Below are 57,671 nucleotides of genomic sequence, written 5' to 3'. Positions count from 1 at the left end.
ATTCTTGGATCTACAGGCTCGGGATCGCCACCGGCCATCCCAAAGAAAACAACCTGTCCGCATTCTTTGGTGACTTCAAAACTGTCTTTTAAAGTGCTTCCAATACTATCGTAAACGACATCAACACCTTTTGGAATCGTTTTAAAAATTTCTGATTTCCAATCATTATTATATAGAAAAACATGATCAGCACCTTGTTCGATAGCCACTTTTGCCTTGTCTGCAGATGAGGTGAGGCCAATGACATTTGCGCCCAACAATTTACTGATTTGTGTCAGAAATTGTCCAACTCCGCCTGCAACAGCATGAATTAACACGGTTTCACCTTTTATGGTTTTATGACTGTCGGTTGCCAGATAATGTGCTGTTAAACCTTGTAATAAAATCGAAGCGGCCGTCTCAAAAGAAATGGCTTCGGGCAACGGCAAAACATGGTTGGTATTTACCGCAACCAATTCTGCATTGGCAAAAGGAACATCGGCGAAAGCCACACGATCTCCAATTTTATATTCGGAATGATTGTTGGTGTCAACTACAATTCCGGCACCTTCGTAACCGGCAATAAAAGGCGGATTTCCTTTCAGGTGATAATTTCCTTTTCGTCTGTAAACATCAGCAAAATTTAATCCGATGGCTTTCATCTCGACTAAAATTTCATCGTTTTTTAATTCAGGATTCGGGATTTCTATATATTCTAAAACATCAGAATCTCCGAAAGTGGAGAAGGTAAGTGCTTTCATTTGTTACATTTTTAGAAATACAAAGTACGGTAAAATTCGACATAAAAAAACCTCGTTCCAAGAGAAACAAGGCTTTGATTTTTTTGCCACAGATTAGATGATTTAAAGGATTTTTTTTAAAATTTAACCTGATATAATCTCTGAAAATCTTTTAATCTGTGGCAAAAAAAATAATTATATTTTAGGAAATTTCATTTCGTTGAAAGTGCTTTTTTGTGCAGAAAGTTTTTCGATATCCTGCCACTTTCTTGGGGATTCTGCTGATAAATTTTCGTAAGAATCTTTTGTAATGGCGATATCATCTTCGATACGAACGCCAATATTCCACCATTTTTTATCACATTTGCTGTTTGCCGGAATATAGATTCCGGGTTCAACGGTGAGCACCATATTTTCTTTTAGAATGCCGGCATAATTTCCTTTGTCATGAACATCTAAACCTAGATAATGCGAACAGCTGTGCGGATAATATATTCGGGCATCTTTAGGATCTGTAATAATTCCAAGCTTGATTAATCCTGCCGCAATTACTTCTCTTGATTTTTGATTTAAATCCTGAAATGGAGTTCCTGGTTTGGCGATTTTAAAAACTTCTTCCTGAGCTTCGTAAACCAATTGGTAAATGGCTTTTTGTTCTTCGGTGAATTTTCCGTTTGCCGGAATTGTTCTGGTGACATCGGCAGAATACCCGTGATATTCAGAACCTACATCCATCAATAATAATTGATTATCGATTTTTGTAGCGTTGTTTTCTCCGTAATGCAGGATGCATCCGTTTGCTCCGGCACCTACAATTGGCGGGTAACCTTCGCCTTCGGCACCGTAATGTCTGTGCACGTATGCGTGAATTCCGTCGGCTTCGTTTTCGCTCATATTTGGTCCAATGGCTTTCATGACTTCGTTGTGTGCGATGCAGGAAAGTTTGATCGATTTACGAAGCAAATCCATTTCTTCGGGCGTTTTTATTTCGCGAAGTGTGTTTGTAATGTTTGTAAAAAGATCTGTTGATGAGGCTTCATTTTCTTTTGAGATTCCAGCTTTGGTTTTAAAACTTTCTAACAAACCATAAAGATCAAATCCGCTTTTGTCATTGCCAATATCTGTTGGGATTTTATCATAAATGATCTTGTTGAACTTTTTTAAATCGATTGCAAAATCTTTAAAATCTTTACCGTTATAAACCGCTGTAAATCCTAGTTTAGATTTTGCGCCTTCGGTTCCAAGGCGTCTTCCGGTCCAGGTTTCTTTGCTGGCATTTCTTTCTCTCACAAAAAGAACTTCATTGTATTTTTCTGGTCCCTGAGTTTCTTTAAAAATGAATAAAACGGCATCCGGTTCTTTATATCCTGATAAATAATACAAGTCAGGATTTTGATGATAATTATAATTAATGTCTTTTGAGAAAACTCTTTCGGGATAAGAGAATATTAATGCCACAGAATTTGCAGGCATTAGATTTCTAAATGCTTCCCGACGGCCTTTATGAAATTCTTTTGAGAGATAATCTGTTGGTAAATTCTCCTGAGAGTGTATTTGAAAAAATGTTAAGAATAAGGCAAAGAAGAAAAATAATTGCTTCATTTTGTGGTTTTTAATTGGTTTTGTGGTTGCAAATTACAAAAAATATGGATTGCTAGTGTAGAAAAAAGTTTGCTACGAATTTCGCAAAAATCCACTAATTTTTTTCTTTAGAATGCTTAATTCTAATTCGTGATAATTCGTAAAATTCGTGGCAAAAAAAATAAAAAAAAACCGTTCACTTACATGAACGGCAACTATTATTAACCAATATAAAAGTCTGTTATTTCTTTTTTAATTTGTCTTTAAATACTTTTTCGAATTTTTCTATTTTCGGCTGAATTACCATTTTGCAATACGGTTGACTCTTGTTGTTTGCATAATAATTTTGGTGATAATCTTCGGCTTTATAGAAAACTTTAAAAGGTTCTACTTTTGTCACAATAGGACTGTTGTAGACTTTTGCTTTGTTTAATTCTGCAATAATGCTTTGGGCTGCTTTTTTCTGTTCTTCATTTTTATAAAAAATAACAGAACGATATTGAGTTCCAACATCTGCCCCCTGACGATTTAATGTCGTTGGATCATGAACGGTAAAGAAAACCTGAAAAATTTCATTGATATCTGTTTTAGTTTTGTCGTAGGTGATCTGAACCACTTCGGCGTGACCGGTGGTTCCCGTGCAAACTTCTTCATAAGTAGGATTTGCTACTTTTCCTCCGGAGAAACCCGAAACTACAGATTTGACTCCGTCTAAATTTTCGTAAACAGCTTCAACGCACCAATAACAACCTCCGCCAAGGGTAATAGTTTCCAGGTTTGAAGCACTTTTTGTTTTGGTATTTTGTGCAAATCCATTTAGGGATAATGCAAAAATGGCAATTAGAAATATATTTTTCATCGTTGTTTTATTTAGAATCAGGAACAAAATCAAGTGCGATCGAATTCATGCAATAGCGTTTTCCGGTTGGTTCAGGTCCGTCATCGAATAAATGACCTAAATGTCCGCCGCAACGTCCGCAAAGCGCTTCGATTCTTTCCATCCCGAGGGAATTATCATTTTTATACACTACGCTTTTTTTGTTTTCTTGTTCAAAAAAGCTTGGCCATCCGCAGCTGCTGGCAAATTTTGCTCCGGAGCGAAAAAGTAAGTTGCCGCACGAAGCGCAATAATAAGTTCCTTTTTCGTCTGTATTCCAGTATTTTCCGGTAAAAGGTCTTTCGGTATCTGCGTTGCGCATTACATCATAAACATCTTCGGGTAATACCTTTTTCCACTCAGCATCCGTGACATTAAGTTTGGTAGTATCTGTATTCGAATAATAAGGATTTCCAGGTTTAGTGATTTTGTTTTCCATGACTACTGTTTTGGTATTTTGTTTTTTTGCACTTTGTCCGCATGCCTGTAAAATAAAAAGCGGAATTAAAAAGCAAAGGCTGAAGATTTGGGTTTTTGTTTTCATTGTTTTTGAGTGCTTTAATTCTGTGATTTCAAAGATACAACTAGATTTCGCCCTGAAATCCTGTGTATTGTACAATTGAGATTTTTTTAAGTATGTTTTAACTTTTATTATGTACGTAAAACATTCAGTTTTAGTTTTTAAGGCTTATTTTTAAAGGATTTTTGCGATTGAATGATGTGTATTTTGTTGTGAATCAGTTTTTTGTAAAATGCAATGCTCGTTAAACTTTTCACAATCTCGTCTAGGATTTTCAAGCCATTTCTTTTTTCGTATTTTTGTTTGATCAATAAGCCCTATGATAGAAGAAAACGTAATATTAGTAAACCAAAACGATGAGCAAATTGGCTTAATGCCAAAATTAGAAGCACATGAAAAAGCAGTTCTGCATCGTGCTTTTTCGGTTTTTATTTTAAATGATAAAAATGAAATAATGCTGCAGCAACGTGCTCATCACAAATACCACTCGCCTTTACTCTGGACCAATACATGTTGTAGCCATCAGCGTGAGGGAGAAACGAATGTTGAAGCCGGAAGCAGAAGATTGTTTGAGGAAATGGGTTTTAAAGCCGAGTTGAAAGAACTCTTTCATTTTATTTATAAAGCTCCTTTTGATAATGGTTTAACAGAGCATGAACTCGATCATGTTATGATTGGCTATTATAACGATAATCCCGCCATCAATCCTGAAGAAGTAGAAGACTGGAAATGGATGAAGATTGAAGATGTAAAAGCGGATATACAGAAACAACCTGAGATTTATACCGTTTGGTTTAAGATAATTTTTGATGAATTTGATCATTATTTAGAAGATCACAAGCTATAACCCAGACTAACCAACCACCAAATGAGAGTAACCATATCAAGAAAAGCGCATTTTAATGCTGCACATCGATTGCACAGAAAAGATTGGACATCTGAAAAAAACAATGCTGTTTTTGGAAAATGTAATAATCCCAATTTTCATGGTCATAATTATGGTTTAACAGTAAGTGTTACAGGAAAAATTGACCCGGAAACTGGTTTTGTTTTAGATGTGAAAGTATTAGCGGATATTATACTGGAAGAGGTAGAAATTCCGTTTGATCACAAAAACCTGAATCTGGATGTTCCGGAATTTCAGGATTTGAATCCAACAGCAGAAAATATTGCGGTTGTGATATGGAATAAAATTAGAAAAAGAATTCAGCCCGATTTTGACTTAGAAATCGTTCTGAATGAAACGGATCGCAATTTTGTAACTTATAAAGGAGAATAATAAATGTCACTAAAAATAGGAGATATAGTTCCGAATTTTACTGCAAAAGATAGTCACGGAGAAGTTTTTGAAAGCCAAAGTGTTTTGGGTCGAAAGCCTCTTGTGATTTATTTTTACCCAAAAGATAATACGCCAGGATGTACTACTGAAGCTTGTAGCTTTAGAGATCAATACGAAGATTTTAAAGATCTTGGTGCTGAAGTTATTGGTATAAGCAGCGATAGTGTAAAATCACATCACAAATTTGCCAACAAACATCAGTTGCCTTTTATACTCTTATCTGATCAGGATAAAAAACTGCGACACCTTTTTGGGGTTCGCGATACTTTATTTGGTCTTTTACCGGGAAGAGTAACGTATGTTATTGATAGAAACGGTGTTGTTATTTTGATTTTTGATAGTATGAATGCCGGAAAACACATTCCGAAAGCGCTTGAAACTGTCAAAGAATTAGTATTATAGAAAAAAAGTAATATTATTAAATTAATAAAAATATTAGCCTTAAAAAAAATGAACCTAAAATCATACCCTTTACAATTTGAGCCCATTCTTAAAGATAGAATCTGGGGAGGAGAGAAGTTGAAAACAATTTTGAATAAGCCCATTACTTCTAAAATAACTGGCGAAAGTTGGGAGTTATCAACCGTAGAAGGCGATGTAAGTGTTGTTTCTAACGGAGTATTGAAGGGAAAATCATTGATGGAACTTATTGATGAAATGCCAAATGAAATTCTGGGAACAAAAGTTTACGAGCGATTTGGAAAACAATTTCCGTTACTTTTTAAATATTTAGATGCCCGCGAAGATCTTTCGATACAAGTACATCCTAATGATAAATTGGCAAAAGAGCGTCATAACTCTTTTGGTAAAACCGAAATGTGGTATGTAACACAAGCTGATGCTGATGCGAGAATCATTGTAGGTTTTAAAGAAAATTCAAACAAAGAGGAATATTTAAAACATTTAGAGGATAAAACCCTGGTTTCGATTTTAGATACTGTAAAGGCAAAAGCAGGAGATGTTTTCTTTTTAGAAACCGGAACTGTTCATGCTATTGGTGCAGGATTAGTCGTAGCCGAAATTCAGCAAACATCTGATATCACGTATCGTTTATATGATTTTGATCGAAAAGATGCTCAGGGAAATACCAGAGAACTTCATGTAGATTTGGCACTTGATGCTATCAACTATAATAAGGTAGATACGCAAAAGAAATATGAGACAAAAGCTAATGCATCAAATGTAGTGGTTGATTGTCCTTATTTTACCACCAATTTTATTCCGTTAGAAAATAAAGTTGAAGTTTCTAAATCAGGAGAAACTTTTACGGTTTATATGTGTATCGAAGGAAGTTTTGAAATTGAATTTGAAGGATTCAAACAAACCTATATAAAAGGAGATACCGTTTTGGTTCCGGCTGAGATAAATGCATTTATTTTGAACGGAAAAGCTTCTATTTTAGAAATTTACATTTCATAGCACTTAATAGAAAGATTATATGTACTTTTGCAGTCGCAAATTAAAATTAAAATAAAAATGGCAAACGTTAAAAATTTAAAGAAAGACATCAACTTCGTATTAGGAGATATTATTGAGGCAATTTACTTATTCGAAATGTCTACAACAGGAAATCCAACTCCGGAAACGAATGCTTTGATCGATCAGGCTATCGCAGCTTTTGATACTTTGATCACTAAAGTGAATGCTAAGAACGTTGAAAACAAAAAAGCGCACTTCAAACAAATCAATGTTGAATTGGAAGAAACTGCTAATCAATTGATTGCTAAAATCAACGAATTGTAAGCAAAAAAAGTATAAAAAAAGTGCAAATTTATTTTGGTAAAACGAAAAACCGCTTTATATTTGCACCCGTAATGAGTCGCCAGCGTAGCTCAGTTGGCTAGAGCAGCTGATTTGTAATCAGCAGGTCGTGGGTTCGAGTCCCTCCGCCGGCTCAACAAAACCATCACTTTTAGTGGTGGTTTTTAATTAAAATAAAAGGCGAATTATTGTGGATAATTGAAAAACCACTTGTATTTGTAAACGTAATGAGTCGCCAGCGTAGCTCAGTTGGCTAGAGCAGCTGATTTGTAATCAGCAGGTCGTGGGTTCGAGTCCCTCCGCCGGCTCAACGTAAAACCATCACTTTTAGTGATGGTTTTTTTTTGGAATTAATTGAAATTATTTTTTACCACAGAGAGCGATATGCTTTCGTGAACTTTGTGAAAATCTTTTAGGATCTCTGTGGTAAAAAAAAATCCTTGTTGTAAAAAGTTCTGGTTCTTGTCAGGAAAATTGTATTTTTGTTTCAGGCAATGTAGCCAAGCAGTTGAATCAATTATCAGTATTATATATCGCTAGTATGTTTTTTACATATTGTTGTTATTACACTTAATCATTATCTTTGAATTATGAGCACATTAGCAAGACCAAATCATATAGGGCGAAAAATTAGCCGTATTCGAGAACTTAGAGATATGAAGCAAGAAGCGTTAGCTCAGGCTTTAGGAACAAATCAACAGGCTATTTCGATTATTGAAAATAGTGAAACTATAGATGAAGAAAAATTAATTGAAGTGGCAAAAGCACTTGGTGTAACTGCGGAAGCAATTAAGAATTTTTCGGAAGAAAATATGATTAATTATTTCAACACATTTCATGATAGTGATTTCAGCAATAGTCAGGGAGCATTCAGTCAAAATCAGCACTGTTCATTCAATCCACTTGATAAAGTGGTCGAACTTTACGAACGTTTGGTTCAGGTTGAAAAAGATAAAATCGAATATTTAGAAAATATATTAAAAGGGAAATAAATCTTTTTATAAACAGTATTAATAAGGGAGAGGCCTCGCAAGAGCCTCTTTTTGCATTATAAAACGAATTGAGATTTTGAATTTTAATGTTATTATTTAATTGGGAATTTGCTTTGATGAAAAATTGTAACAATATTTTTCTTATGTTTGTTTCTTAACCAAAACATATTTAACAAATGGAAGAAAATTCAGTTTTTGAAAAATTTGAGTTACAACTCGATCAATCTGCAAAAGACTTTTTAAAAGAAACCGCAAAATGGGCTTACTTTTTATCAATAGTAGGATTTGTAGGTATTGGACTTATAATGCTAATTGCAGTTTTTGCAGGAACCTTTTTCGCGGCAATGGGATCTGTTATTCCCGGTGCTAGTGCAATGGGTGGTTCTTTTGGGGTAGTAATAGGAATAGTGTATTTTATTATTGGAGCAATTTATTTCTTCCCGGTTTATTATTTATTCAAATTTGCATCTAATGCAAAAAAAGCTTTTAGAGACAATGATACCGAAGCATTAACCAGCTCTTTTGGGTATTTGAAATCTCATTACAAATTCCTTGGTATTTTTACGCTTGCTATTTTAGTATTGTACGGATTGATATTTGTTCTTTCTATGTTCGGAGCTTTGTTAGGAAGATAAGCTGAAAATAAATTCCAATTTTTTGAAATTCCAAATTCCAATTCAATTATAAAGTTAGTTTCGTTATAGTTTGGAATTTGGAATTTAAAATTTGGAATTTGCTATAAAACAAAAAAGTCCTGAGATTTCTCAGGACTTTTTTTGTTTTTGCCAATGCTGTATTATTGTTTTTGTTGCTCTTTTTTAATGTCGGCAACATACTTAGTTAATTTTTTTCCGTAAAATGACTGTGCTACTTTAGGAGTCATCGATTTTTGAATTGTATCAAGGAATTTGACATTGATGTCATAAATCTCAGATAAAGCAATATAAGGTGCGATTTCGTGATCTTTATTGTTAAGAGCAAAGTTTGTAGCATACAAGTATTTTCTTTTAATATTAGATTCTTGTTTTACGTCTATGCTGTCTATTGCTTTTTGATCTTGTCTTTTTATAGCTTTAAATCTTGATTCAACCATAGAAAGATTTTCGTCGTTAAAACGAGAGTTTATTTTTTTGTATTCATCATATAATTCCTGGTTTTTAGATCCCGTAATTTTTGCACTAAAGATAAAGTTATCCAAATTGGTATCGATGTTGACGTTGCCGGGTTCTGCAAAGAATAAAATGTTATTGTCTAATGAATTCGTAACACCACGATCCAGATACAAGTAAAGTACCTCAGGAGATTCTAGTTTAATGTCGCTTTCAAAAGAAGAATCTCCATCTATTTTAATGCTGTCAATTGCAACAAGAGCGGTGTCAACGAATCTTTGAATGTATAAAGTTCCGTTTTTTAATCCTTTTATGTTTCCTGTAAGGTGCAAGTTGTCGGTAGATTCTTTTTTGCTACAAGATGCTAATAATGCGAGTGTAACAAAAGCAATAATTGATTTTTTCATTGGTTTTTTAGATTTTGCTGCAAAATAAAGAAAATAGTTTGAATGTAATGATGTAGTGTTTAAATTTTCCGAAAAATAAATTACAATCTATTTTCAGGGTTTTGGAAAATAAAAGCATAAAAAAAATCCTGTAAGCTGAGCCTACAGGATTTTTAAATATTTATTCGATTAAAAATATTATTTAATCATTTCGAAACTTCTTTTTACGAACGCCGTTAAAGCTTCTCCTTTTAAAAGGTTTTGCGATAATTTAGCTAAATCCAAAGCTTGTTTTACCAAGTGTTCCTGATGTGTTTTATCTTCAGTATTCAAGATGTTGGTTGCCAGATCAGAATTGGTGTTTACTACCAAATTGTACATTTCCGGCATATTTCCCATTCCAAACATTCCGCCACCACCAGACTGGCTCATTTCTTTCATTCTACGCATAAATTCAGGTTGCGTGATGATAAATGGCGCTGCCTGGCTATCCATAGCTTCTAGTTGTACACTATATGCTTTAGGGATATAAGCTTCTAATGAAGTTTTTAAAGTTTCTTTTTCTTCATCAGATAATTTAGAAATCGTGTTTTCGTCTTTTTTGATCAAATTATCAATATGATCAGAATCTACACGTACAAAAGTTACATCTTTATTGTCTCCTTCAATTTTTTGAATCAAGTGCGAGATAATAGGAGAATCTAAAAGTAATACTTCGTATCCTTTTTCTTTCGCTGTTTCAATATAAGAGTGTTGTGCTTCTTTATTTCCTGCATAAAGAACGACTAGTTTTCCGTCTTTATCTGTTTGATTTTCTTTTAATTTCTCTTTTAATTCTTCAAGAGTAAAATAAGTATCATCAACGGTCGGATATAAAACAAATGCACCTGCTTTTTCATAGAATTTATCTTCAGAAAGCATTCCGTACTCTAAAACGATTTTAATATCGTTCCATTTAGCTTCAAAATCAGCACGGTTTTCGTTGAATAAAGCTTTTAATTTATCTGCTACTTTACGAGTAATATAGTTAGAGATTTTTTTCACCGCGCCATCCGCTTGTAATCCTGAACGAGAAACGTTCAACGGGATATCCGGTGAGTCGATAACTCCTTTTAGCATTGTCAAAAATTCAGGTACAATTCCTTCTACGTTATCGGTAACGTAAACTTGGTTTTGGTACAATTGAATTTTATCTTTCTGAATTTGCATATCAGATCCTAACTTAGGGAAATACAAGATTCCTGTTAAGTTGAATGGGTAATCTACATTTAAATGAATGTGAAACAAAGGATCCTCAAATTGCATTGGATACAATTCTCTATAGAAGTTTTTATAATCTTCATCAGATAATTCAGTTGGTTGTTTGGTCCATGCCGGATTAGGGTTGTTGATGATATTGTCTACTTCAAGAGTTTCGTTTACGTAATCTTCAGGAGCATCTTCCGGTTTTGGAAGTGTTTCTGTTCTTGTTCCGAATTTAATCGGAATAGGCATAAACTTGTTGTATTTGTTTAATAATCCGCTGATTTTTGAATCTTCTAAAAATTCAAGAGAATCTTCGGCAATATGCAGGATGATTTCTGTACCACGTGAAGTTTTGTCAGCCGGCTCTAAAGTAAATTCAGGGCTTCCGTCACATGTCCAGTGTGCAGCTGGTTCATCTTTGTATGACTTAGTGATGATTTCTACTTTTTCGGCAACCATAAATGCGGAATAGAACCCAAGACCAAAATGTCCAATAATTCCGGAATCTTTAGCAGAATCTTTGTATTTGTCAAGAAATTCTTCGGCTCCTGAAAAAGCAACCTGGTTAATGTATTTCTCTACTTCATCAGCTGTCATACCCAGACCCTGGTCGATAATGTGAATTTTTTTTCCTTCTTTATCGATTTTTACTTCGATAAAAGGATTTCCGTATTCAACTTTAGCTTCACCAATACTTATTAAATGTTTTAATTTTAAAGTAGCATCGGTTCCGTTCGAAATTAACTCACGTAAAAAGATTTCGTGATCGCTATACAAGAACTTTTTGATTAAGGGAAAGATGTTTTCTACCGAAACATTAATTTTACCTGTTGTCATATTTTTTTAATTTTTTAGTTTAATGTGATGATTCTCATTTCTTCAAATAGAATACCAATTGCATTTTAAATGACAAAATGTCGTAAGTGTTAATTTTGAAAGAAAATAATTAGATTCTGGAACACAAGATATTCTTATGAATTGTATCTTTGTGGTACAATAATTGTTAAATAAGTAAGTATTAACTTAAATAAATGTACAAAATGAAGAAAATTATTTTCATTTGCATGATCGCCACGATGTTATTCGCGTGTAAATCAGCTTCGACTACAGCTTCAACTGAAGCCACTACGCTATCGACTAAACTTGATAAATCTACTCAAGTCGCTCTTAAAGGAAATTGGGTTTTAACCAATGTATCTTATCCTGGTTCTGAATATATCAAAGTAAATTCTTTTGATCTTGCAGATTCAAAGTGCTTTATTGGTAGTACATGGAGCTTTATCTCAAATAATAACAAAGGAACAATGGCATTAACTGCGCCAAGCTGTACTGGTTTTAGTTCACCAATTGTATGGAGTATTAATAATCAAGGTATGTTTGTACTTAAGATTCTTGATGCTGGAATTAAAGCAAAAAAAGTAAGAGATGGTTACTTATTAAAAGTTGGAAGTGTGACTGAAACTTCTTTTCAATTAATCGATAATATTAATGTTGGAGGACAAGTAAAAGACGTTGTTTACCAATTTCAAAGAGCTAATTAAAATTAAAAATATATAATATGAAAAAGATAACAGTTTTAGGTTTGAGTAGTTTACTTGTATTAGTAAGTTTCTTTACAAGTTGCGATTCAGTAAAAAACGCTAATAATACACAAAAAGGAGCTGGAATTGGTGTAGTTGCCGGTGGTCTTATTGGTGGTATTTTAGGAAATAATTTAGGTAAAGGTGGAAACGCTGCTCTTGGAGCTGCAATTGGAGCTGCCGTAGGTGGTGGAACCGGAGCGCTTATTGGAAACAAAATGGACAAACAAGCTCGTGAAATCGATCAGGCTTTACCAGGTGCTTCTGTAGAAAGAGTAGGTGAAGGAATCCATTTAACTTTAAATGAAAACTCTGTTCGTTTTGATACTAACAAATCAACTTTGACAGCTCAGGCTAAAGCAAATTTAGATAAATTAGTTCCTGTATTTAATGAGTACGGCGATACTGATATTCAAATTTTTGGTTATACTGATAATACAGGAAAACCAGAATATAACTTAACACTTTCAGGACAAAGAGCTGCTTCTGTGCAAGCTTACTTAGTTGCAAAAGGATTAAAAGCAAGCCGTTTCAAAACTTCAGGTTTAGGAATTGCTGACCCTATTGCAACAAATGATACTGCTGAAGGAAAAGCGCAAAACCGTCGTGTAGAATTTTCTATTACTGCAAACGACAAAATGGTAAATGATGCAAAATCTGAAGCTGGAAAATAAGTTTCAAACGCAATAAAATTTCTTAAAAGCTGTTTCATAATTGAAGCAGCTTTTTTTTGACTTTAGAAATTAAACATTGTAAATTTGTGCTTTCAAATATAACCCATGCTCGACATTCAAAATATCTCTTTTTCGTATACCGAAAACCCTGTTATAAAAAACGTTTCTTTTACTATAAATAAAGGAGAAAATATTGCTATTATTGGTGAAAGCGGCTGCGGAAAAAGTACGCTTCTTAAATTAATGTATGGTTTATATGATTTAAATGAAGGCAAGATTTTTTATAACGAAAAACCTATTTTAGGTCCTAAATACAATTTGATTCCCGGAATGCCTTATATGAAATATCTGGCTCAGGATTTTGATTTGTCTCCTTTTGAAACTGTTGCCGAAAATGTTGGTAAGTTTCTGTCGAATGGTTTTGCAAACATGAAAAAACTTCGTGTTCAGGAATTGTTGGAAATGGTAGAAATGGAACAATTTTCGAATGTAAAAGCGAAGTTCTTAAGCGGAGGACAACAACAGAGAGTGGCACTGGTAAGAGTTCTGGCCCTGGAGCCGGAAGTAATTTTACTGGACGAACCTTTTAGTCAAATAGATGCTTTTCGTAAAAATGCTTTGCGTCGAAATTTATTCAAATATTTAAAACAAAAGGGAATCACCTGTATTATTGCAACACATGATAGTACGGATGCTTTATCGTTTGCAGATGAAGCGATCGTAATGCGAAACGGAGAAGTTATCGTAAAAGATAATCCGGCCAAAATTTACGAAGATCCTGAAACTAAATATGTAGCATCGCTTTTTGGTGAAGTAAATGAAGTTCCTACTCATTTATTACTTTCCTATGAAGATCAAACGCATAAGACTTTGGTGTATCCACATCAGTTTAAAATGGTCAATGAATCCAATTTGCCGGTAAAAATTAGAAAAACTTATTTTAGAGGAAATCATTATCTTATTGAAACAGTTTATAAAAGGCAATTGATCTTTTTTGAAAGTGAAATCGATTTACCTCTTGAACAGGAAATATTTTTAGGTTTAAATTATCTTTAAATTAGGCAATTTGTCAATGAGAAAATGAGATAATCCTTTTTAAATACTATATAATAAGAAACCCGATAGTCTGAACTATCGGGTTTCTTATTTTTGGTTTTATTAAACCTAACAGGTTTTAAAAACCTGTCGGGTTTGCGTTGTAAATATTTCATCTTATCGATTAGTTTTTCAAATACTTCTCTAAAAACTGATCTTGTTCCCAAAGTAAGTGTAAGATGTTTTCTTTGGCAACATAGCTATGCGCTTCTTTAGGTAAGATAACCATTCTTGTAGTGGCTCCCAAACCTTTTAAGGCTTGATAATAGCGTTCTGTCTGCAAAGTAAAAGTTCCTGGATTATTATCCGCTTCACCGTGAACTAATAAAAGTGGTGTTTTCATTTTATCTGCATTCATAAAAGGAGACATTGCAGTGTAAACCTCAGGAGCTTCCCAGTAATTACGTTGCTCTGTTTGGAAACCAAACGGAGTTAAGGTTCTGTTGTAAGCACCGCTTCGGGCAATTCCACAAGCAAATAAGTTAGAATGTGTCAATAAATTAGCGGTCATAAAAGCTCCGTACGAATGTCCTCCAACCGCTACTTTTTTACGGTTAATATATCCTAAAGCGTCTACAGCATCAATTGCAGCAGCAGCATTATCAACCAGTTGCGAAATAAAGTTGTCGTTAGGTTCTGTAGTTCCTTCACCAATAATTGGGAAAGCGGCATCATCAAGAACAACATATCCTTTGGTTACCCAATAAACGAAAGATCCATAATAAGGAAATGTAAATTCGTTTGAGTTTTGAGTCGATTGTCCTGCACTGTTTTTGTCTTTGTATTCAGCCGGATAAGCCCAGATTAATAAAGGTAATTTCTCTTTTTTTGCTTTGTCGTAACCTGCAGGCAGATATAGAGTTCCTGAAAGTTCAACACCATCTTTACGTTTGTATTTAATTACTTCTTTACTCACGTTTTTAATACTTTCAAAAGGATTTTGGAAAGATGTAATTGGCGTCAGGCTATTTTGTTTTTTAATATTTCTGAAATAATAATTTGGATACTCACTTTTAGACTGAATCTGAACTAAAACTTTACCTGATTTAAAATCTTCAATTTCTAATAAATCTTCTTTTTTATCTTTATAAGTAGAAGTATATAGGCGTTTTGCCTGTAGTGTTTTTAAATTGAATTCATCAATAAAAGGAAATTGCCCTTCTTTTGTATATCCTTCGCCAATTCGGTATGCATTGTCTTTTTCGATCGCTAACACATATTTATTGTACTCATTCTTTTTAGTTTCAAAAACTCCCGGATCTGAGTACACGTCTTGTTGGTTTCTGTCTGTAATTACTTTTGGCTGCTGGCTTGGGTTCGACGGATTTATTAAATACGTTTTTGTATTACGCGTGTCGTACCACTCATCAGTAAGAAAAGCAATATTATCGTTACCCCAAACTATGTCGTTATAACGTTGAGGTACTTTTGCTAAAGTTGTTGCATTGTTTGCAAAAGGCGCATCCCAAAGAAAAACTTCATCTCTAAACTCAACTTTATTTGCAGGATCTCCTTCGTCCAGAGCAACTACATAAGATAATGTCGCTGGTTTGTCATTTCTCCAGGCCATTTCTCTTTTTCCTTTTCTAACAGCCATAAAACCTTTAGGGATTATTTCGTTTAAAGGAACTTCATTAACAGTTTTAATTTCTTTTCCTCTTGCATCATAAACAACTGTTTTAGATGGAAATCTATATAAAGGCACTACATATGAAAATGGTTTCTGGATTGTAGTCAGCATAATGTAATTACCATCTGGCGAAATTTTTTCTCCCGCATACATTGCTGCTTCTTTAAATAAAGTCGCAGTTCCGTTAAGGTTGACTTTGTACAATTCTGATGTGATGATGTTCTCAAAATTAATTTCGTCATTTTGGTTTTTCAACATGTCAGGGTAGGTCCTGTTTTGAGATTTTGCACCTGCCGTACTTGAAATGATTGGACCAGTTGGCAGATCTTTTTTAGAATCTAACAAAGGCTTTCTGTTTTTAGGAAGCATTTTTACCAAAATAGTTTCATTGTCTAGAAACCAGCTAAACGGATTACCAAGATTTGCATTCACAGTCGCATCAGTAAGTTTTGTCGCTTTTGCTGTTGCTACATCTATAACCCAAAGTTCTACACCTGAATTTGTAGTATGCGAAAACAAAATTTTCTTATCATTTGGCGACCATGAAATGTTGCTTATTTTAGGATTGTCAGGCAAACCTGCAACCTGTATTTCGTTCTTTCCGCTAATCTTTCTTAATTTAAGATTGATGGTATAAGTTACCGTACTCGATATATTAGTTACCGGATTAATTCTCAATCCGCCTAAACGAAGTTCTTCCTGATTTAAATCGTCTAATGTTTTGTATGTGTTTCTGTACATTAGTAACATATTCTCCTTTTTAGTATCCATAGATACTGTTGGAGCTTTTTCGTAATCGGCTAAATCTAATATCGATTTAGAAGGTTTTTGATAGGTTAGGTTTTCCTGAGCAAAGGCAAAAAAGCCAATGTTTAGAAATAAGAGGAGAGTAACCTTTAATTTCATAATTTGAATTTTAGGAGTTTAAAAAATGCTTTTCATAATGTTTGACTAAAGTACTTTAAACTTGTTACATTTTATACGTTATTTTTCATAGTTTTCAGTGTTTTGGTATGAAAGCTGTTTTTTCGTGATGTAAATAGCTTCAATGGAGCTTATAATTGAAGTATATTAAATTGTCAATTACGAAAAAAACACTAATTTGTACGCTAATGATTTAAAGTATACTTAAATTTGCAATCAAATTTTTTAATAAATAATAAAACAATATGTATCACTCAAAAATAGCGGGCTTAGGATATTATGTTCCTTCAAATGTTGTGACCAACGATGATTTGTCTAAGATTATTGATACCAATGATGAGTGGATTCAGGAGCGTACTGGAATTCAGGAACGAAGACATATTATTCGTGGAGAAGATACCACTACTACAATGGGGGTAAAAGCAGCTAAAATTGCTATAGAACGTTCTGGCGTAGCCAAAGAAGATATTGATTTTGTAGTTTTTGCTACATTAAGTCCGGATTACTATTTTCCAGGGCCTGGAGTTTTGGTACAACGCGATTTAGGATTACGTACCGTAGGAGCATTAGATGTTAGAAATCAATGTTCTGGTTTTGTGTATGCTATTTCTGTTGCAGATCAATATATTAAAACCGGAATGTATAAAAATATTTTGGTAATTGGTTCTGAGGTACATTCTACAGGATTAGATATGACAACCCGCGGACGTGGAGTTTCGGTAATTTTTGGAGATGGGGCTGGAGCAGCGGTTTTAAGCCGTGAAGAAGATTTGACAAAAGGAATTTTATCTACTCACTTGCATTCAGAAGGTCAGCATGCAGAGGAATTAGCTTTGCAGGCACCCGGAATGGGAGCGCGTTGGGTAACTGATATTTTAGCAGATAATGACCCAAATGACGAAAGTTATTATCCGTACATGAACGGACAATTTGTATTTAAAAATGCAGTAGTTCGTTTTGCAGAGGTAATCAATGAAGGTTTAGAAGCAAACGGTTTACAAGTTTCTGATATTGACATGTTGATTCCGCATCAGGCGAATTTGAGAATTTCACAATTCATTCAAAATAAATTCAAATTGACGGATGATCAGGTTCATAATAACATCCAAAAATACGGTAATACTACCGCAGCCTCAATTCCGATTGCTTTGACAGAAGCTTGGGAACAAGGAAAAATCAAATCAGGAGATACAGTTGTTTTAGCGGCTTTTGGTAGTGGTTTCACCTGGGCAAGCGCTATTATCAAATGGTAAATTAATTCATCTTGCATTATATTTTAAAACCTGCTCTTTTTTGGAGCAGGTTTTTTTTGTACACAATTGTCAGTCTGAGCGAAGTCGAAGACCCTCGTTCTAATTGGGAGCGCCCTTCGACTTCGCTCAGGGTGACACTTGATCAGCAAAGAGATTTTGATGAATGACGATTGTCAGTCTGAGCGAAGTCGAAGACCCGTTGCTATTGGGAGTACCCTTCGACTTCGCTCAGGGTGACACTTGATTAGCAAATAGATTTTGATGAATGACGATTGTCAGTCTCAGCGAAGTCGAAGACCCGTTGCTATTGGAAGTGCCCTTTGACTTCGCTCAGGGTGACACTTGATTAGCAAAGAGATTTTGATGAATGACGATTGTCAGGCTGAGCGGAGTCGAAGCCCGCTTTCCAATGAGAGGGTCCTTCTACTTTGCTCAGGGTGACATTTGAATATAAAGAATGTTTTATTTTGAAATGATTTTCTTACTTTTATATGTTTTGGAACTAAATTAGCTAAGATGAAAAGATATTATGTTTATATATTAAAATGTTCTGATAATAGTTATTACACAGGAGTTACGAATGATGTAGAGAGGAGATTAAATGAACATAACTTTGGTTTAAATAAAGAAAGTTACACTTATAATAAAAGGCCTCTTGAATTAGTTTTTTGCACTGAATTTAATGATATTAATCAAGCTATTGCATTTGAAAAGCAAGTAAAAGGATGGAGTAGAAAAAAGAAAGAGGCTATTATAAATGATAAATGGGAAGACTTAAAAAATCTTTCAGAATGTTTAAATACAACTACGCATAAACATTATAATAAAAAAGAGATTTAGTATTAAGCGAGCCTTCGACTTCGCTCAGGATGACAAATGTACTAGCCAGTTATTTTGTAATCTGTTATCAGGTTGGACTTACTAGAAGCTTACATTTCAATTGGATAACATTCAACTCGCGCAGGATCATAATTAACTAAAAAGGAAATTTTGTAAATAGTGATTGTCAGGCTGAGCGAAGTTGAAGCCTTCTTACAATTACCAAGCTTTCTCTTTTGAGTATGAAATTCTGATTTTTAATTAATATTTTTGTTAAGTCAGAAATGATAAAAAAACATCTTTTTTAATCAAAATGAAAAAAAATCAACTGGAAATAGCGTGTTTCAATTACCAATCGGCATTAATTGCAGAGGAAAGTGGTGCAGACAGAATTGAATTGTGTGAAAATATGCAACTTGGCGGAACAACGCCCAATGCTGTTTTGGCGGTAAGAGTTCGAGAAAAATTATCGATTAAAATGCATGTTATTATAAGACCTCGAGGAGGAGATTTTGTATATACTGACGAAGAATTTGTAGAAATGAAGCAGGATATAAAACACCTGAAAAAATTAGGTGTTGACGGCTTTGTTTTTGGAATTTTAAATCCTGACGGAAGCGTTGATAAAAAGCAAAATAAGGAATTAGTCAATTTGGCGAGTCCGCTTTCCTGTACTTTTCATCGTGCTTTTGATTGTGTTAATTCAATAGAACAGGCTCTCGAAGATGTTATTGATTGTGGTTTTCAAACTATCTTAACATCGGGACGTGGAAAAAATGTCGAAGAAGGAATCGATGATTTAGAAATGATTCAGAAACTTGCCCAAGACCGAATCGAGATTATGCCCGGAGGAGGTTTGCGATCTTCGAATATTAAATTGATACAGGAAAAATTAGAACCTACTTTTTTCCATTCATCAGCGATTACAGATAATTCTGAAACGGCAAATCCCGAAGAGATAAAAGAATTGCGAAATTTTTTATAAGCAATGCATAAAATAAGAAAAGCCTGAAGTTGGCAAACTCCAGGCTTTTCTTTTCTACAAGAACTATTAAAATCTACTAGTAAAAGTGGGATTAAAACATTCCGCCACCACCTTTATTAGTGTTGTCTTCTCTTTGTTTACGCTCAAGATTTTTGATTTTTGCTCCACCAAAGTTATAGGTTAATCCTAAATAAACGGTTTGGCTTTCCCATGTAAACTGTCCTGCCTGAGGATAAGGATACATTGTATCAAAAGCATATTTCATAGTATTGAATACGTCATTAAAACGTAAACTAATGTTCATCTTGCTGTCTAACAATGTATAACGCGAACCTATGTCCATTTTGTACATTTCATGGTTATTATTTTGCAGTCCATCAACAGCGCCTCTGTAAAATCCGAATAATAAAAAGCTTAAACGCTTGTTTACTTTAAAGTTTGAGTTCATACGACCGTTAAATGCTGCAACGGTAACTTTTCTTTCAATAGGGTTGCTAATTTTTGTTGCCGGATCATATAAAAACACAACTCCCTGCTGATTGATACTTGAGAAATCAATAGATGGAGAGATGTCCCACCATTTTGTAATTTTATAATTGAAAGAAACTTCGAAACCGTAAGAAGTATTATGATCATAATTGGTAAAAGTCATGATCTGTTTGTTACCACTTGGATCTGTATCGTCCGGATATAAAATTCTACTAATTTGGTCATTGATACTTCTGTAAAATACACCTGTCGTAAAACTTCCTTTTTCGAAAGTTTTAGTATAATTTACTTCTACTGAGTTTGTAAATTGAGGTCTCAATTCAGGATTTCCTAATGAAGTTACTAACGGAGTAGAAAATTCACGAATAGGTTTTGTCTGCTCTAAACTCGGGCGGTCTACACGACGGCTATAGCTAAATTGAAAAGTATTTTTCTCATTCAAATTATAAGTGAAATAAGCCGATGGATATAAAGTGATATAATCATCATCAAATTTTTCAAGACCGTGATTTAAATTAGCGGCTACTTTATAGCTTTCGAAACGAGCTCCTAACTGGTAACTGAATTTTTTAAATTTCTGTCCAAAAGTTACATAAGCGGAGTAAATATCCGTGTCGTAAGTATAATTAGAAACCGGAATTTCGGCTAATGGGTTTCCTGTAGTATAATCGTTATCCGTTTTAGTAATTCTGGCTTCGGCACCTGCTTCAAGAGTCGTTTTCTCGTTTAGCGGATTTACGTAATCAACATTCAAAGTGCTTAATTTACGGGTACCTCTGATATAGTCATCATAAATTACGCTATTTTTAGTATTGTCAATTTTTGTTGACTGAGTATCAAAAGAAGCATATTGAGTTTCTTTATTATCGCTGTAGTTTCCTTCAACATCCAAAGTATGACCTTCTTTTTTAAAGATATGTTTGTATGCTAAATTGTAAGTTCCTACCTGATCCGGACCTGTGTATTTAGATTTTTGAAAAACATTTAGTAAATCAGAATCAGTTACATTATTGTAATCAATGTTGGTATCTACAAAACCTTTTCCGTTAGATTTATTTTGATTGGTATAAAATGATAAAGTATTGTGATCATCAATTAAATAATCCATTCCAATTTTATACAAGTAAGAATCGTTGTCGTTTTTAATGTCTAAATTTTGAGTAATATCCTGATCTAATCTGTTGATATGTCCTTCATTAAAATAAGTTCCAAAATTCTGACCTACGTTACCAAAGAAATTTACTTTTCCTGTTTTATAATTCAGGTTCAAAGACTGGTTGTATTTTGCTGTTTCACCAAAAGTGATTCCGCCACTGTAACTTCCGTTAAAACCAGTGTTGGCATTTTTATGCAAAACGATATTAATAATTCCCGACATTCCTTCAGGATTGTACTTCGCACTTGGATTGGTGATTAATTCAATTTTTTTGATCGAAGTTGATGGAATTTGTTTTAATAATTGGGCAGGATCAATATTTGATGGTCTACCGTCAATTAATACACGAACATTATCGTTTCCACGAAGTGAAAGTTTTCCGTCCTGATCTACATTTACAGATGGAATATTGTTCATAATGTCAGATGCAGAAGCTCCGGCAGTTGTCAAATCCTTTCCAACAGTAATTACTTTTCTATCAATTTTTTGTTCTATTGTAGAACGATCGCTTACAATATTTACACCTTTAAGCTGAGTTGCTTCTTCCTCAAGAGCAGCATTAATTGTAGCTGATTTTTTATTGTCGCTCAAAATTACTGAACCAACGTATTTTCTAAATCCAATGTATTGAATCTCGATAGTATAACTTTTTAAAGCCAAGTTTTTAATCGAAAAGCTTCCATTATCATCTGTATTTACTCCCGTAACTACTTTTCCGTTGTCTTTGATAGAGACTGTGGCATAAGAAATAGGCGCATTATTCGATTTTTCGGTAATTTTCCCGGACACTGTTCCCGTGTTTTGGGCCTGTGTTGTTGCAATTACCCCCAGTAATGCAAACAGAAAGAATTTTAGTTTCATAATGATGTAATGATTATTTTGATTTGATTGATGATGATGATTTGTTTTTTTGTTTTTGTTTATTTTTTTTGCTTCAAATGAATTCAAAGTCCCTATTAAGACTCTTTTATCATCGATATGTTACAGAAAAAAATAAAAAATATTTTGTTTTTTTTAAGATGGCCTGTTTTTAAATAGATTAGCATTTTAATTTTTTGATAATTTTAACAATCAGAATAAAGGGCTTTTTAAGAAATTCAAATTGTTTTGTTCTATTTTATATGTTTTTCATTTTCTGTAATTGATGAATAAGCAGTATCTTTGCTCACTTTAAAAATAAGTTTACATGTCATTATCACAAATTCTTACTCCTTCTATACAAAAAGCTATACAAGCATTATTTGATGTTACTGTTGATAAAATTGAATTTCAAACTACCAGAAAAGAGTTTGAGGGCGATATTACAATGGTAATTTTTCCTTTACTAAAAGTAATCAAAAGCAATCCTGTAGAATTAGGAAATAAAATAGGGAATTATTTAGTCGAAAATCTTCCTGAAGTATCACGTTTTAACGTTGTTTCGGGCTTTTTGAATATTGTAATTGCCGATAGTTATTATTTGAATTTCTTTAATGAAATAAGAGACAACCAAAAGTTTGGATATGTAACTCCAAATCCGGAGGACAAAGCCATTATGGTCGAATATTCTTCGCCAAATACCAATAAACCTTTGCATTTAGGTCACGTTCGTAACAATTTGTTAGGATATTCTGTAGCCGAAATTATAAAAGCTTCGGGTAAAAAAGTGTACAAAACGCAAATCATCAACGATCGTGGAATTCATATCTGCAAATCGATGTTGGCCTGGCAGAAATTCGGAAATGGTGAAACTCCTGAAAGTTCAAGCTTAAAAGGGGATAAATTAGTTGGTAAATATTATGTAGAGTTTGATAAAGCTTATAAAGGCGAAATCAATCAATTAATAGAAACCGGTAAAACCGAAGACGAAGCAAAAAAACAAGCTCCAATTATTATTGAAGCTCAGGAAATGCTTAAAAAATGGGAATCTGGAGACGAAGAAGTTATTTCACTTTGGAAAATGATGAACCAATGGGTTTATGACGGTTTTGCTACAACTTACACCAATCTTGGAGTTAATTTTGATAAATATTATTATGAAAGTAATACCTATTTATTAGGAAAAGATGTTGTTCAGATAGGCCTTGATAGTGGTGTTTTCGAAAAAGATCCTGACGGTTCTGTTTGGATTGATTTGACAGATGAAGGCTTGGATCGTAAAATTGTATTGCGTTCTGACGGAACTGCTGTTTATATGACGCAGGATATTGGTACAGCAATTCAGCGTGTAAAAGATATGCCGGATGTTGGCGGAATGGTTTATACCGTTGGTAACGAACAGGATTACCACTTTAAAGTATTATTTCTTATCCTGAAAAAATTAGGTTTTGACTGGGCTTCAAGCCTGTATCACTTATCATATGGAATGGTAGATTTACCTTCCGGAAAAATGAAAAGCCGTGAAGGAACTGTGGTAGATGCAGATGATTTAATGCAGGATATGACCGATACCGCGCAACAAATTTCAGAAGACTTAGGGAAATTAGACAGTTATTCGGCTGAGGAAAAAGCGAAATTGTACAAAACAATTGGTCTTGGTGCTTTAAAATATTACATATTAAAGGTTGATCCTAAAAAACGTATTTTGTTTAATCCAGAAGAATCTGTTGATTTTGCAGGAAATACAGGACCATTTATTCAATATACATATGCCAGAATTCAATCGATAATCCGTAAAGCCGATTTTGATTTTTCTGCTGCAACAAATACCGCAGAATTACACGAAAAGGAAAAAGAATTGGTAAAACAAATCGAACTTTTCCCCGAAGTAATTCAAAATGCAGCTCAAAATCACAGTCCGGCTTTAATTGCAAATTATACTTATGATTTGGTAAAAGAGTACAATTCATTTTATCAGTCAGTTCATATCTTAGGAGAAGTAGATTTGACTAAAAAGATATTCAGAGTGCAGCTTTCGCAGAAAGTAGCCGAAGTTATAAAATCAGCGTTTACATTATTAGGAATTGAAGTTCCGGAAAGAATGTAAATTTCTTAAATACTTAAAGTTTAAAAAGCCAATAGTTGCAAAACTATTGGCTTTTATTGTTACTAATAAAACGTATTGTTCCTTTTTGAAAGATTATTCTGTAATATTTTTGCAGAAATAAAATCTTTCAAGGTTTAATAAACTTGAAAAGATAACGCTCTAAATTTTTATTGAAAGATGTTCGCATACGTGAATATCTTAAAAATATTTCCTAATATTTATTTTATCTATTTTGAATTAGTACCCTATTTAGTGAAAATAATAAAGGATCACCGTCTGAAATTGATTTTTTAGACGGTTTTTTTATGTCTCTAATTAAAGTTTTATAGATATTGATAGATCTCAAATATCGAGACCAAAATCAAAACTCTTCGTTTTTTGTAAGATTTTGATTTTTTCTAATAATTCTTACAATTTGTTGCTTTTTTCCTGTTAAGCAATGTAAAATCAATTATTTAATAGCATGTAATTTTGTTAAAAGTAGTAAATGGATTACTTTTAATTGTGTTAAAAGAATTAAAAATCTTGTTAAAGTTGTATTAATTTGATAAGTTGCGCCAAAATAATTCAAAATTTATACAATGAAACAAAAAATTAAAGGGTTGTTACTACTGATTGTTGTACTGAGTTCTCAGTTGTTTTTTGCACAAGAGCGAGTTATTTCGGGAACTGTGTCAGATGCGTCTGGACCGGTACCTGGGATAAATGTTATCGTCAAAGGAACGAAGAATGGTGTACAGACAGATTTTGATGGTAAATATTCAATCAAAGCAAAAACCGGAGATGTTCTTTTATTTTCCTATGTAGGTATGCAGGATGTAAATATTACTGTTGGCGCTTCCTCAGTAGTAAATGCAAAGATGAAGGAAGTTGGAAAAGAGTTAGATGAAGTTGTTGTTGTAGCTTTTGGTACTCAGAAGAAACAGGAGATTACTGGAGCTGTTGCAAAGGTAGATTCAAAAATGTTAGAAAACTCACAATCTTCTAATGCCGTTCAATCACTAACAGGTAAAGTTGCGGGAGTTCAAATTAGTGCAAATTCAGGTCAGCCTGGAGAAGCTCCTCAAGTAAGATTTAGAGGTATTGGCTCTATTTCATCTTCAAATGCTCCGTTGTATGTTATAGATGGCATTCCTTATAATGGAGATATAAATGCCATAGCAACCCAAGATATTGAATCAATAAGTTTTTTGAAAGACGCATCTTCTAATGCATTATATGGTAGTAGGGGAGCAAATGGAGTAATCATTGTTACCACCAAAAAAGGAAAAAAAGGACAATTAAAGATTACCTATGAAACTAAAATTGGTGTCAATTCAAGAGCAGTGCCAGAATATGATATAATTACCGACCCTGGTGATTACTATAAAGCTGTTTATAATAGAATTAAAAATGGTTTGATTTATACAGGTCAAACACCTGAAAATGCTGGAAACACTGCTGCGCAGAATTTAATTAATGGAAAAACTTATTCTTTAGGATATAACAATTATAATGTGCCTAATAATCAGGTTATAAATCCGTTAACGGGAGAAATAAATGCTGATGCTAAATTGTTATATCATGATGATTGGTCAAAAGCGTTATTTAGAGATGCTATAAGGCAAGAACATTATTTAAGTTTGTCAAGTAGTACAGACAATTTAAGTTCATATTTATCAATGGGGTATTTATCAGATGATGGTTATACAATCAATTCTAACTTTGAACGTGTAACTCTTAGAGCAAATGTAGACTACACAGTTTCGAATAAAATCAAACTTGGTGCAAATGTAAATTATGCTCATTCGAACAAAAATGCGCCTATTTCTCAAGTATCATCATCTACTTATAGTAATTTGTTTAATTGGGCCAGAAGTATAGCTCCAATTTATCCAATTTGGCAACGTGATGATAATGGTGCTATAATTACTAATGGAGACGGAAGTCGATCTTATGATTTTAATCAGTCAGGAGAACGTCAATATGGTTCAAATCTTAATCCTTACGCAACAACATTATTAAATACAAATTTAAGCGAAGAGAATAAATTTGGTGCCAGAGGATATGTTTCGATCGATTTTCTTAAAGATTTTAATTTTAGATACAATATAGGATATGATCTTTTGTCAGGATATTATTTAAATACAGCTACTGGACTTGGTGGAGATGCTGTAGGGGCGAAGGGTAGAATTGGTACAGCTACAAAAAATGAATATACCTTAACCAATCAACAACTGTTATCATGGAAAAAAACATTCGGAAGTCATTCTTTTGATGTTCTTGTGGGACATGAATCATCCGACTTTATTTCGAAAATGTTAGCTGGCCAAAAAAGTAATATTGTAATTCCTGATTTAACAGAATTGAGTAATGCAACCAGATATGGTTATGTGGATGGATATAATGATTTATATAAAGTTGAGGGTTACTTCTCGAGATTAAATTATAATTATAAAAACAAGTATTTTTTAAATGGTAGTTTTAGAAGAGATGGTTCTTCTGTCTTTTCGCCAGAAAACAGATGGGGTAATTTTTACGGTTTGGGAGGAGCATGGTCTGTGATGAAAGAGTCATTTTTTCCTAAAACAAAGTGGATTACTGATTTAAGAATAAAAGGAAGTTATGGAGAGCAAGGAAATGATAATATATATTATCCTTCAAGTTCACAGATTAATCATCGTAGCTTTTTTGATAGTGAAAGAAATTATTATGCCTACAAAACACAATACGAAATATTACCAAACTCAGAGGAAGAAGCAAGTGCTTTGAATGTTTTTGAAGCTGAAAGAAATATCAAGTGGGAAAAATCTAAAAATTTAAACATTGGATTTGATATTGTATTATTTGATCGAATTTCTTTAGAAGCAGAATATTTTGAAAGAAATGTAAGTGATTTGATTTATAATTTTCCTATTGCTTTGTCGACTGGAACTTCATTTGTCTCCAAAAACATCGGAGATATGGGAAATAAAGGTGTAGAGGTTAATTTAGGAATTGATATAGTTAAATCAGAAAATTTTGATTTTAATATTTGGGGTAATGCAACACATTACAAAAATAAAGTAACATCATTGCCTATAGCTTTTACAAATGACATTTATAGATTTGAAGTTGGAGCTCCTGCTTACTCTTATTTTCTAAGAGAATATGCTGGCATTGATAAAACTAATGGAGATGCTTTATGGTATATGGATGTAAAAGATGCGGAAGGAAATGTAACTGGTAAAGCAATAACCAATGTTTATGGAAATGCAACTCAATACTTGAGTAGTAAAAGTGCAAATCCTGATGTGTATGGTGGTTTCGGAACCCTTGTGAGATTTAAAGATATTACATTTCAGGCTAGTTTTGCTTATCAGTTTGGAGGATATATGTATGATGGAGTTTATCAAAAAGAAATGTATTCAGGATCGGATAATATTGGACAAAATTATCATAAAGATGTAACTAAAGCTTGGTCTATTGATAATCCAAATTCAGATATTCCAAGAATCGACCATATTTCGACTTATCAAATGGGAACTTCGGATTATTTCCTTACAAAGTCTGATTATATAAGTCTTCAGGATGTTTCGATATCATATGATTTCAAAAACAGTAAACTTGCAGATTTAGGAATTCAATCGACGAAATTTACTTTAATGGGGTCAAATTTGGCATTGTGGTCAGAAAGAAAAGGTCTGGATCCGAGATTAAGTAATTTAGGATCAAGGACAAATAATGGTCAGTCTTTAAATGTATATGGTGTAATGAAATCTATATCATTTGGTTTAACAGTAAATTTTTAAGAACATGAAAAAAATAGTAATATTAGCATTTGCCTCATTGATTTTTATCAGCTGTGACAAAGATTTTTTGGATACAGAACCTCAATCAACAATTGATACTGAGCAACTGGCTAAATCTGCATCATCAAATCAGGCACTTATAAATGGAATTTATACAGCATTGCGATCTTATGGATTAGCAATTGGTGGTAATCATGAAGATTATGGACATAAGTCAGTGCTTTCTGCAATGGATATGATGTCGAATGATATGTTGATGACAAAATCAAGTTGGTATGGTTCTTTCTATAATTATTTGGGCAGACAACAAACTAGTGTTAGGTCAAGACTAGTTTGGAATACTTATTACCCTCAGATAAAATCTGCAAATCTTGTATTGAGCGTAATTCCTTCTAATACAACTGATGAGAGTTTAAAAGCAGTTAGAGGGCAAGCTTTAGCCCTAAGAGGGTATTTTTATTTTATGTTAGCTCGTACATACGGACCTACTTATATAGGTAATGAAACTAAATTATGTGTACCTATTTACACTGAATTAACATTAGTTGGGAAAGCAAGATCTACTTCGGAAGAAGTATATACATTGATAGAAAATGATTTAAAAGAGTCTATCGAATTATTAAAAGAATTTGAACGTAAAAATCATGATGCAGTTGATCAAACTGTAGCTGAAGCATTTTTGGCTGATGTTTATTTAGAAATGGGTAAATATTCAGAGGCAGCTGCTCTTGCACATTCAGCTAGAGAATCTTATGAATTGCTTAATGAAAAAGAGTGGATGAATGGTTTCTATGACATTAAGTCTAAAGAAACTATGTGGGGAGCTACTATAACAGCAGCAACTAGCACATTTGTTGCGAGTTTCTTTGCTCACTTTGACAATACAAATGAAGATGGTTATGCAGGAGGTATGGGATTATATAAAAATATAGATAAAAATTTGTATAATAGTATTTCTGATAGTGATTTTAGAAAGAAAGCATTTGTTGCACCAGGAGGAAGCAAAACATATCCTGGATTACCTGAATATGCTAACATAAAATTTAGGGATCCTACAGTTACAGCAGGTCATTATATTTACTTAAGATCTTCTGAAATGTATTACATAGAAGCTGAAGCTCTTGCTAGATCTGGAGACGAGGCAAATGCAAAGAAAGTATTGTATGAAATAACTGTAACTAGAGATCCTGCTTATGTTTTATCTACTAATTCCGGAAGCAATTTAATTAATGAAATTATTCTTCAAAAGAGAATTGAATTGTGGGGTGAAGGTTGTGCTTGGTATGATATGAAGCGTCTGGGAGTTCCTCTTGTAAGAGATTATTCAGGTACAAATCATCCAGAGTTTGGTAGATTTAATATTCCCGTAGGAGATAATAGATTCATTTTTCAAATGCCACAAGCGGAGATGGATGCAAATCCTTTAATGGTTCAAAACCCATTATAAATTAATTACAAAAAAAGCCGATAGTCCTAAAACTATCGGCTTTTTTATAACTAACACAAATATTTTTATTTTACAAATTTGTCGATAATAGCATCTGATTCTGCTTTTGTAGCAGTTGGTTTTAAATCGAACAAAAGAGAGTAAAGAGCTTTTCTGTCTACTTTAGCTTGCAGGTTTAAGTCTTTATGTCTGTCAAAAAGCGTTTGCCATTTGTCACGAACATTTTTCCAAAGAGCATTATTTTCCTTCCACCATTTTTGTCCTGCAATACATTTAATATCTGCTACTTTAGTGTAAACATCCATACCTTTTTCTTGCGCTAACAAAACATCTTTTCCGCTGTCATCACGAATCAATTTATCATTGTCTTGTTCATGGTTCCAACCTGTAGCAGTAATTTCGTGAATGTTTCTTCTTTTTAAAACATTATAGTCATTACGTTTTGTTTGCTCTCTTCTAGGTAGAGGAGCATCAGCAACGTTTGCCCAATAATCTTGTCCGTCTACGTGTACCCATGTAGATGATCCTTCATAACGCGGACTATCGTCTACCTGATATACTTTTTGAGTCCATTGACCTTTTACGGCTTTTTTGTCCAATTTTTTATATTTCCAGGAACTTCCTTTGTCGAATGAATATAAATCAGTGTTTTCATACAACCAATCTTGTCTCCAGTGTTTGATGATCATATCGTCACTTACTATAAGTAAGTGTTGCATTACAATTTTATTAGGCGTGTCTTCTAATAGCTCTACCCATTCTAAAGCAGATTCATGTTTCGTTTCTGAAGGTTTGTAAGCAAGAGAATCTTTAGGATATTGAAAAGTTTCTGTAAAATTAAACTTCACTTCGTAGCAACCGCACATAGATTTGATTGATTTAATGTCCTGTTGCTTTTTATCCTGACTGAAACCAAGGCTACAAGTCAAAGCCATAACGGCTGAAAAATAGAGGCTTTTTGAAATCATAACTTATTTTTTTGTTTTTTAAATTTTCGCAAATATATAGAATTTATTTAGAACAAATAAAAATAGTTTATATATTTGCGCCATTATTAAGACTGAATAAAAATAATGAAAATAAAATTTACCCTTTTTGCAGTTTTTCTTCTTGGACAAATTTCTTTTGCACAAGTAAAGGATACTACGGCTGTAAATAAGCTTTCTGAAGTGGTTGTTACGGGACAATTGGAACCACAATCAATTAAGAAATCTGTTTTTAATGTTCGCGTAATTACTAAAGAGAATATAAAGCAGCTGGCAGCAAATAATTTAGCTGATGTTTTAAATCAGTATCTGAATATTAGTGTGACATCAAATGGTGATGATGGACGTTCTAAGGTTTCTATGTTTGGATTAGATGCTCAGTATTTTAAAATTTTAGTCGATAATATACCATTAGTAAGTGATACAGGAATGGGAACAAATGTCGATTTAACACAAGTAAATCTTGATGATGTTGAACGTATCGAAATAATTGAAGGTTCTATGGGAGTAACTCATGGAGCAAATGCTGTAACTGGGGTCTTAAATATTATAACTAAAAAAGGAGGCGGATACAAATGGCAGATAAGCGCGACTGTTCAGGAAGAAACAGTTGGACAAGAATTTGCTTTTTTTGACAAGGGCCGTCATATAGAATCAGTTAAAATTGCTCATAATTTTAATGAAAATTGGTTTGTTAATATTGGAGCGAATCGTAATGCAATGGCTGGTTTTTATGAAAATAGACAAGGAAAAGATTACGATAAAAACGACGGACTCAGAGGATATACGCAGCTACCCAAAGAGCAATTGGTAGGAAATGCTATGCTAGGGTATCAAAAAGATGCTTTTAGAATTTTTTACAAATTTGATTATTACGGTGAAGATGTTCATTACTACAACCCACTTGTAAATATTCAGGATAATTATCCATTTGCAGATACCTATTTTTCGAGAGACAAAAGATATATTACCAATCGTTATTATCACCATTTAAATGCTAGTGGAAATCTTTTCTCGAGGTTAAAGTATAATGTTTCAGTTTCTCAGCAGAAACAAGAGCGTGATTTAGAGAATTTTGTTTATCACATAGATACAAAACAAGAGGTCGATAACAAGAGAAAGACTTATCAATCAAAAGAGGTGCTTTATTCAACGGGTACTCTGAGCAATTTCTTTGATAATAAAAATATAGATTTTCAGCTTGGTTACGAAATTACAAACGAGAAAGGTTTCTATGATTCTTCAGTTGGAGCTTTTAGAGATGATAATCAGCAGGGTGTAGATATTAGAAAGAGATTAGAGAATTATGATATTTATTCAGTTGCTGAAATAGGTGTAAGTGATAAATTTTCTATTCGCCCGGGACTTCGATTTTCATTTCAATCTGCTTTTGACAATCAATATGCAAGTTCTTTAGGTTTAAGATACCTTTTCGATAAAGAGCTGGAAGCAAGAGCTTCTTTGGGTAAATCTTATCGTACTCCAAACTTTGATGAGCTATATACTTATTTTGTCGACTCAAACCATAATATGCAGGGAAATGCGGATTTGATTCCTGAAACAAGTACTTCTTATGAAGTCAGTTTAAAAAGGGCCTGTACTTTTGATTCTGGTGCTCAAATCTCGAACAACTTAGCTGTTACGCATCTCGATGTTAATGATAGAATTGACCTGGTCACAACGCAGTTAACTCCTTTGCATTATAAATACGTTAATATCAATAGATATAAAATGTGGAATATTTCAACAGTAGAGCAATATACCTATAAAAATTGGAATATAATGTTAGGTGCCGCTGTAGTTGGAATTTCTAGAAGACTTGATTTGGCGGCTGAAAACTTAGTATCTGATGATAAATTTTTCTACTCTTTCAGATTAAATTCAAGTATCTCTTATAATATTACAAAATGGAATACTTTGTTGGCTATTTTCTATAAATACAATGGACAGCAGCAACAGTATGTTGCAGGGACAGGAAGTGATGGAAAAGCAGGTTTCTTTTTAGATGAATTGCAATCATACAGCTGGATGGATGCTTCTATTCGAAAATCATTCTTTAAAAATCAATTTGAAGTTACTGTTGGAGCCAGGAACCTGTTTGATATTACTAATTTACAATCTGTTCAGAATGGAGGTGGAGGCGATGCATCTGGAGGAGCTCATGGAGGAGGAACAAGCACTGATATGATGTTAGGATATGGCCGATCTTACTTTTTAAAACTTACGTATAACCTAAATTTTAATTAATATATAAATACCATGAAAAAGAACTTTATTTTAATATTATCTTTTGTATTACTAGCCATTGGGGCTTGTAGTAGTGATGATGAAGCAGCGCAGCCAAATGCAGTAGCTTTTGCATCTACGTCGTTAAATTTATCGGCAGAAACAACTCCGATCGAAATCAAATTTGCGTCTCCAACTGCAGCAGCTGGATCTCTAACTTTAACTTATACTGAAACTGCAGTTGCAAATGGCACAGATTACAGTACTACACCAGCAATCGCTGCAAATAAGATTGTAGTTCCTTTCGAAAAAAATGTTTCTACTGTATCTTTTGCTTTCAAGAAATTAAAGGAAGCTATCGAAGGAGAAGTTAAAAATGTAGTTTTCACTATTAGCAGTGTAACTATTAATTCTGTAATTTCTGAGAACAAATCAATTCAGGTAAACTTTAACGAGACAGCTTCTTTAGGAAATGCATTAGCTCCAGAAGTTGGAGGACCTACTCAGCCAAATCAGGTTTTTGTTGATTTAAGCAGTGGAAAAATGACTGTTGTTCCTAGAGTTTCTTGGGATTTAGGATTCTATTCTGGAACAGATTTTAGAGTTATAATAAATCATACTGTAAAAATGTCTGCTAAACAAACGGCTAGTACAAATATTGATGAAGTTCAGGCAGAAGATGCAACTATGATTTTTAATCAAGGATCTGGTAGTATAACTCAAGTAGATGATCCTGCAGGAGATATTACTAAAACTACTATTGCAGCAATCTCGGCTACTGACAGCGAAAACAAAGTTTATTTGATTAATATGGGAAGTAACCCAGCGACAACTAAACCAGAAACAGGAAATGAGGGTACTGCTAACGGATCTTCTAGAGGGTGGAAAAAAGTTAGAATATTAAGAAGTGGAAATGACTATAAAGTACAATATGCTGATATTGCTGCTACTACTCACAATGAAATTACTGTTGCTAAAAACGCAGCATATAACTTTACATTTTTAAGCTTATTAGATAATAAAACAGTTAATGTAGAGCCTCAAAAAGCACAATGGGATATCAGCTTCACAAGTTTTACTAACACAACTAATTTTGGAACAGGTTTGGTGCCTTATAATTTTGCAGACTTCGTTTTAAATAACGTTAAAGGTGGTGCAAAAACTTATCAAGTACTTACAACTGCTTTTGCATATGACGCTTTTACATTGGCAAATGTTGATAATGCTAAATTTACAGATGATCAAAGAAATATTGGTTCAAACTGGAGAGGAACAGTAGGAGGAACAGATGCAAATGGTAATCCAACTTCTTCATTTAATGCTAGAACAGATCGTTTCTATGTTGTTAAAGATCCGGCAGGAAATGTTTACAAAGTTAGATTTACAGCTGGTGTGAACGCAGCTGGCGAAAGAGGCTATCCTACATTTCAATATGCTATCTTGAAATAAAAAAAAACATCAATAAAGAAATAATCTAAGTAATAAAAGATTATTTTTTTATTGATTATCAATATATCCGAATTAAAATTTAGTTAATCATTAGCTTTGTTTTTTTATTTTTTTTTTGATAAAGAGGTTAGATAAATCTAGCCTCTTTTTTTGTTTTTATTTTAATGCTAAAAATAATTCATAAATTAATGTTTAATTCTATCTTTGCAGATACTTTTTTATAAGGAATTAACAGGAATTTTGAATAAAAAATTTAACATATCCTTTCTTCAAATTTATAATTACTAGTGAACACAAAATCTTATTTTTTTCAGTCTTTTGCAATTGTAGCATTGGCATTCATAGCTTTCATTGGATTTAAACAAATCTTACCTGATAAAATTTTTCCGGATAGTAAAGTAGATTCAAAAAATGTGCTTATCGATAGTTTGCTGTTAGAATCGGTAGCAAACGACTCTTTGGCGCTAAAAGGCGATAGTATTTCTGAAAGCGAAAAAAAGGAAGCAGGAGAAAAAATCACTTTTGATGCTTCCGAAGGAATCGAATTTCCATCTGAAACTTTTGATAATTATAAAGGATATCAGTACCTGATTTCTTTTTATGAAAAATTATATCAGCTCGAAAAGAATCCACAAGCCAAAGTTAGAATAGCGTATTATGGAGATTCTATGACAGATGGCGATTTGATCGTGCAGGATGTTCGATCGAATTATCAGGAACGTTTTGGTGGTAATGGTGTTGGTTTTGTTTCGATAACTTCAGAATCTGCAGCTTCCAGAGGATCTGTTAAATCTACTTATTCTAAAAACTGGAAAACACTATCGTATTTAAATATCAAAAATCCAATAAGTCCTTTTGGAGTAAACGGTCATGTATTTTTTGCAAATGATAAAGCAAATACCACCTGGGTTCAATACGAGGCAGGTCTTAATAAATACGCAACAACTTTAGATAATCCAACATTATATTATGGAAGATCGTCTAAAAAAGGAAATGTGAATTTTATTATCGGAAAAGACACTTTACGAAAAAGTCTTGTCCCAAACAATTTAATCAATACCTTAAAAGTAAGCTCAGGAAGTATAAAAGCATTCAAAGCTAATTTCATTCATGCCGATTCAATTCCTATTTATGGCTTTAATTTTGATAATGGGATTGGAGTTCACGTTGATAATTTCTCGCAAAGAGGAAATTCAGGCTTGCCAATTTCGATGTTCAATGCCAATGTAATGCAGGGATTCAATAATAGCTTAAAATACGATTTGGTTATTTTGCATTACGGAACCAACGTTTTAAACTACGGAACCAAGAATTATTCATGGTATCAAAAAGGAATGACAAAAGCAGTGAACAAAATAAAAGAATCTTTTCCGGGAGTTTCTATTTTGATTATTTCAACAGCTGATAAGTCTACAAAATATGATATGGAAATGAAAACAGATTCTGCCGTTGTGCCTTTAATGAAAGCTCAAAAAAGATATGCACTCGAAACCGAATCCGGATTTGTGAATCTGTATACTTTAATGGGAGGCGACGGATCTATGGTAAAATGGGTAGATGAATCTCCGGCAAAAGCCAATAAAGATTATACACACTTTAACCAGCGCGGAGCAAAAGCTATAGGTAAATTATTATACGATCAATTGAATAAAGGTTACGAGCAATATAAAGCATTGCGACAAAATAGAGAAACTGACGTTAATAAGCGGAAAGCCGTCAGGAAAACAAATACAGATTCCGTTTCTGTAAAAAATGATAGCGTAAATGACTAGATTAATGATTTTCTTTTGTTGCCTTTTTTTCGCAACAAACGATAAAATGCAAAAGCCAGATCCAATACCAATAACAAAAAACATGATTCATAAAGTCGATACAGCAGCAGTTGATTCTTTTTCAGAGGACGGAATCTATAATGCAAAAGTCTTAAAGCGTTTTTTTGAGAAATTAAAAGAAAACGAGGATCATAATAATCAAAAAATAAGTATTGTACATATTGGTGATTCTCATATTCAGAGTGATTTAATGACCAATGAAATCAGGCTTAATCTTCAGCGAAAGTTTGGTAATGCCGGCAGAGGATTGGTTTTTCCTTATCAATTGGCAAAAACAAATGGTTCTTATAACGAGCGTTTTTATTCGAACAGAGCATGGGAAAGTTATCGAAACATTCATCCTTTCAAAAATGTTCCTATTGGTTTAAGCGGGATAGCATTATGGAGAGATAATGGTGGTTTTGCAATCGAATTGCATATCAAAGAGGCAAATTTCAAGTTTAATACCATTCATGTTATTACGCCCAAAAACGAGAATATGTTTGATTTGGCAACATCGTCCCAAACCAAAACAATTCAGTCAACAGAGCGAAAAGTAATCACTCATAAAATTAAAAAAGGCGAGGCGATCTCGACAATTGCCGATAAATATAACATCTCAATTGCCGAAATTAAAAGAGAAAATCATCTGAAGTCAAATAACATTCGCGCGGGAAGAACGTTGAAGATTTTGACTAATGAAACAAAGCCTAAAAACATTACAAATTCTGAGTTTGTTTCCTTAGATCTGGAATCTGATTCTTTTTCTCATTCGTATCACTCTGATAAAGCATTAGATAAAATCTTTCTGATCCCGAATAAAAATGCCGACAAATATGCACTTAACGGGATCGTTCTGGAAAAAGATGCTCCTGGAATCATGTATAGTGGTATTGGGGTAAACGGAGCAAAATTCTCAGATTATAATAAGTATCCATTATTTTTTGAACAACTAAAAGCTTTACATCCAGATATGTTGGTTCTTTCCTTTGGAACAAATGAAAGCTACGATCACATGGAAGCTTCGGCTTATATCGAACAGATTCGTCTTTTTATTAAGAAAGTGAGAGAGCAGAATATAAATGTGCCGATAATTATTAGTACGCCAGCACCTTCTTTGCTTAAAGGAAGAAGAACTAATACTTACATATTCGATTATGCGAGAAGTATAATTCAAATGACCGAAACAGACAATGTTGCTGTTTGGGATTTATATGATGAGTTTGGTGGAATGCATGGAATCCAACAATTAAAATCTCAAGGATTAATAGGACCCGATTGGGTTCATTATTCTAAAAAAGGATACGAAAAACAGGGAGACTTGTTTACAGAGGCGTTTTTAAAAGCATACGATAATTTTAAATTAAAAAAGTAAGTTGATTACAATAGATAACATAAATAATTGGTTTGTTCAAAATTTCGGTGCAGTTACTTTAGAACAGGCTAAAAGTTGGTTTATATACAATCCCGAAGAAAAACTATTATTTAATACCGGTTTATTCTTAGGATTGTTTCTCGTGTTTTATTTTGTGTATGCTTTTTTACGCAAAACATTTTATTTGAGGTTAACATACGTTATTCTCTTCTCGCTTTTCTTTTATTATAAGTCAAGCGGAATCTACTTTTTACTCTTATTGCTTTCCTCGGTTGTAGATTATGGCTTGAGCCAAATTATCTATCGGGAAGCAAAAGACAGCAGAAAGAAAATTTATCTCGTTATAAGTGTAATCCTGAATCTAGGATTATTGGGGTATTTTAAATACATGAATTTCATGATTGTAACATTCAATGATATGTTTCATGGCAATTATAAGCTTCATGATATTTTTCTGCCTGTCGGGATTTCATTCTATACGTTTCAGTCGATGAGCTATATTATCGAGATTTATCGTGAAGAAATCAAGCCAACAAAAAACTACATCGAATATCTATTTTTCGTTTCGTTTTTCCCGCAGTTAGTTGCCGGACCAATCGTTAGGGCCAAAGATTTCTTGCCACAGATTTACCAAAAATTAAATCTGACCAAGCAAGATGTAAACAACGCTTTGTTTTTAATTATTGGTGGATTAATCAAGAAAACGGTAATTTCAAATTACATCTCGATAAACTTTGTCGACCGTGTTTTCGATACACCAATGAATTATACATCGTTCGAAAATTTAATGGCATCTTACGGATACGCTATTCAAATTTATTGCGACTTTTCAGGATATTCAGATATGGCAATCGGAATCGCTTTGTTGTTAGGATTCAAATTACCAGCCAACTTTAGAACGCCATATAAATCAACATCCATTACTGATTTCTGGAGAAGATGGCACATTTCGTTATCCACCTGGTTAAAAGATTTCTTGTATATTTCTATAGGAGGAAACAGAGAAGGAACATTCGCAGGATTTTTATTCCCAAGTTTATTTTTCTTCGGATTATTGCTTTGGGGAATGTCAAATATAAACGAGAGTTTTATTCCGTTAGGTATAGCAATTGGGGCAATCATATTATTCTCTTTGACATTTTTACTTTCAAAGAAAAAGCATCAAACATTGGTAACCAATTTCAATTTGTTTACCACAATGCTTTTAGGAGGATTATGGCATGGAGCAGGAGCGCAATTTATTGTTTGGGGAGCCTTACACGGATTAGCATTAGCAGTTCATAAAATCTTCATGGAATTTTTTCCATCCAAAAAAGAAGGAAAAGGTTCCAATTTCTTATGGACATTTTTCTCAATCGTAATTACATTTCATTTTGTAGTTTTCTGTTGGATCTTTTTCCGCGCCAGAGATTTCGAAACAGCCTTACAAGTCATCAACAATATTGGTCAGTTAACATTCGAACCGGAACATTGGCAGGCCATTATATTAGGATATAAAAATGTATTCTTATTGATGCTTTTTGGATATGTTTGGCATTTCTTACCAGAAGTGATCACATCAAAAATGAAATTTGTTTTCGATAAAACCCCATTAATAGGAAAAGCAATTATCCTTGGTTTCGTTTACTGGATAGTGTACGCAACAGCAGTTGCAGGCTCACAGCCGTTTATATATTTTCAGTTTTAAGCTGAATTAATTAATCTCACAAAGACGCAAAGTCGCAAAGTTTTTTTATATTCTTTGCGACTTTGCGTCTTTGCGAGCAAAAAAACATTGCGTTCTTTGCGTAAAACTTAGCGAACTTAGCGGTTAAAAAACACAACGCAAACCATAAACTTTGTGCCTTTGAGCCTTCGTAGCAAAAAGCAAACTTGCAGTTAAATAAAAATTGCCTGAAATACCTAATTAGATTATCTTTGCACTTCAAATAAAGAAAAAATTATGTTTGATAATTTAAGTGATAAGTTAGATAAAGCCTTCCATATATTAAAAGGGCACGGTAAAATTACAGAAGTAAACGTTGCCGAAACCTTAAAAGAAGTTCGTCGTGCCCTACTTGATGCCGATGTTAACTTTAAAATTGCTAAAGATTTTACCGCCAAAGTAAAAGAAAAAGCAATAGGTCAGGACGTTTTAACAACACTTCAGCCAGGACAATTATTGGTGAAGTTAGTAAAAGACGAACTAACCGAATTAATGGGTGGCGATGTTGCCGGAATCAATCTTTCCGGAACACCAAGCGTTATTTTGATGTCAGGACTTCAGGGTTCTGGTAAAACAACTTTCTCTGGTAAACTTGCCAACTTCTTAAAAACAAAGAAAAATAAAAAGCCACTTCTTGTAGCGTGTGATATCTACCGTCCTGCGGCGATCAACCAGTTGCATGTTGTTGGAGATCAAATAGGTGTTGAGGTTTACTCAGAGCCGGATAATAAAAATCCTGTAGAGATTGCTCAAAACGCAATTAAACATGCAAAAGCAAACGGTTTCAATGTCGTTATTGTCGATACAGCCGGACGTTTAGCAGTAGATCAGGAAATGATGGACGAAATTGCTCGTGTTCATAAAGCAATTCAGCCACAAGAAACCTTGTTTGTTGTAGATGCAATGACAGGACAAGATGCTGTAAATACGGCAAAAGCCTTCAACGATATCTTAAACTTCGACGGAGTTATCTTAACCAAATTAGATGGAGATACTCGTGGTGGAGCTGCAATTTCGATTAAATCGGTTGTCAACAAACCAATCAAATTTGTAGGTACAGGCGAAAAGATGGAAGCAATTGATGTTTTCTATCCAGATCGTATGGCCGAGCGTATCTTAGGTATGGGAGACGTTGTGTCACTTGTAGAAAGAGCGCAGGAACAATTTGACGAAGAAGAAGCCAGAAAACTTCAAAAGAAAATCGCTAAAAACGAATTTGGTTTTGATGATTTCTTAACGCAGATTCAGCAAGTAAAGAAAATGGGTAATATGAAAGACCTGGTTGGAATGATACCGGGAGCTTCAAAAGCCATGAAAGATGTAGAAATAGAAGATGATGCTTTCAAGCATATCGAAGCCATTATTCACTCGATGACACCAATCGAAAGAAGCAAGCCGGCCATAATCGACGTAAAAAGGAAAGCCAGAATCGCTAAAGGTTCCGGAACCAAAGTCGAGCAAGTAAATCAGTTAATGAAGCAATTCGACCAAATGAGCAAAATGATGAAGATGATGCAAGGTCCGGGCGGAAAAAACCTGATGAAAATGATGGGAGGCATGAAAGGAATGCCAGGCGGAATGCCAAGATAAAAAAATAAGAAAAAAGTTTCAAGTTTAAAGTTTCATGTTCGAGACTAAAACTTGAAACTTTTTTCGATAAAATATATATGCGTTTCGCTTGTAACGTGAAACCTGAAACTTTAAACTTGAAACAAAAACAATGCAACTACTAGACGGTAAAAAAACAGCTGAAGACATTAAAAACGAAATTGCAGCCGAAGTTCAATCGATAAAAGATGCCGGAGGAAAAGTACCTCATTTGGCAGCCGTAATCGTTGGTACAAACGGGGCAAGTTTAACTTACGTAGGAAGTAAAGTAAAATCTTGCCAGCAAATTGGCTTCGATTCAACTTTAGTAAGTTTACCCGAAGATATTACCGAAGAAGCTTTACTGGCAAAAATCAAAGAACTAAACGAAGATGATGATCTTGATGGTTTCATCGTTCAGTTACCGTTACCAAAACATATCGACGAGCAAAAAATCTTATTGGCAATCGATCCTGATAAAGACGTTGATGGTTTTCACCCAACAAACTTCGGGAGAATGGCTTTAGAGATGGAAAGCTTTATTCCTGCAACTCCATTTGGTATCATGCAATTACTAGAGCGTTACAACGTAGAAACTGCCGGAAAACATACCGTAGTAATTGGTAGAAGCCACATTGTAGGCCGACCAATGAGTATTTTAATGAGCCGTAAAGGAAATCCTGGAGATTCAACAGTAACTTTAACCCACAGCCGTACTAAAAATTTAGCCGAATTCACTAAAAATGCTGATATTATTATCACCGCTTTAGGAGTTCCTGAATTCTTAAAAGGAGACATGGTTAAAGACGGAGTTGTAATTATCGATGTTGGAATTACTCGTGTAGACGATGCATCAAACCCAAAAGGTTACGTAATCAAAGGCGACGTTGATTTTGACGAAGTAAGTAAAAAATCATCATTTATTACGCCAGTTCCTGGTGGAGTAGGACCAATGACAATTGCAATGTTACTTAAAAACACACTTTTAGCAAGAAAAATGCGAAGCGCCAAAAAATAATTCTTTTCAAATAAAAATAAACAAAGCCTATTCAATCGAGTAGGCTTTCTTGCGTTATATACTTTGGGCGTGACCGTATTTACAAAAGGCGCTACTTAACATGCCGCTTATGTGCGCCTTTCGTAAATACGGTCGGGCTATCCACGCTACTTCGGTAGCTTATTCCTATCCCTCACGCAACTAAACCTACAAAAAAATATGTATTTTATTGGGCTATTTCATTAAGTTAAACTTTTACACAATCCCTTTGTGATCTAAAAGCAAAGCGCAATTCGCAAAGCTTTGCGAACTTTGCGTATCCCGATAGCTATCGGGATTGCGAACTTTGCGGTAAAATTTTATTATCGGGTTACAATGTCTACATTAAATTAAAAATCAAAAAAAATCAATTTTCTATTTGTCAATTCAAAATAAAATATAACTTTGCAATACAAAGTACTTTATTTATGAATCAGAAGCACCAAGAAGATTTAGCACACATTCGTTCCATGATGGAGCGCTCTTCAAGATTTATATCCCTAAGCGGACTCTCAGGAGTATTTGCGGGTCTGTCGGCATTGATTGGCGGATTGTACGTTTATCAATTATTCAAAGCAAATGGCATTGAATATTTCGATGACCAGCAAATCACGATTACTGCTAGTTTGGTGTCTCAATTGTTCATTACAGGATTAATTATTTTGGCTTTTGCTTTTATTTTCGGATTGACCTTTACCATTAGAAAAAGTCGAAAGTACGATTTACCCATCTGGACATCGGCAACAAAAAATATGTTGTTCAATTTAGCGGTTCCTCTTTTGGCCGGAGGCGTATTTTGTCTGGCACTTTTATACCACCAAATTTATGGATTAGTAGCTCCGGCTACCTTAATTTTCTATGGTTTAGCACTTGTAAATGCCGAAAAATATACATTTTCGGATGTTAAGTACTTAGGATTCTGTGAATTATTTTTAGGATTTATTTCTCTTTTTTATATCGGATATGGTTTAGTTTTTTGGATCATCGGATTTGGTATTTTGCATATCTTGTACGGATTAATAATGTTCAAAAAATATAAATAAATCCACGCAATGGGAATCATTGATAAACTAAATAAAGATTTTGAAAGCCGTGTCAGATTGGGTATTATGTCCATCCTGATGGTCAATGAATGGGTTGATTTTACCGAGATGAAAAATCTTCTGAACATTACAGATGGTAATTTAGCCAGTCATTCCTCAGCGCTTGAAAAATCAGAATATATCGAAGTCAAAAAAGAATTTGTGGGCAAAAAGCCCAAAACCTCTTATCAGGTAACTCCTAGGGGACGTGCAGCTTTTAAAGAGCACCTTTCTTATCTTGAAAAATTAATGAAATCGTAATAACTATATTTTTTTGCCTAAATACTTTGAAATACAAAGTACTTTTAAATTTAAAATAACAAAATCACTATTAAAAAAAGGTAAATCACAAGCAATAAATAAATTCAACAAATATGAAAAAACATCAAATCATTCTAGCTTGCAGTATACTATTTACACTGCTTTTTTACAACGAGTCAGTAGGAGTAAACCTCTCTATTTTTGGACTATTATTAACAGGTTCAATCTGTTATTTCTTTCAGGATCGGTTTACAGACAGATCACATTTAATCTTGGTTGTTACTTCGGTTTTATCCTGTCTGGCTTTTGCCTGGTACGGAGATTTTGTTTCTTTTTTGGCTTTGGCAACGTCCATTCTCTTTTTGCAGTTTAAAACCCAGGAGTCAAAACTTAAAATCATACAGGTATTTCCATTGGTGTTTTTGAATGCATTCGCTTCGATTGGTCGTATTTTTATGTTCAGCCAATGGCTTCCGGAAAGAAAAATTCATAACAACTTTGCCAAGAAGCTGGTCGCTTATTTCATTATTCCAACAATTTTTATAATAGTATTTTTTACAGCCTATTCTTTCGGAAGCTCACATTTCTCGTCTTTACTAACAGATTATACTTTAGATATCGATATTGTAGAAGTGATATTAATTGGCATATTAGGATTTTATATTTCATTCAGTTTCTGGAATTACTGGGTACCAGAAGTTTGTTATGAAAAAAATGAATTATTAGACAATGATTTTAATAACATAGCCGAAATTAAAAGCCAAAATACATTTTCGTTTTTAGATATTGACTTCGAGAGAAAAAGCGGCGAAATTACTTTGGTATTACTAAACATTATGCTTGTAGTATTTATTGTAACTTACAACTACGAACAGTTTTTTGAAGTGATAGCAAAATCAAACCTGAGTGCCGATACGCACGAAAGAGTCAATTCGGTAATTTTCTCGATCGTTATGGCGGTTGGTGTAATTATGTTCTATTTTAAGGGCGGATTTAATTTTGATAAAAAAGCAACTAATCTCAAAAAACTGGCTAAAATCTGGATTGTCTTAAACGGACTTTTGATCGTAAGTACCATCATTAAAAACTCAGAATACATTTCAGTTTTCGGATTAACATATAAACGATTAGGCGTTTACGCTTTTCTGACTTTGGCTATCATAGGTTTAGTTTTTGTTTTTCTAAAAATAACAAAACAAAAAACAAACGCTTATCTGGCAAACCAAATGGTATGGTATTTTTACGGAACGGTTTTGCTGTGCAGTTTTGTAAACTGGGGAAATCTGATTACTACTTATAATATTGCAGTAAACAAATGTGTCGAGCCAATATTTTTGAGTCGTTTGAATTTTAATGACGAAACCCGAAGAGAATATTTTTCAAAACTTCACTTAGATGGACAATTAATTGAAATTAGGAAAGAAGAAGAAATTGATGAATATCAAAACAAGACATTTTTATCAAAAGCATTGTACTATGAGTTTTTGAATGATAAAAAGTAATTTTTTCCCGAAACCACCTTTAGTAAAATACTCAAGGTGGTTTTTTAGTATTTAATTATACTTTTAAACTTTTGGGTTTTAAAAATAAAGGATACTTTTGCACCACTTAAAAAAAAACTTCTCCAATGGACGATTATTATTCGTTAGTATTAAATTAAAATAGCTTTTGAATTATTTCAAAATGCTATGATAAAACCCTGCAATTTTGAAATGAAAGCCTTTTACAAAAACAACAACGGATTAATCGAGACAAAAGAATGGACTCCAAACTGCTGGATTAACATTGAGTCTCCTTCAGAAACAGAAAAAAAATATTTACTCGAAGAACTGCAAGTTCCTGAAGCCTTTTACAATGATATTGAAGATATCGACGAAAGACCTCGTATGGAATCTGAAGATGGCTGGACTTTGTTTATCATGCGTATCCCTGTAAAAAGTAATGATGTTAAACTGCCTTTTCAAACCATTCCGTTAGGATTAATTTTTAAAGAAGATGTTTGTGTTACCATAAGTTTTTACGAAACCGAAATCATTTCTGATTTTGTACAATACACCAACAGAAAAAATATACACATAAGAGATAATTTTGATCTCGTTTTACGATTGTTATTGTCTTCAAGTGTTTGGTACTTAAAATATCTGAAACAAATTAATCAAAAAATCAAACTCGCCGAAGATAATTTAGAAAAATCTATCAAAAACGAAGAATTACAAGCGCTTTTGCAAATAGAAAAATGTCTGGTGTTCTTTATAACTTCCTTAAAAGGAAACGATGTTTTGTTTCACCGAATTAAAAATCTAAAAGCCCAAAGAGAACATTTTGATCAGGATTTATTAGAAGATGTTGATATCGAATTAAGTCAGGCACAAGACACAGCAAATATCTACAGCAATATCTTAACCGGAATGATGGACGCTTATGCATCGGTGATTTCGAACAATATGAATAATATTATGAAGCAAATGACTTCTATTTCTATTATTTTAATGATCCCCACTTTAATTGCCAGTTTATACGGAATGAACGTGCCAAACGGTTTAGAGGAAAGTAAATACGGAATCTGGATATTACTTTTAGTATCGGTAATCTTATCCATTTTTGGTGTTTATTTATTCAAAAGAAGAAGATGGTTCTGATAAAATAATTCACAAATGCATTATATAAAAAGACCCTTTCGTTTTTGCGAAAGGGTCTTTTTTATAAGATCAATTAGTAATCTCCTTTTTTCTTAAATCTGGGATCATCCTTTGATATAAAATCGGTACGTCGTTTAGGAACATCATCTTTTGATAAAAAATCAGTTCTTCGTCTTGGAGTTGGAGTTTCAACTTTTGGCAAACTTGCCTCTTCGGTTTTGCTTGACGGTTCAATTAAATGATTTAATTCTTTAATTTCATCATCAGTCAAATCACGATAACGACCAACCGGAACATCAAGCGAAATATTAATGATTCTGATGCGTTTAAGCGCCGTTACGTCATAACCCAGATATTCGGTCATTCTACGAATTTGGCGGTTTAAACCTTGCGTCAAAATGATTTTAAAAGTAAATTGACTAATCTGCTCTACTTTACATTTTTTGGTCACCGTATCCAGAATCGGAATACCATTTCCCATGCGTTGTATAAAACGTTCAGTAATAGGTTTATTTACCGTTACCGTATATTCTTTTTCGTGATTGTTTCTGGCGCGTAAAATTTTGTTTACAATATCGCCGTCATTCGTCATAAAAATCAATCCTTCACTGGCTTTATCCAATCGTCCGATTGGGAAAATTCGTTTTGGGTAATTGATGTAATCCACAATGTTATTTCGAACTTCAAGATTCGTGGTGCATTCAATTCCAACCGGTTTATTGAAAGCCAGGTAAACCAATTTTTCGTGTTTCTCAACTATCAGTTTTCCGTCAATACGCACTTCGTCATTTTGCGAAACTTTCGTTCCCATTTCAGGTACAACACCATTTATTGTTACGCGTCCTTCTTCAATAAGTTTATCAGCTTCACGGCGGGAACAATATCCTGTTTCACCAATAAATTTATTCAGACGTTTTAAATTCTCTTCCATACTGCAAAAGTAAGCAAAATTTAGACTTCTTAGAATTTCAGATTTCAGATTTTAGATTTTAGATTTTCCTCAATCAAAAGAAAAACCTTTGTCACCATGCATATCTGCACCTTTGAACCATTGAACCTTTTGTTAAGAATGAAACAGCGAACTATCGCTCGGCGTTTCTTTTCGTTCAAACATTCCATAATCACGAACAACAGTGGCAATTCTTAAATGATAATCCTTAAAAACTTCATTTCTGCCTTTTGCTTGCGCGTGGCGGTGCATTTCTAGATTTCGCCATTGCTGGATACTTGCTTCATCTTTCCAGAAAGATAATGACAAAACTTTATCGGGATTGCTAAAACTCTGAAAACGTTCTATCGATATAAATCCTTCTATATTGTCTAATTCTGGTCGAAGACTTGCAGCGATATCCAGATATTCTTCTTTTTTCCCTTCATTAGGGATTACTTCAAAAATTACTGCTATCATATTTTATTTTTATTATTGTATCAAAATCCAGATACTTTTTGGTAATCTGGCGTTTATCATTGGTTCGTATTCTATATTATTGTCTAAAAGTGTAACCGTTTTGTATTCATTAAATAAAAACCATAAAACTTCAGTAGCCAGATTAATCGAAAAATATTTGGCCAAACATTGATGGCCGCCAATCCCGAAAGTCAAATTCTCGTTATTATTAAAACGTTCGATATCAAAATTTGATTCGTTTTCGAATTTTTCAGAATCCCTATTGGCCGCAGCAATAACGATGAATATTTTTTCGCCTTTTTTAATTATGGTTTCTCCTAAAGCAATATCTGCATTTGCAATTCGCCTTGTATTATGAATTGGCGGATCAAATCTCAAAGTTTCGATAACCGATTTTTCTATTGTTGTTCTATCGGCAAAAGTTTTGTGTTTGATAATTTGTAATAATGAATTACTCAAGATTCCGCGACCAGCATCATAACTCTGAATCATCAATCCGATTAAATTACTAATGGTTTTTATTTTTATTTCGTCAAGCGAAAGAACTTCTGACTCGGATATTTTATTTAATAAAGGGTTGTAGAAATCGAGTCGCGAAAGTTGTTTTTCTACCATAGAAAAGATTTCTTCAGTAATTTCATTGATCAATTTTACTTGTTCTTCTGTTTTATTCGGAAGCATTATTTTGACCAAAGTTTCAATTTTATTCAAAACAAATTCACAATCATTATCTGTAAAACCAAAACTTTTTAAAACAACTAAAACCGGTAGTTTTTTACAAACCGCATTTATCCAATCTATTTTATTTTCGATTAAATCATTTTTTATCAATTGAGAAACAATGGTATTGATACCTACAGATTGTAGGTTCGAAAACAGTAAACTGGCAATTTCACGATTTATCGTATGTTCAATCCCATTTGATAATCTCGTAAGGTTGGTCAAAATGTCTACAGCATGTTTGTTAAGTTGCGGTTCGTTATTCAGGTTTATAGCCGGAATAAAAGCATTAGGATTTTTTAAAACTTCAATACAATATTCATAAGAATAAATTGCCCAGGTTTTGTTCTCGTCATCCCAATGAATCGGGTTTTTATCCATCATAGATTTATATATCGAATAAGGATCCTGCACATTAGACAGAAGAAATAAGGTAGAGGTCATGTATATCGTTTTTAGCAAAGTTATTTAACTTTACACATCAATAGTTCATTCTATATTTAACTATGAAAATCTAATGGAAGATCAATTTATAAAAGCTGCAGGATTAATTGGTGATGCTACGCGTGCTGCTATCATGTGGACATTGCTAGACGGACGGGCATTTACTGCCACTGAACTTTCAATTGCTGTAAATACATCTCCTCAAAACATTAGTATGCATTTGGGGAAACTTCTTGATGCTAATTTACTTATTGCAGAAAAACAAGGCAGACATAAATATTATAGATTTTCTAGTAAAGAAGTAGCATATGTTGTTGAAGCAATGGCAAATCTTATTCCCAAGCCGGAGATCTCTTCAAAAAAGAAAATAGAGAATTACCCTCCCGTAAAATATTGCCGAACGTGTTACGATCATTTAGCCGGAAAAATAGGTGTGGCTTTAGCCGATAGTTTATTGGAACAAAAAATAATTATAGAAAAGAATAATACTTTCGAAATTAGTCCTGAAGGAGAAAAATGGTTCTCAGATTTCGGAATTAATATCGGAGACGCAAAAAAACAAAAAAGAATATTCTTAAAACCTTGCCTCGACTGGAGCGAAAGACGATATCATATAGCAGGTTCAGTAGGAACATTGTTATTGAATAAAATGCTGGAGCAAGACTGGATAAGAAGAACAAAAGATTCCAGAGCTATTATAATAACAGGAAAAGGAGAAAAAGAAATGTTGAAGTCTTTTAAAATTATTGTTTAAAAACAATTTTGTCATCCCGAGGTACGAGGGATCTCCGTAAGTAGCTCTACAAAGATTGGCGATTTTGATTGCGGAGTTTCTTATGGAGATCCCTCGTACCTCGGGATGACAAAAAATGAGCAGACTAAATCTGCGGGAAATTTTTTTAATACAAAGTAATCACAATCTTGTCATCTCGACCGAACGGAGAGATCACACAAGAAGCTCGACATAGATTGGAGATTCTAGGAACAGAGTTACTCGTGCGTTCCTTCGTGCCTCAGGATGACAAAGTATAATGGTGAAATAAAAAAAACTTAGTGCCTTAGCGACTTAGTGGCATTTAAACTTTATCAGAAGAAAACAAAAACTCAATTACCTTCTCATACAATTCATCATCATGCATACCGTGGCCTAAACCTTTAGTTTCTATAAACTGACTATTTTTCCAGTTACTCGCAATTTTTTTTCCTTCGTCAAAAGCAACAATCTTATCTGAAGTATCGTGCGCAATGAAACCCGAAACATTAAATTGAGAAGCGAATTTTTGTGCAGAGAAATCCCCAATTTTAAAGTTGAAACGATTGATGAATTTAGTTTCAAGTAGCGAAAACATTTTGGCATTCAGACTCAACATGGCAATATAATTGTCGATCAATGTTTTTAAATCTGATGGCGCTCCAAGAATCACCATTTTATTAATACTTGTGTTCGGAAATAAATATTGATGATAAACGCAAGCTGCGCCACCAATCGAGTGACCAATAATAATTGTGGGTTGATACTTTTCTACTGCTTTATTAATGAATTCAGCATACAGCGGAATATTAAATTCTTTGCCGCTACTTTGGCCGTGCGCGGGAGCATCAATAGCAATAATGGTACTTCCTGATTGTTGAAGATGTGGTAAGGTTTTTTTCCAGCGTGCGGCATTGCTTTCCCAACCGTGAACGAGAAGAATTTTGGTTTCGTTTCCTTTCCAGATGTAAGTCTGAAAATGATGTTCGTTGTGATGAAACGTTTCGGTTTCTGTATTTTTTAATATTTTGGGTAAATCTTCTTTTTGTAATCTTCCAATTCTGGGCTGACTAAAAAGAGCATAAGAAAGTTCAACAGCTTTTTGCGGACGAACATAACTTAGAAAGTTAATATACGACCCCACCGATTTTAATGTAATGAAACGAATCCCTTTTTTAATTCCCAAAACTTAATTTTTTATAAAGATAAAAATATGATTTTAAAGTTGCTGAAAAATATTTTGCGACAGATTAAAAGATTAGCACAGATTGAAAATCCTTTATCAATTATAACACCTATAGAAAGAGAAAAAAAATTATCGAAGAGAACACTTAGTTTTCTTTTACTCTTAGCTTTTATAAGAGACAAAGTTCGCAAAGCTTTGTATTGATTTAGCTTTGCGAACTTTGTGCTTTCAAAAGCAATCTTAGATAAAATCTTTGCGTTCTTTGAGGTAAAATTCTCCACAAGATTTAGCAAAATAATGGCAAAAAAAAATCCCGATTAAATCGGGATTTTAAATATTTAGAATTTAGAGAACAATTGTTCCATTTTTTCTTTTTCTTCTTCAGCTAATGCGCTGTCAACTAAAATTCTTCCAGAGTGCTCATCAGTAATGATTTTCTTTCTAGAAGCAATTTCAACCTGTGTTTGAGGTGGAATTGTAAAGAATGATCCTGCAGATGCTCCTCTTTCGATAGATACAACCGCTAATCCGTTACGAACACTAGTTCTGATTCTAGTATAAGCAGCTAATAATCTTTCTTCGATCTGAGCAGAGAACTCAGCTGATTTCTCAGATAAGAAGATTTCTTCTTTTTGAGTTTCAGCCATAATAGCATCTAATTCAGATTTTTTATGTTTTAAGTGAGAACTTTTAGCGTCAAGTTTTTCTTTTAAGTTCGAAGTAACTTCTTTCTTATGTTCGATAGAAGCTTTCATTTCTTTGATTTGCTTTTCAGCCAATTGAATTTCTAATTCCTGAAATTCAACCTCTTTAGTCAAAGAATTAAATTCTCTGTTATTACGAACTGATTCTTGTTGTTTTGTGTATTTTTTGATAACCTCTTTGTGCTCATCAATAGCATTTTTCTTTGCTTTGATAAGATCTTCAATAACCTCAAGTTCACTTTTCAGTTTCTCTGAACGCGTGCTTAAACCTGCAACTTCATCTTCTAGATCTTCCACTTCTAAAGGAAGTTCTCCTCTCACGTTTCTGATTTCGTCAATTCTAGAGTCAATAAGCTGTAAATCGTATATTGCTCTTAACTTGTCCTCAACACTTAATTCTTTCGTATTCGCCATATTCTATAAGTACTTAACTGGATTTGTATTTTCTTCTGATAAAATGATGGCAAAATTAAGGATTTTTTTTCGAAGATAATCAACAATATAGTTTTTTGTATAGCGTTCGCTCTCAAAATGACCAATATCGGCTAAAAGTAGTCGATTTTCTGCTTCATAAAACTGATGGTATTTTAAATCTGCAGTCAAAAAAGCATCTGCTCCGGCCATAATTGCATTTTTTATGGCAAAACTTCCTGAGCCTCCCAAAACGGCAACTTTCCTGATTTTTTTCCCCGTAAAAGCCGAATGGCGAATTCCGTCGGCAATCATCTTATTTTTTACAAAAACCAGAAAATCTTTTTCATCCATTTCTGTTTCGAATTCTCCAATCATTCCTAAACCAATATTCTGATGAGCGTTTTGTAAATCATAAACTTCATAAGCTACTTCTTCGTAAATATGATTCGCGAAAAGAGCTTTTAAAATTCGGGATTGTAAATGTTTTTCAAAAACAACTTCAATTTTTATTTCGGTTCCGGTATGTAATTTTCCTCTTTCTCCTATTACAGGATTACTATCTTCATTTCCCTTAAAAGTGAAAAAGCCTTCGGTATTAAAACTACAATTGTCATAATTGCCAATAGTTCCGGCGCCAGCTTCAAACATAGCATTTCGAACTTTATCAGCATTATCAGGAGTAGTGTAAGTTACTAGTTTTTTGATAAAACCTTGTTTCGGAATTAAAACCTTAGTATTCGTTAACCCTAAAGCATCACAAAATATTTTATTAACTCCCGCAGAATGATTATCTAAAGCTGTGTGAACCGCATAAATAGCAATATCATTTTTGATCGCTTTCAGGATCGCGCGCTCTACATAATTTTTACCCGTAATTTTTTTAATTCCGGAAAACAAAATCGGATGAAAGCAAACTACAAGATTGCAGTTTTTTGCAATAGCTTCATCGATGACATTCTCTAAAGCATCATGACAAACTAAAACTCCGGTGCTATCAGTTTCAGCATCGCCAACTAATAGGCCAACATTGTCAAAATCTTCGGCGTAAGCCAAAGGTGCCATTTCTTCCAGAACTGCTAATATTTCTTTGATTTTCATTATTTTTTGTTTCAGGTTTTAAGTTTCATTTTTTTTGCGATTAAGGAAATCTGAAACTTGAAACAAATTAACGAAAAAAATTATACTTTCGTAAAAGGAATGCGGTAAGTAGGTTTTTTCTTCTTTTTGTATTTTGTAAATTAGGACATGTCAAGGTTCTCTTAAAATAGAAACATAATGTATGGCAAAATTGAATAAAATGGAGGTGAATGGTAATTCAATTTCATTGCTCTCGAACTTAGAACAAGATTATATTTGTATAACTGATATTGCGCGCTACAAGGATCCCGATCATATCGATGATATTATAAAAAATTGGTTGCGAAACAGAAATACTATTGAACTTTTGGGATTTTGGGAAATTTTAAATAATCCTGATTTTAAACCCGTCGAATTCGACGGGTTTAAAAAGCAAGCCGGTTTGAATAGTTTTACCATGACTGCTAAAAAATGGATAGAAGCCACTAATTCTATTGGTATAATTTCTAAATCAGGGAGATACGGAGGAACTTATGCACATAAAGATATTGCATTTGAATTCGCTTCCTGGATTTCTATTGAGTTTAAACTCTATATTATTAAAGAGTTTCAGCGTCTAAAGGAAGATGAAAATAAAACCAAAAATTTAGATTGGAATTTACAAAGGACAATCTCTAAAATTAATTACAAAATCCATACTGACGCAATAAAGGAAAATTTGATTCCATTAAGTCTAACCGTGGCTCAAAAGAATTTTATTTATGCTGATGAAGCTGATACTTTAAATGTGGCTATTTTTGGAAAAACAGCAAAACAATGGCGGACTGAGAATCCTGATCAAAAAGGTAATATTAGAGATATTGCTTCAATAGAACAATTAGTTGTATTGTCAAATCTTGAGAGTATTAATGCTGTTTTGATACAACAAGAAATACAGCAAGTCGATAGATTGCTGAAGTTGAATGAAATTGCAATTGTTCAAATGAAATCTCTTATTAATACTAAAGCATTTGATAGATTGAAGTAATCATTAATTTTGTGGTAGAAATTTAAAAATCATACTTTCGTAAAATGAACTTACTTCGAAAAATACTTTTCCCTTTCGCCGTTTTATATGGATTCATTACTTCGATAAGAAATTTTCTTTTTGATAAAGGAATTCTAAAATCAACATCTTTTAATATTCCTGTTATTGCCGTTGGAAATTTAAGCGTTGGCGGAACTGGGAAAACTCCTCAAATAGAATATTTAATACGATTATTATCTGATCGATATAAAGTGGCAACTTTAAGCCGTGGTTATAAACGAAAATCTGAAGGGTTTGTTTTGGCGAGTTCAAGTTCTAGTGCAGAAATTCTTGGCGATGAACCTTTTCAGTTTTATCAAAAATTCCCCAATGTTCAGGTGGCGGTTGATGCCGATAGAACAAACGGGATAATACAATTGCTTTCGCAGAATGAAAAACCTCAGGTGGTTTTATTAGATGATGCTTACCAACACCGAAAAGTAAAAGCGGGTTTCTATATTTTATTGAGTTCTTACGGTGATTTGTATGCAGATGATTTTATGCTGCCAACCGGAAATCTTCGCGAAAGCAGAAGTGGGGCAAATAGGACCAATATTGTAATTGTTACGAAATGCCCGAAAGATTTATCAGATGCAGCACAAACAGAAATTCGTTTGAAATTGAAACTGACTTGTTCGCAGCAAATCTATTTTACGTTTATAGATTATGATGATTCTATTTATGGAGAAAATAAAAAAATAGCTGTAAATGAAATTAAATCAGAATCGAAATTACTTATTGCAGGAATTGCAAAACCAACGCCGTTTTTCGATTATTTAAAAAATGAAAATGATGAATGCCTGACTTTTCCGGATCATCATAATTTTTCTGATAGTGATTTAGAATTGATTCAAAGTAAAGCAGGAAATAAAAAAATCATTACAACAGAAAAAGATTATGTACGCTTAAAAGATTCTAAACTGGCTTCTCAATTGTATTATTTGCCAATAAAAAGTACGTTTATCAATCACCAGCAAAATTTTGACGCAACGATTTTAGAGTATGTTAAATTGAACTCAGAATTTAGCAGCTAAAAAAAATTAATCGAAAAATTTAGCAATTGTACTGTAAAACTCATCAGGAACAAATGGTTTTGTGATCACATCGTTCATCCCAAAAGATAAAAGCATATCTCGGTTTTCGTCAAGCGAAATCGCTGTTAATGCAATAATTGGAGTTGTTTTGTCGAATTCCCTGATTAGCTTTGTGGCTGTTGTACCGTTGATTCCGGGTAAGTGAACATCCATTAAAATCATATCGAATCGTTTTATTTTTAAAAGCTCAACTGCATCTTCACCATTATCGATTATTTCGCAGGTAATAGCTTTGTTTTCGAGCATTTTTCGAGTAATCATTTGATTGATTTTGTTGTCTTCAATCAATAAAATCGATTTGTTTTTTAATTGCTTGTCGTTATAGGGTTTTGCTTCTTCTACCACTTCCAAAGGTTCATTGTTAATCTTAAATTTCAATTTAAAGGTAAAAGTAGAACCTTTGCCTACTTCACTTTTTAGCTTTATTTCGCCTCCTAAAAGTTCAATAAGTTTTTTAACGATTGTAAGACCTAAACCGGTTCCGCCATATTTACGATTGACTTCTATAGATCCTTGCGAGAAACTTTCAAAAACAGTTTGCAGTTTGTCTTCAGGAATACCAATTCCTGTATCTACGATTTCAAAATAAACTGTAGCGCTATCTTCTTCTTTCGTATATAATTTTGCAATTACATTTACATTTCCGTTTTGTGTAAATTTTAAAGCATTGTTAATCAGATTTAAAATGATTTGAGAAATTTTAGTGGGATCACCAATTAAATTATCCGGAATTGATTCGTCTATCTCAAGGTTGAAATAGTTTTTGTTGGCCGTTGCTAATTCTTTTAAGGAACTTTGAATGTTGAACAACAGCTCTTTTAAGTTGAAACTAATGTTTTCTATTTCGACTTTTGTCGAGTCGATTTTATTAATTTCCAGAATTTCATTGATAAATGTCGTGAGATAGTTTCCAGAAAACTTTAAAGATTCTAAATATTTTAATTGTGTTTTTTTTGGATTATCCTCCAGAAGTAAATGCGTAATTCCGTTTATAGCGTTTAATGGTGTCCGGAGCTCATGACTTACTGTTGATAAAAATTCGGATCTCGCTTTTGATGCTTTTTCAGCTTTGTTTTTGGCTAAAATAAGTTCTTTGTTTTTTTCTCTTAAAAGTAAATTATTCTGATTTCGAATAATATTATTTTTATATAAAGCCAGGCTTAAAAGAGATAAAATTGAAATGAGGGCAATGGCCAGGATGCTGACCAATTTAGAATAACGATATGTTTTTAACTGAATTTTTTCTTCGCTTTCGCGTTTAATGGTATTGTTTAAGGATTGGTTCTTTTTGAATTTTTCGAACTCATTAAGATCAAGTTTCGCATTTTTTATTTTTAAAATATAATTTTCTAACTGATAATGTTCATCCAGATAAGAGTAGGCGAGATCAAAGTTTTTATTCTTTTTATAATATTGGCTTATCGCTAAAATGATTTTGGACTTCTGAGCCAGATTGTTGCTTTTTGAATTGTATTCTAAAGCGCTGTCCAGATAAATTATAGCCGAATCATTGCGTTTAAGTTGTGTTTCTATTAACCCTAGTTGATAATAGGCATCAGTCTTAGTTTTTAGAATAGAAGGGTTGTCAGGTTTTTTTATTATTTCGTGAAAAGATTTTGCTGCAAGAGGTAAATTCTTATTTGCTTTTAATGCCATCGCTTTTTGAAAGTTCAAAACTTCGGCGTGGTCAACCATTTTTAACTGGCTCAAAAGCGATTCGGCTTTTTTGTAATAAAGGGCAGCGATTTCATAATCGCCTTTTGCAGTATTGGCTACGCCAATATAATGCAATGCCAGAACTTTGGTACAGGTTGGTTTTACACTATCAAACGAAGCAACACTTTTATGAAAACTCTTTAGGGCTTCATCGTATTTATGTTGTTTGTAGTAAATTTTTCCAAGCTTAAAAGTTTGATTGGCTAAACCTTCATGTTTGTGATTTGATTCGCAAAAAGTGATAGACTTTTGGGTATAAAAAACAGCTTGGTTGTATTTTTTATTTTCCAGATTTTTATTGACTAATTTGTTGTAATAGGAAACACTGTCCGTATTCTTTTTGGATTGAGAATACAAAAATGAATTAAAAAAACAAAAAAGAATAAAAAAGTGGTATTTCATGTAATGCAATGCTTTTACAATGAATCTTATGTTTTTCTTGTACGCAAAATCAAATCGATTAATCTTGATGAATAGCCAATTTCGTTATCGTACCAACCCACAACTTTTACCATTTTGTCAATGACAGAGGTTAGTTGCGCGTCGAACAAACACGAATGTGTATTGCCAATTACATCAACAGAAACAATAGGATCTTCTGTGTAATCTAATATTCCTTTTAAATTTGTTTTTGAGGCTTCTTGAAATGCTTTATTTATTTCTTCAATAGTAACAGCACGTTTTACATTAAACGTAATATCTGTCAATGAACCATCGGGAACGGGAACGCGAATTCCACAACCTCCGATTTTCTCATGCAATTTAGGAAAAATTTTTGTTAATGCCTTAGCCGCACCTGTAGTTGTTGGAACAATTGACTGACTTGCGCCTCTGGCACGGCGTAAGTCCTTATGTGGCTGGTCATGAAGGCTTTGGTCTGTAGTGTAAGAATGTATCGTTGTGATGTAGGCTTGCTCGATTCCGCACAATTCATCGATGATTTTTATCATCGGGGCAGCATTATTTGTGGTGCAACTTGCATTTGAAATAATGTTTTCGCTTCCGTCCAGAATATTTTCATTAACACCTAATACTACCGTTTTGATACTATCAACTTCTGATGGAGCAGAAAGAATTACTTTTTTAGCCCCCGCTTCAAGATGAGCATTTAGTTCTTCGTGGGTTTTGTATTTTCCTGTAGATTCTATTACAAAATCAATATTATGGCTTTTCCAGTCTAATTTTGAAATGCTTTTTTCATGAAAAAACAAATAATGGTTTTCATTAACAATTATTCCTGTTTCGTCATGACTAACGATAAAAGGTAAAACCCCATGAATACTGTCGTATTTTATCAAATGGGACATAGTTTTGTTATCAGCGATATCGTTGATGGCAACGACTTCAATGTCAGGATGGTTTAAAAGTAAACGGAATAAATTTCTACCAATTCTTCCGAAACCATTAATAGCAATTCTTGTTTTCAAGTTTTTTGTTTATTTGTTTAATCGTTCAGCTGTTTAATCATTTAAGTCAGAACGATTAAACAGTTAAACAAATAACCTTATTTTATAAAATGTGTTTTTGCGCTTTGTATGAGGAGCGAACTAGCGGACCGCTTTCTACATGACGGAAACCTAATTCAAGACCAAATTTTTCGTATCGTGCAAACTGGTCT

48 protein-coding genes and 2 tRNA genes (2 of these 50 running past the window's edge) are annotated in these 57,671 nt (G+C 33.4%); 32 read left to right on the top strand and 18 right to left on the bottom strand.

The genetic code is table 11. From position 1 onward, the window contains the following. From ACIDC4_RS11500 to msrB, 4 genes are all read right to left on the bottom strand, one after another. Positions 1 to 740 carry the 5' portion of a quinone oxidoreductase family protein gene (locus ACIDC4_RS11500; protein ID WP_412043789.1) on the bottom strand. The gene continues 220 nt to the left of window position 1, outside the view, so only the first 740 of its 960 coding nucleotides appear in the window; its start codon is at positions 738 to 740; the stop codon falls past the left edge of the window. Positions 741 to 914: 174 nt separating this feature from the next. Then, positions 915 to 2,321 (bottom strand): aminopeptidase P N-terminal domain-containing protein, encoded by a 1,407-nt coding sequence (locus tag ACIDC4_RS11495; protein WP_412043790.1) that lies wholly within the window; start codon positions 2,319 to 2,321, stop codon positions 915 to 917. Between the two features lie 220 nt (positions 2,322 to 2,541). Beyond that, positions 2,542 to 3,159, bottom strand: coding sequence for a peptide-methionine (S)-S-oxide reductase MsrA (msrA, locus tag ACIDC4_RS11490; protein WP_412043791.1), 618 nt, complete (start codon positions 3,157 to 3,159; stop codon positions 2,542 to 2,544). A gap of 7 nt (positions 3,160 to 3,166) precedes the next feature. Beyond that, on the bottom strand, positions 3,167 to 3,721 hold the full coding sequence (msrB, locus tag ACIDC4_RS11485; protein ID WP_412043792.1) for a peptide-methionine (R)-S-oxide reductase MsrB: 555 nt from the start codon (positions 3,719 to 3,721) through the stop codon (positions 3,167 to 3,169). Positions 3,722 to 4,016: 295 nt separating this feature from the next. Here msrB and idi point away from each other — a divergent pair, with 295 nt between their 5' ends. The 9 genes from idi (at position 4,017) to ACIDC4_RS11440 (ending at position 8,424) form a co-directional block, all read left to right on the top strand. Then, complete coding sequence (gene idi, locus ACIDC4_RS11480) at positions 4,017 to 4,544, top strand: isopentenyl-diphosphate Delta-isomerase (protein WP_412043793.1); 528 nt, start codon at positions 4,017 to 4,019, stop codon at positions 4,542 to 4,544. Positions 4,545 to 4,565: 21 nt separating this feature from the next. Next, positions 4,566 to 4,976, top strand: coding sequence for a 6-carboxytetrahydropterin synthase (locus ACIDC4_RS11475; RefSeq protein WP_208683751.1), 411 nt, complete (start codon positions 4,566 to 4,568; stop codon positions 4,974 to 4,976). 3 nt (positions 4,977 to 4,979) lie between these two features. Further along, positions 4,980 to 5,438 carry a peroxiredoxin gene (locus tag ACIDC4_RS11470; protein WP_194617238.1) on the top strand — a complete coding sequence of 153 codons (459 nt, stop codon included), beginning with the start codon at positions 4,980 to 4,982 and terminating at the stop codon, positions 5,436 to 5,438. Between the two features lie 48 nt (positions 5,439 to 5,486). Then, on the top strand, positions 5,487 to 6,455 hold the full coding sequence (locus ACIDC4_RS11465) for a type I phosphomannose isomerase catalytic subunit (protein WP_412043794.1): 969 nt from the start codon (positions 5,487 to 5,489) through the stop codon (positions 6,453 to 6,455). Between the two features lie 57 nt (positions 6,456 to 6,512). Then, positions 6,513 to 6,779: a hypothetical protein gene (locus ACIDC4_RS11460; RefSeq protein WP_026982865.1), complete on the top strand. Its 267-nt coding sequence runs from the start codon at positions 6,513 to 6,515 to the stop codon at positions 6,777 to 6,779. A gap of 78 nt (positions 6,780 to 6,857) precedes the next feature. Then, positions 6,858 to 6,931, top strand: a tRNA-Thr gene (locus ACIDC4_RS11455). A gap of 100 nt (positions 6,932 to 7,031) precedes the next feature. Next, a tRNA-Thr gene (locus ACIDC4_RS11450) sits at positions 7,032 to 7,105 on the top strand. 282 nt (positions 7,106 to 7,387) lie between these two features. Continuing rightward, positions 7,388 to 7,789: a helix-turn-helix domain-containing protein gene (locus ACIDC4_RS11445; protein WP_412045317.1), complete on the top strand. Its 402-nt coding sequence runs from the start codon at positions 7,388 to 7,390 to the stop codon at positions 7,787 to 7,789. A gap of 176 nt (positions 7,790 to 7,965) precedes the next feature. Next, entirely contained in the window at positions 7,966 to 8,424 is a 459-nt protein-coding gene (locus ACIDC4_RS11440) for a DUF5362 family protein (protein ID WP_412045318.1), read from the top strand. Positions 8,425 to 8,585: 161 nt separating this feature from the next. Here the strand turns inward: ACIDC4_RS11440 and ACIDC4_RS11435 are convergent, their stop codons facing one another. Next, entirely contained in the window at positions 8,586 to 9,305 is a 720-nt protein-coding gene (locus ACIDC4_RS11435; RefSeq protein ID WP_412045319.1) for a DUF4369 domain-containing protein, read from the bottom strand. Between the two features lie 177 nt (positions 9,306 to 9,482). Further along, positions 9,483 to 11,366 carry a molecular chaperone HtpG gene (gene htpG, locus ACIDC4_RS11430; protein WP_412045320.1) on the bottom strand — a complete coding sequence of 628 codons (1,884 nt, stop codon included), beginning with the start codon at positions 11,364 to 11,366 and terminating at the stop codon, positions 9,483 to 9,485. A 203-nt stretch (positions 11,367 to 11,569) separates the two neighbouring features. Here htpG and ACIDC4_RS11425 point away from each other — a divergent pair, with 203 nt between their 5' ends. The 3 genes from ACIDC4_RS11425 to ACIDC4_RS11415 all read left to right on the top strand — a co-directional run bounded on the left by ACIDC4_RS11425 (position 11,570) and on the right by ACIDC4_RS11415 (position 13,839). Next, the gene (locus ACIDC4_RS11425) at positions 11,570 to 12,070 is read left to right on the top strand and encodes a lipocalin family protein (protein ID WP_208683758.1); all 501 of its coding nucleotides are present in this window, start codon (positions 11,570 to 11,572) and stop codon (positions 12,068 to 12,070) included. Positions 12,071 to 12,087: 17 nt separating this feature from the next. Continuing rightward, on the top strand, positions 12,088 to 12,783 hold the full coding sequence (locus tag ACIDC4_RS11420; protein ID WP_412045321.1) for a YiaD family glycine zipper/OmpA-like lipoprotein: 696 nt from the start codon (positions 12,088 to 12,090) through the stop codon (positions 12,781 to 12,783). A gap of 105 nt (positions 12,784 to 12,888) precedes the next feature. After that, complete coding sequence (locus ACIDC4_RS11415) at positions 12,889 to 13,839, top strand: ABC transporter ATP-binding protein (protein ID WP_412045322.1); 951 nt, start codon at positions 12,889 to 12,891, stop codon at positions 13,837 to 13,839. A 163-nt stretch (positions 13,840 to 14,002) separates the two neighbouring features. On the opposite strand, the gene ACIDC4_RS11410 is transcribed toward ACIDC4_RS11415, so the two are convergent. Beyond that, positions 14,003 to 16,414 carry a S9 family peptidase gene (locus ACIDC4_RS11410; protein WP_412045323.1) on the bottom strand — a complete coding sequence of 804 codons (2,412 nt, stop codon included), beginning with the start codon at positions 16,412 to 16,414 and terminating at the stop codon, positions 14,003 to 14,005. Between the two features lie 263 nt (positions 16,415 to 16,677). Here ACIDC4_RS11410 and ACIDC4_RS11405 point away from each other — a divergent pair, with 263 nt between their 5' ends. The 3 genes from ACIDC4_RS11405 to ACIDC4_RS11395 all read left to right on the top strand — a co-directional run bounded on the left by ACIDC4_RS11405 (position 16,678) and on the right by ACIDC4_RS11395 (position 19,489). Beyond that, positions 16,678 to 17,685 carry a 3-oxoacyl-ACP synthase III family protein gene (locus ACIDC4_RS11405; protein WP_055093260.1) on the top strand — a complete coding sequence of 336 codons (1,008 nt, stop codon included), beginning with the start codon at positions 16,678 to 16,680 and terminating at the stop codon, positions 17,683 to 17,685. A gap of 516 nt (positions 17,686 to 18,201) precedes the next feature. Next, on the top strand, positions 18,202 to 18,525 hold the full coding sequence (locus ACIDC4_RS11400) for a GIY-YIG nuclease family protein (RefSeq protein WP_412045324.1): 324 nt from the start codon (positions 18,202 to 18,204) through the stop codon (positions 18,523 to 18,525). Positions 18,526 to 18,817: 292 nt separating this feature from the next. Then, entirely contained in the window at positions 18,818 to 19,489 is a 672-nt protein-coding gene (locus ACIDC4_RS11395; protein WP_412045325.1) for a copper homeostasis protein CutC, read from the top strand. Positions 19,490 to 19,580: 91 nt separating this feature from the next. Here the strand turns inward: ACIDC4_RS11395 and ACIDC4_RS11390 are convergent, their stop codons facing one another. Continuing rightward, on the bottom strand, positions 19,581 to 21,995 hold the full coding sequence (locus tag ACIDC4_RS11390; RefSeq protein WP_412045326.1) for a TonB-dependent receptor: 2,415 nt from the start codon (positions 21,993 to 21,995) through the stop codon (positions 19,581 to 19,583). A 325-nt stretch (positions 21,996 to 22,320) separates the two neighbouring features. Between ACIDC4_RS11390 and argS the strand changes: the two genes are divergently transcribed. From argS to ACIDC4_RS11375, 3 genes are all read left to right on the top strand, one after another. Continuing rightward, the gene (gene argS / locus ACIDC4_RS11385; RefSeq protein WP_412045327.1) at positions 22,321 to 24,099 is read left to right on the top strand and encodes an arginine--tRNA ligase; all 1,779 of its coding nucleotides are present in this window, start codon (positions 22,321 to 22,323) and stop codon (positions 24,097 to 24,099) included. A gap of 581 nt (positions 24,100 to 24,680) precedes the next feature. Further along, positions 24,681 to 27,869, top strand: a complete 3,189-nt coding sequence (locus ACIDC4_RS11380; RefSeq protein WP_412045328.1) for a SusC/RagA family TonB-linked outer membrane protein — start codon at positions 24,681 to 24,683, stop codon at positions 27,867 to 27,869. A 4-nt stretch (positions 27,870 to 27,873) separates the two neighbouring features. Continuing rightward, positions 27,874 to 29,316, top strand: coding sequence for a RagB/SusD family nutrient uptake outer membrane protein (locus ACIDC4_RS11375; RefSeq protein ID WP_412045329.1), 1,443 nt, complete (start codon positions 27,874 to 27,876; stop codon positions 29,314 to 29,316). 65 nt (positions 29,317 to 29,381) lie between these two features. Here the strand turns inward: ACIDC4_RS11375 and ACIDC4_RS11370 are convergent, their stop codons facing one another. After that, positions 29,382 to 30,284 carry a DUF6607 family protein gene (locus ACIDC4_RS11370; protein WP_412045330.1) on the bottom strand — a complete coding sequence of 301 codons (903 nt, stop codon included), beginning with the start codon at positions 30,282 to 30,284 and terminating at the stop codon, positions 29,382 to 29,384. A 105-nt stretch (positions 30,285 to 30,389) separates the two neighbouring features. On the opposite strand from ACIDC4_RS11370, the gene ACIDC4_RS11365 reads away from it, so the two are divergent. The 11 genes from ACIDC4_RS11365 to ACIDC4_RS11315 all read left to right on the top strand — a co-directional run bounded on the left by ACIDC4_RS11365 (position 30,390) and on the right by ACIDC4_RS11315 (position 45,473). Further along, positions 30,390 to 32,549: a TonB-dependent receptor plug domain-containing protein gene (locus tag ACIDC4_RS11365; RefSeq protein WP_412045331.1), complete on the top strand. Its 2,160-nt coding sequence runs from the start codon at positions 30,390 to 30,392 to the stop codon at positions 32,547 to 32,549. A gap of 12 nt (positions 32,550 to 32,561) precedes the next feature. Next, entirely contained in the window at positions 32,562 to 33,977 is a 1,416-nt protein-coding gene (locus ACIDC4_RS11360; RefSeq protein WP_412045332.1) for an HmuY family protein, read from the top strand. Positions 33,978 to 34,264: 287 nt separating this feature from the next. Next, a complete protein-coding gene (locus tag ACIDC4_RS11355) occupies positions 34,265 to 35,749 on the top strand; it encodes an SGNH/GDSL hydrolase family protein (protein ID WP_412045333.1) in 1,485 nt (494 codons plus the stop codon). A 46-nt stretch (positions 35,750 to 35,795) separates the two neighbouring features. Beyond that, positions 35,796 to 37,163, top strand: coding sequence for a LysM peptidoglycan-binding domain-containing protein (locus ACIDC4_RS11350; protein WP_412045334.1), 1,368 nt, complete (start codon positions 35,796 to 35,798; stop codon positions 37,161 to 37,163). A 1-nt stretch (position 37,164) separates the two neighbouring features. Further along, complete coding sequence (locus ACIDC4_RS11345) at positions 37,165 to 38,850, top strand: MBOAT family O-acyltransferase (protein ID WP_230032920.1); 1,686 nt, start codon at positions 37,165 to 37,167, stop codon at positions 38,848 to 38,850. Positions 38,851 to 39,105: 255 nt separating this feature from the next. Next, positions 39,106 to 40,458: a signal recognition particle protein gene (ffh, locus tag ACIDC4_RS11340; RefSeq protein WP_412045335.1), complete on the top strand. Its 1,353-nt coding sequence runs from the start codon at positions 39,106 to 39,108 to the stop codon at positions 40,456 to 40,458. Between the two features lie 130 nt (positions 40,459 to 40,588). After that, positions 40,589 to 41,473 carry a bifunctional 5,10-methylenetetrahydrofolate dehydrogenase/5,10-methenyltetrahydrofolate cyclohydrolase gene (locus tag ACIDC4_RS11335; protein ID WP_078006170.1) on the top strand — a complete coding sequence of 295 codons (885 nt, stop codon included), beginning with the start codon at positions 40,589 to 40,591 and terminating at the stop codon, positions 41,471 to 41,473. 446 nt (positions 41,474 to 41,919) lie between these two features. Continuing rightward, entirely contained in the window at positions 41,920 to 42,534 is a 615-nt protein-coding gene (locus tag ACIDC4_RS11330; RefSeq protein ID WP_412045336.1) for a hypothetical protein, read from the top strand. A 9-nt stretch (positions 42,535 to 42,543) separates the two neighbouring features. Then, on the top strand, positions 42,544 to 42,834 hold the full coding sequence (locus ACIDC4_RS11325; RefSeq protein ID WP_065450961.1) for a winged helix-turn-helix domain-containing protein: 291 nt from the start codon (positions 42,544 to 42,546) through the stop codon (positions 42,832 to 42,834). A gap of 113 nt (positions 42,835 to 42,947) precedes the next feature. Further along, a complete protein-coding gene (locus tag ACIDC4_RS11320) occupies positions 42,948 to 44,336 on the top strand; it encodes a DUF4153 domain-containing protein (protein WP_412045337.1) in 1,389 nt (462 codons plus the stop codon). 186 nt (positions 44,337 to 44,522) lie between these two features. Next, a complete protein-coding gene (locus tag ACIDC4_RS11315; protein ID WP_412045338.1) occupies positions 44,523 to 45,473 on the top strand; it encodes a magnesium transporter CorA family protein in 951 nt (316 codons plus the stop codon). A 73-nt stretch (positions 45,474 to 45,546) separates the two neighbouring features. Here the strand turns inward: ACIDC4_RS11315 and rluF are convergent, their stop codons facing one another. From rluF to ACIDC4_RS11300, 3 genes are all read right to left on the bottom strand, one after another. Next, positions 45,547 to 46,404 carry a 23S rRNA pseudouridine(2604) synthase RluF gene (rluF, locus tag ACIDC4_RS11310; protein WP_412045339.1) on the bottom strand — a complete coding sequence of 286 codons (858 nt, stop codon included), beginning with the start codon at positions 46,402 to 46,404 and terminating at the stop codon, positions 45,547 to 45,549. A 132-nt stretch (positions 46,405 to 46,536) separates the two neighbouring features. Further along, positions 46,537 to 46,881 (bottom strand): antibiotic biosynthesis monooxygenase family protein, encoded by a 345-nt coding sequence (locus tag ACIDC4_RS11305; RefSeq protein ID WP_412045340.1) that lies wholly within the window; start codon positions 46,879 to 46,881, stop codon positions 46,537 to 46,539. A 12-nt stretch (positions 46,882 to 46,893) separates the two neighbouring features. Beyond that, a complete protein-coding gene (locus ACIDC4_RS11300) occupies positions 46,894 to 48,045 on the bottom strand; it encodes a cytochrome P450 (RefSeq protein WP_412045341.1) in 1,152 nt (383 codons plus the stop codon). Between the two features lie 73 nt (positions 48,046 to 48,118). On the opposite strand from ACIDC4_RS11300, the gene ACIDC4_RS11295 reads away from it, so the two are divergent. After that, positions 48,119 to 48,799 carry an ArsR/SmtB family transcription factor gene (locus tag ACIDC4_RS11295; protein WP_412045342.1) on the top strand — a complete coding sequence of 227 codons (681 nt, stop codon included), beginning with the start codon at positions 48,119 to 48,121 and terminating at the stop codon, positions 48,797 to 48,799. Positions 48,800 to 49,121: 322 nt separating this feature from the next. Here the strand turns inward: ACIDC4_RS11295 and ACIDC4_RS11290 are convergent, their stop codons facing one another. From ACIDC4_RS11290 to ACIDC4_RS11280, 3 genes are all read right to left on the bottom strand, one after another. Continuing rightward, positions 49,122 to 49,982, bottom strand: coding sequence for an alpha/beta fold hydrolase (locus tag ACIDC4_RS11290; protein WP_412045343.1), 861 nt, complete (start codon positions 49,980 to 49,982; stop codon positions 49,122 to 49,124). Between the two features lie 338 nt (positions 49,983 to 50,320). Next, positions 50,321 to 51,100 carry a zinc ribbon domain-containing protein gene (locus tag ACIDC4_RS11285; RefSeq protein WP_065450969.1) on the bottom strand — a complete coding sequence of 260 codons (780 nt, stop codon included), beginning with the start codon at positions 51,098 to 51,100 and terminating at the stop codon, positions 50,321 to 50,323. Positions 51,101 to 51,103: 3 nt separating this feature from the next. Next, a complete protein-coding gene (locus tag ACIDC4_RS11280; RefSeq protein ID WP_412045344.1) occupies positions 51,104 to 52,198 on the bottom strand; it encodes a Nif3-like dinuclear metal center hexameric protein in 1,095 nt (364 codons plus the stop codon). Between the two features lie 181 nt (positions 52,199 to 52,379). Here ACIDC4_RS11280 and ACIDC4_RS11275 point away from each other — a divergent pair, with 181 nt between their 5' ends. Further along, positions 52,380 to 53,204 carry a KilA-N domain-containing protein gene (locus ACIDC4_RS11275; protein WP_488381139.1) on the top strand — a complete coding sequence of 275 codons (825 nt, stop codon included), beginning with the start codon at positions 52,380 to 52,382 and terminating at the stop codon, positions 53,202 to 53,204. A 44-nt stretch (positions 53,205 to 53,248) separates the two neighbouring features. Next, complete coding sequence (gene lpxK, locus ACIDC4_RS11270; protein WP_412045345.1) at positions 53,249 to 54,277, top strand: tetraacyldisaccharide 4'-kinase; 1,029 nt, start codon at positions 53,249 to 53,251, stop codon at positions 54,275 to 54,277. Positions 54,278 to 54,283: 6 nt separating this feature from the next. Here lpxK and ACIDC4_RS11265 read toward each other — a convergent pair whose 3' ends face one another. The 3 genes from ACIDC4_RS11265 to lipA all read right to left on the bottom strand — a co-directional run. Beyond that, positions 54,284 to 56,455: a tetratricopeptide repeat-containing hybrid sensor histidine kinase/response regulator gene (locus tag ACIDC4_RS11265; RefSeq protein ID WP_412045346.1), complete on the bottom strand. Its 2,172-nt coding sequence runs from the start codon at positions 56,453 to 56,455 to the stop codon at positions 54,284 to 54,286. A 26-nt stretch (positions 56,456 to 56,481) separates the two neighbouring features. Further along, positions 56,482 to 57,480 carry a type I glyceraldehyde-3-phosphate dehydrogenase gene (gene gap, locus ACIDC4_RS11260; RefSeq protein WP_412045347.1) on the bottom strand — a complete coding sequence of 333 codons (999 nt, stop codon included), beginning with the start codon at positions 57,478 to 57,480 and terminating at the stop codon, positions 56,482 to 56,484. 82 nt (positions 57,481 to 57,562) lie between these two features. Beyond that, positions 57,563 to 57,671, bottom strand: partial view of a lipoyl synthase gene (gene lipA, locus ACIDC4_RS11255; protein ID WP_412045348.1) — the 3' portion only. 758 nt of this gene lie beyond the right edge of the window; only the last 109 of its 867 coding nucleotides appear in the window; its start codon lies beyond the right edge, outside the window; its stop codon occupies positions 57,563 to 57,565.

Origin of the sequence: Flavobacterium sp. C3NV (assembly GCF_046825355.2) — a bacterium.
In the GTDB taxonomy this organism is placed as follows: Bacteria; Bacteroidota; Bacteroidia; order Flavobacteriales; family Flavobacteriaceae; genus Flavobacterium.
Note: the sequence above shows the minus strand (reverse complement) of the source record. Positions and strands in the feature narration are given on the sequence as shown.

What these genes read in the sequence shown, in the direction of transcription:
- ACIDC4_RS11295 (WP_412045342.1), top strand. Translation starts at nt 48,119, where the DNA reads ATGGAAGATCAATTTATAAAAGCTGCAGGATTAATTGGTGATGCTACG.
- ACIDC4_RS11300 (WP_412045341.1), bottom strand. Translation starts at nt 48,045, where the DNA reads ATGACCTCTACCTTATTTCTTCTGTCTAATGTGCAGGATCCTTATTCG.
- ACIDC4_RS11350 (WP_412045334.1), top strand. Translation starts at nt 35,796, where the DNA reads ATGCAAAAGCCAGATCCAATACCAATAACAAAAAACATGATTCATAAA.
- ACIDC4_RS11365 (WP_412045331.1), top strand. Translation starts at nt 30,390, where the DNA reads ATGAAAATAAAATTTACCCTTTTTGCAGTTTTTCTTCTTGGACAAATT.
- ACIDC4_RS11415 (WP_412045322.1), top strand. Translation starts at nt 12,889, where the DNA reads ATGCTCGACATTCAAAATATCTCTTTTTCGTATACCGAAAACCCTGTT.
- ACIDC4_RS11360 (WP_412045332.1), top strand. Translation starts at nt 32,562, where the DNA reads ATGAAAAAGAACTTTATTTTAATATTATCTTTTGTATTACTAGCCATT.
- ffh (WP_412045335.1), top strand. Translation starts at nt 39,106, where the DNA reads ATGTTTGATAATTTAAGTGATAAGTTAGATAAAGCCTTCCATATATTA.
- ACIDC4_RS11445 (WP_412045317.1), top strand. Translation starts at nt 7,388, where the DNA reads ATGAGCACATTAGCAAGACCAAATCATATAGGGCGAAAAATTAGCCGT.
- ACIDC4_RS11495 (WP_412043790.1), bottom strand. Translation starts at nt 2,321, where the DNA reads ATGAAGCAATTATTTTTCTTCTTTGCCTTATTCTTAACATTTTTTCAA.
- ACIDC4_RS11405 (WP_055093260.1), top strand. Translation starts at nt 16,678, where the DNA reads ATGTATCACTCAAAAATAGCGGGCTTAGGATATTATGTTCCTTCAAAT.
- rluF (WP_412045339.1), bottom strand. Translation starts at nt 46,404, where the DNA reads ATGGAAGAGAATTTAAAACGTCTGAATAAATTTATTGGTGAAACAGGA.
- ACIDC4_RS11265 (WP_412045346.1), bottom strand. Translation starts at nt 56,455, where the DNA reads ATGAAATACCACTTTTTTATTCTTTTTTGTTTTTTTAATTCATTTTTG.
- ACIDC4_RS11325 (WP_065450961.1), top strand. Translation starts at nt 42,544, where the DNA reads ATGGGAATCATTGATAAACTAAATAAAGATTTTGAAAGCCGTGTCAGA.
- ACIDC4_RS11410 (WP_412045323.1), bottom strand. Translation starts at nt 16,414, where the DNA reads ATGAAATTAAAGGTTACTCTCCTCTTATTTCTAAACATTGGCTTTTTT.
- ACIDC4_RS11375 (WP_412045329.1), top strand. Translation starts at nt 27,874, where the DNA reads ATGAAAAAAATAGTAATATTAGCATTTGCCTCATTGATTTTTATCAGC.
- ACIDC4_RS11440 (WP_412045318.1), top strand. Translation starts at nt 7,966, where the DNA reads ATGGAAGAAAATTCAGTTTTTGAAAAATTTGAGTTACAACTCGATCAA.
- msrA (WP_412043791.1), bottom strand. Translation starts at nt 3,159, where the DNA reads ATGAAAAATATATTTCTAATTGCCATTTTTGCATTATCCCTAAATGGA.
- ACIDC4_RS11470 (WP_194617238.1), top strand. Translation starts at nt 4,980, where the DNA reads ATGTCACTAAAAATAGGAGATATAGTTCCGAATTTTACTGCAAAAGAT.
- ACIDC4_RS11285 (WP_065450969.1), bottom strand. Translation starts at nt 51,100, where the DNA reads ATGGCGAATACGAAAGAATTAAGTGTTGAGGACAAGTTAAGAGCAATA.
- ACIDC4_RS11460 (WP_026982865.1), top strand. Translation starts at nt 6,513, where the DNA reads ATGGCAAACGTTAAAAATTTAAAGAAAGACATCAACTTCGTATTAGGA.
- msrB (WP_412043792.1), bottom strand. Translation starts at nt 3,721, where the DNA reads ATGAAAACAAAAACCCAAATCTTCAGCCTTTGCTTTTTAATTCCGCTT.
- ACIDC4_RS11275 (WP_488381139.1), top strand. Translation starts at nt 52,380, where the DNA reads ATGGCAAAATTGAATAAAATGGAGGTGAATGGTAATTCAATTTCATTG.
- ACIDC4_RS11330 (WP_412045336.1), top strand. Translation starts at nt 41,920, where the DNA reads ATGAATCAGAAGCACCAAGAAGATTTAGCACACATTCGTTCCATGATG.
- htpG (WP_412045320.1), bottom strand. Translation starts at nt 11,366, where the DNA reads ATGACAACAGGTAAAATTAATGTTTCGGTAGAAAACATCTTTCCCTTA.
- ACIDC4_RS11420 (WP_412045321.1), top strand. Translation starts at nt 12,088, where the DNA reads ATGAAAAAGATAACAGTTTTAGGTTTGAGTAGTTTACTTGTATTAGTA.
- ACIDC4_RS11390 (WP_412045326.1), bottom strand. Translation starts at nt 21,995, where the DNA reads ATGAAACTAAAATTCTTTCTGTTTGCATTACTGGGGGTAATTGCAACA.
- ACIDC4_RS11280 (WP_412045344.1), bottom strand. Translation starts at nt 52,198, where the DNA reads ATGAAAATCAAAGAAATATTAGCAGTTCTGGAAGAAATGGCACCTTTG.
- ACIDC4_RS11435 (WP_412045319.1), bottom strand. Translation starts at nt 9,305, where the DNA reads ATGAAAAAATCAATTATTGCTTTTGTTACACTCGCATTATTAGCATCT.
- idi (WP_412043793.1), top strand. Translation starts at nt 4,017, where the DNA reads ATGATAGAAGAAAACGTAATATTAGTAAACCAAAACGATGAGCAAATT.
- ACIDC4_RS11425 (WP_208683758.1), top strand. Translation starts at nt 11,570, where the DNA reads ATGAAGAAAATTATTTTCATTTGCATGATCGCCACGATGTTATTCGCG.
- ACIDC4_RS11305 (WP_412045340.1), bottom strand. Translation starts at nt 46,881, where the DNA reads ATGATAGCAGTAATTTTTGAAGTAATCCCTAATGAAGGGAAAAAAGAA.
- ACIDC4_RS11400 (WP_412045324.1), top strand. Translation starts at nt 18,202, where the DNA reads ATGAAAAGATATTATGTTTATATATTAAAATGTTCTGATAATAGTTAT.
- ACIDC4_RS11380 (WP_412045328.1), top strand. Translation starts at nt 24,681, where the DNA reads ATGAAACAAAAAATTAAAGGGTTGTTACTACTGATTGTTGTACTGAGT.
- ACIDC4_RS11465 (WP_412043794.1), top strand. Translation starts at nt 5,487, where the DNA reads ATGAACCTAAAATCATACCCTTTACAATTTGAGCCCATTCTTAAAGAT.
- ACIDC4_RS11315 (WP_412045338.1), top strand. Translation starts at nt 44,523, where the DNA reads ATGATAAAACCCTGCAATTTTGAAATGAAAGCCTTTTACAAAAACAAC.
- ACIDC4_RS11395 (WP_412045325.1), top strand. Translation starts at nt 18,818, where the DNA reads ATGAAAAAAAATCAACTGGAAATAGCGTGTTTCAATTACCAATCGGCA.
- argS (WP_412045327.1), top strand. Translation starts at nt 22,321, where the DNA reads ATGTCATTATCACAAATTCTTACTCCTTCTATACAAAAAGCTATACAA.
- ACIDC4_RS11475 (WP_208683751.1), top strand. Translation starts at nt 4,566, where the DNA reads ATGAGAGTAACCATATCAAGAAAAGCGCATTTTAATGCTGCACATCGA.
- ACIDC4_RS11370 (WP_412045330.1), bottom strand. Translation starts at nt 30,284, where the DNA reads ATGATTTCAAAAAGCCTCTATTTTTCAGCCGTTATGGCTTTGACTTGT.
- lpxK (WP_412045345.1), top strand. Translation starts at nt 53,249, where the DNA reads ATGAACTTACTTCGAAAAATACTTTTCCCTTTCGCCGTTTTATATGGA.
- ACIDC4_RS11320 (WP_412045337.1), top strand. Translation starts at nt 42,948, where the DNA reads ATGAAAAAACATCAAATCATTCTAGCTTGCAGTATACTATTTACACTG.
- ACIDC4_RS11335 (WP_078006170.1), top strand. Translation starts at nt 40,589, where the DNA reads ATGCAACTACTAGACGGTAAAAAAACAGCTGAAGACATTAAAAACGAA.